The following is a 42267-nucleotide window of genomic DNA, read 5'->3' as shown; positions in this document are numbered from 1 at the left end:
CCCGCCATATTCCTCGGGGAAGCCGAGGCCGAGCAGCCCGATCTCGGAGGCCTTCGCATAGAGCTCGCGCGGAAACTCTCCCGCTTCGTCCCATCGATGGGCGTAGGGGTCGATCTCCTTGGCCACGAAGCGGCGCATCACCTCGCGAAAGGCCTCGTGTTCGCTGGTGTAGAACGGGTTTGCCATCCGCTTGCTCCGTTGATTCCCGCTTCCGACGATGTCCGGATTTCGCACCGCTAACTTGCGTCGAGTGGCTGCCCCGCCGGGACCCGGGGCGCGCCTCACCGTTCCCAGCCACTAAACGCAAGACAGTATCCCGATACGGCCCCTCCACTGCCGATCCATGCCATCAATTGGGCCAGGGACAGGCGGCGCAAGACTGCCGTTCCAGGAGGAGGGAAACGTGCCGGTTCGTTACTACGACTGGATCGTGCATCATTGCCGGCGCACGCCGGACAAGATCGCGCTTGTCGATCTCGCAAGTGGGCGTCGCTTTAACTATGCGCAGCTCGACGCGCGCGTGTCGCAGCTCGCCGGGCATTTGCGCGACCAGCTCAAGGTCTCAGCCGGCGACCGCGTCGCGGTGCTGGCGCTGAACACGACCGATACGCTGGAGGTGCAGTTCGCCTGCTTCCGGATCGGCGCGATCTTCCTGCCGCTCAACACCCGCCTCACCGTTCCGGAGTTGCACTACATCACCGGCGACGCCTCGCCTGTCGTGATGATCCACGACGACGATCTCGCCGAGACGGCGCTCGCGGTCGCAAAGCTCTGCAATGTCGCCTCGACGCTGCGGCTCGGTCCGGGCGGATCGTATGAGGCCGGGATCGCATCAGCCAGACCAGTCGAGCGGTTCGAGGAAGTCACGCTCGATGACATCTCGACCATCATGTACACCTCGGGCACGACCGGCCAACCCAAGGGCGCGATCATCACGCATGGGATGACGTTCTGGAACTGCGTCAATCTCGGCGGCCCGGCCTATATCTCGCCGTCCTCAGTGCTGCTCACGGTGCTACCGCTGTTCCACACCGGCGGGCTGAATTGCTACACCAACCCGGTGCTGCATTCCGGCGGCACGGTGCTGATCATGCGCGTGTTCGATCCAGCCGAGGCGCTCAGGCTGATCAGCGATCCCGCGCAGCGCATCAATGTATTCTTCGGCGTGCCCTCGATCTACCAGTTCATGGCGCAGCATGCGGCCTTCGCCACCTCGGACTTCAGCCGCCTGATCGTCGGCGGGGTTGGCGGCGCGCCGATGCCGGTGCCACTCCTGAAGACATGGGAGGCCCGCGGCGTGGCGCTGCAGCAGGGCTACGGCATGACCGAGACCTCGCCGGCCGTGATGGTGCTCGACCGCGAGGATGCCGCGCGCAAGGCCGGCTCATCCGGTAAGCCGGTGCTGCACACCGAAGTCAGAATCGTGCGGCCCGACGGCACTGATGCCGCGGTCGACGAACTCGGCGAGCTCTGGGTCAAGGGACCGAACATCACGCCGGGCTACTGGAACAGGCCGGACGCCAACGCCTCCTCCTTCACCGATGGCTGGCTGCGCACGGGCGATGCCACGCGGATGGACGCGGAAGGCTTCTACTACATCGTCGACCGCTGGAAGGACATGTACATCTCCGGCGGCGAGAACGTCTATCCGGCCGAGGTCGAGAGCGTGCTGCATCAACTTGCGGCAGTTGCCGAGGCCGCCGTGATCGGCATTCCGAACGAGCAATGGGGCGAGGTCGGCATGGCCGTGATCGCGGTGAAGCCCGGCCATTCGCTCAGCCCGGCGGAGATTCACACTCATTGCCAGGCCAATCTGGCGCGCTTCAAGTGCCCGCGCCTGATCGAATTCATCGATGCCCTGCCGCGGAATGCGACGGGCAAAATTCATAAGCCCACACTGCGGCAGCGGTTCAGTCAGCCGAAGCCGACCGATACTGCGGCGTGATCCCGGAAACGTGTGTAGCGCTTTCCCGGACGCGCCGAGACAAGGAGTTGCCCCGTAACCGTCTGCCGGGACCGGCTGCGGGTTTGTTGCGTAAGTCCCCAACCAAAATCAATCGAGGAAGATGCCTTTATGACAACCAAGAAACTGTCGCTGCTCGCGGCCGCCACGGCGCTCTGCCTGCTCTCCACCCAGGCCGCTTTCGCACAAAAGAAATACGACACCGGCGCCTCCGACACCGAGATCAAGATCGGCAATGTCGAGGCCTATAGCGGTCCGGCTTCCGCCTACGGCATCATCGGCAAGACCGAGGAAGCCTATTTCAAGATGATCAACGATCAGGGCGGCGTCAACGGCCGCAAGATCAACTGGATTTCCTATGACGACGGCTACTCGCCACCAAAGACAGTGGAGCAGATCCGCAAGCTGATCGAGAGCGACGAGGTGTTCCTGGTGTTCAACGCGCTGGGCACGCCGACCCAGACCGCGGTGCAGAAGTATCAGAACGCCAAGAAGGTGCCGCAGCTCTTCCTCGCCACTGGCGCCAGCAAATGGAACGATCCGAAGGAATTCCCGTGGACCATGGGCTTCCAGCCGAGCTATCGCGTCGAGGCGCGGATCTTCGGCAAATACATTCTAAAGGCCAAGCCGGACGCCAAGGTCGCGATTTTCTATGCCAATGACGATTTCGGCAAGGACTACCTGATCGGCCTCAAGGAAGTGCTCGACAAATCGAGCGCCAAGATCGTGGCCGAGGAAAGCTACGAGACCACCGAGCCGTCGATCGATTCCCACATCGTCAAGCTGAAGGACACCGGCGCCGACGTGTTCGTCAACATCTCGACGCCGAAGTTCGCGGCGCAGGCAATCAAGAAGATCGCCGAACTCGGCTGGAAGCCGATGCAGGTGATGACCGACGTCTCGCTCTCGATCGGCGCGGTGATGAAGCCCGCCGGCCTCGAGGCCTCTGAAGGCGTGCTGTCGGCCGGCTACCTCAAGGACGCGTCCGATCCGCAGTGGAAAGATGATGCGGGCATGAAGAAGTTCATGGCCTTCGCCGACAAGTACATGCCGGGCGCCAACCTCTCCGACGCCAACCTGGTCTACGGCTACGCTGCGGCGCAGACCATGGTGCAGGTGCTGAAGCAGTGCGGTGACAATCTCACGCGTGAAAACGTGATGAAGCAGGCCGCGAGCCTGAAGGACTTCGCGCCCGACACGCTGATCCCCGGCATCAAGATCAACACCAGCGCCACCGACTTCGCTCCGATCGAGCAGCTCCAGATGTGGCGCTTCAAGAGCGGGCAGTGGGAGCGGTTCGGCGACATCCTGAGCGCGGAAACCGGCGGCTAGAATTCCACGTCAGCCGAATCTCATAGTCGCGAAGCCGCCCATCCGGGCGGCTTCGTTGTTTCGGCCACTCTTAGTGACTTGAGCGACTCAAAGCCAGGTTGAATCGGCTTGGCGGCGCGAAACCCTCTCTCACCGTCACCCTGAGGAGCGCGCCCTTGCGCGCGTCTCGAAGGGCGACGGCCCAGCTCTCTCCAGCTCGCACATCGGGCCGTGCATCCTTCGAGGCTCGCTCCGCGAGCGCCTCAGGATGACGGGACTCACATCCGTCCTTGTGATCCTGTTCAAAATCCCCACCTTGCAAAGCAGGGCTGGGCCAAAACCGAACAGTCAAACCGATGGATTCGAACGTTCACTATCTGCCGCTGACGCCGGGGTTCTTTTCGATCCTGCTGTTCGTGGCCGTGGCGCTGGTGGTCCTGATCCAGCTTCGTATCCTGCGATACGCCTATATGCGGCTCGGGATCGGTCCCGGCGTCGCGCTGTTGCTGCTGTTCGGCTCGTTGATCGGCAGCTACTTCAACATCCCGATCACGGTGCTGCCCGGCCCGCCGGTGCGATCCGGTGAGATCGTCGATTTCTTCGGCATGCGCTACGTCGTGCCCTATGTGGTGTCGCCCAGCACGATCCTCGCCGTGAAGGTCGGCGGTGCGGTGATTCCGACCGTGATGTCGGCCTACCTCGTACTTCGCTATCAGCTCTGGATCAGGGCCGCGATCGCTACCGTCGTCATTGCAGCCATCATTCATGCCAGCGCAACGCCGGTGCAAGGAATGGGAATCGCGGTCCCGGTGTTCGTTCCGGTCATAGCAACCGCAATTCTCGCGCTGCTGCTGTCCCGTGAATACGCAGCCCCGCTCGCCTATATCGGCGGCTCGATGGGAACGCTGCTCGGCGCCGACCTCCTGAATCTCGACAAGATCGGCGGCCTCGGCGCGCCGATCGCCTCGATCGGCGGGGCCGGCACGTTCGATGGAATCTTCTTGACCGGTATTCTGGCCGTGCTGATCGCAGGCATCGCCGCGCCGCCGAGCCCACGGCCGGCATAGCCTCGCGTCCTCCGCAGGATGCTCTATGCCGGCAGGAAGATCGCAAACGGTTCGTCGATGGTCCGGCGCAAATGCTCGCGATAGACGTCGTAGTTCGGATCACCGGCCGACACCCGGCCGACGCTCGGGTTGGGCACGTTCTTCGCCGGCAGGTATGCGATCGGCGCCGCAATCGGCGTCAGCAGCGAGCCGCGGCCGGCGAGCAACGTGGTAATGATGCCGTACATCTCGCCGGTGATGCGCGGCCGCGACACCGTGATCAGGCGATGCTGGCCATGCCGGTTGGTGACGAGATAGACGAAGCCCGACTGGTTGGGAACGGCGACCTCGCCGAACTGCGTGTAGGTGGCATCGAGCCGTTCGCCCTCACGGAAGGTCAGCGATGCCGCCGCCGCGTCCCAGGCGATCTCGGTGCGATAGGCGTAGACCGCATCCTTCTCGCCGAATGACGGGCGCACCGTGACATAGACGCCCTCGATCCAGGTGACCGCGCGACGCGCATAGGCCCCTAACGCATCCGGCGCGATCTCACCGTTCGCCTCGATGACAGGGACAGGAGCGGTGGCCTCCGGCAGCTTGCGCAGGGAGACGCCGAGCGCCTGCTCCAGTCGCACCGTGGTTGCGAGCGTGAACGGGCGGCGCCCGCCGAGCACCTTTTCCAGGGTGGAAAGGCTGAGCTTCGCCTCTTCGGCCAGCGTCTGCCGCGAGATGCGGCGACGCGCGATTTCCTCCCTAATGGTCTCCGCCACCTGCCGGCTCTGCTCGGCGGAAAGCTGCTTGTCCGGCGTCGGCATCGAGTTCCCTTGCGCGATTCCCCAATCGATCGGCGCAGTCTAGCAGACCGCACAACCCATCACAAAACCGCACAAACCCGCCTCCTTCACCGGCGGATCGCGCCGGACGACGGCCGATTATTGCCGATCATTCTGCTCGCGCCAAAACGGCCGCTCTCCATGATTGCGAAGCAGCGAAAACCTCGCTCGGGAGTGACGAAAATGACGATCTACGAAGAATTCGAGAACAGCCGGCGGACGCGCCTGTCGCGCAAGATGCGGATCCTGCTGTTCTTCCTGGTGGAAGGTGTGGCCGCGCTGGTGATCGGCTTTGCGGCGCTTTTTCTGAGCTTTGATCCGGTCTGGTCGGCGGAGCAGCCGAAGCAGGCCGTGTTGCGGCCGGCGGATGCGCGCTCCGGCTCACTGCTGCTCAAGACCGACGACGGCTATTCTGACGCGACGCGGCTCGGCATCGATGTCGATCTCACGGTGTCCGGCCCGACCGTCCGCGCCCGCGTCACGCAGATCTTCCGCAACCCGACGCAGCAATGGATGGAGGCGACCTACGTCTACCCGCTGCCGGCCGGCAGCGCCGTCGACACGCTGAAGATGGTGGTCGGCAACCACGTCGTGGTCGGCGACATCAAGGAGCGACAGCAGGCCCGCGCCATCTACGAGCAGGCCAAGCAGAATGGTCAGAAGGCCGCGCTCACCGAACAGGAGCGGCCGAACATCTTCACCAATTCGGTCGCCAATATCGGCCCCGGCGAGACCGTGGTGGTGCAGATCGAATATCAGGAGCCGGTGCAGCAGAACGGCAACGAGTTCTCGTTGCGGGTGCCGATGGTGGTCGGCCCGCGCTACAATCCGAGGCCGGTGGTGCAGAGCGTCGACCTCCGCGCCGACGGCGGCGGCTGGGGCGCCGCCACGACCGATCCCGTCCCGGATCGCGATAGCATCTCGCCGCCGGTGCTCGACCCAGCCGAGGATGCCCCGGTCAATCCGACCAACATCACGGTGCGCCTCAACGCCGGTTTCCCGCTCGCCGAAGTGAAGAGCCCGTTCCACCAGGTCAAGATCGAGAGCCCGGACAGCAGCACTCGCGTCGTCAAGCTGGCTGAAGGCCCGGTGCCGGCAGATCGCGATTTCGAGCTGACCTGGAAACCTGCCGCCGAGAAGACACCGTCGGTCGGACTGTTCCGCGAGCATGTCGGAAATTCCGACTATCTGCTCGCCTTCGTCACCCCGCCCGCGGTCGAGCAGGCGCAACAGAAGCCGATGCCGCGCGAAGTGGTGTTCGTGATCGACAATTCCGGCTCGATGGGCGGCACCTCGATCGTCCAGGCCAAGGCGAGCCTGCTGTACGCGCTCGGCCGCCTGCAGCCGACCGATCGCTTCAACGTGATCCGCTTCGACGACACGATGGATGTGCTGTTCCCGACGCCGGTGGCTGCAACGAGCAGCAACATCGCCAATGCGACGTCATTCGTCAGCGCGCTGCAGGCGCGCGGCGGCACCGAGATGGTGCCGGCCATGCAGGCCGCGCTCGCCGACACCAACAGCGACGACGCCGGCTACATCCGGCAGGTCGTATTCCTGACAGACGGCGCCATCGGCAATGAGCAGCAATTGTTCGAGACCATCAGTGCGCAGCGCGGCCGCTCGCGGGTCTTCATGGTGGGTATCGGCTCGGCGCCCAACACCTATCTGATGACGCGCGCCGCCGAACTCGGCCGCGGCACCTTCACCCATATCGGGTCGGTCGAACAGGTTGAGGAGCGCATGCGCAGCCTGTTCGCCAAGCTGGAGAATCCGGCAGTGACCAATCTCTCCGCAAAGTTCTCCGAGGCAACGGCCGATCTCACCCCGTCGGCGATCCCGGACGTCTATCGCGATGAGCCGCTGGTGCTGGCCGCGAAACTCGACAAGCTCGCCGGCTCGGTCGAGATCAAGGGCCGCATCGGTGATCGTCCGTGGAGCGTGACGCTGCCGCTCGCGAATGCCGCCGAGGGCAAGGGCCTCTCGAAACTGTGGGCCCGCCGCAAAATCGCGGATGCGGAGGTTGCGCGCACCACCCGTCAGGTCAGCCTTGAGGAGGCCGACAAGACGATCCTGGCGCTCGCCCTCGAGCATCAGCTCGTGACGCGGCTCACCAGTCTCGTCGCGGTCGACAAGACGCCGAGCCGTCCCGAGAGCGAGCCGCTGCAGCTCGCCGAGCTGCCGCTCAACCTGCCCGCCGGCTGGGACTTCGCAAAAGTGTTCGGCGAACGGCCACGCGCACCGGTGGCTCCGACCGAACGCCGCGCCGATGCAGGCGATGGCAAGATGCAGCTTGCGGCGCTCAAGCGGCCGATGCCGGTGGTCACCGCGGCACCCACGATCCAGCTGCCGAAGACGGCGACCGATGCCGAGCTGAAGATGATCGCAGGCGTGATCCTGCTCACAGTCAGCCTGCTCATGCTGGTGTTCAACCGACGTCAAACGTCGCCCAACTGACGTCGGATGAAAGGAGGAGGTGTCCCCGACCTCCTCTTTCAAGAGCGCGCGCGGCCTCCACCCGTCCCCAAGGGCCGCGCGCGCCACTCTTTCCCAACCGTCATTGCGAGCGAAGCGAAGCAATCCATACCGCACACGGGGATAGATGGATTGCTTCGTCGCTTCAGCGCAAAATTGTTTGCAATTTTGTCGCGAGCTCCTCGCAATGACGCGGAGTCACGCATGCGCCGCCTCATGCCTCCCCTTATTTTCGCCCTCATCGGCCTGATCCTGTTCGGCCAGGGCGCCTACATCCACGCCAAGGCGCTGCTGGCGCAGCTGCTGCTGGAGCGCGCCTTCAAAGAGACCATTGCCACAGGACATCCGGTGAAGCCGTGGAGCTGGGCCGATACCTGGCCGGTGGCCCGGATCGCGGTGAAGCGTCTTCGTGCCTCCACGATCGCGCTCGCCGGCAGCAGCGGGCAGGCGCTGGCGTTCGGTCCGGGCCATGTCGAGCAGACGGTCGATGCCGGCGAGCGTGGCGTCGCGGTCTACTCCGCGCACCGCGACACCCATTTCCGCTTCCTCAAGGACGTCGCCATTGGCGACGAGATCGACATCACCCGAAGCGACGGCAAGACGTTCCGCTATCGGGCCGATGGAAGCTCTGTCGTCCGCTTCGATCGATCCGGGATCGATCCCGTGACGGACCGGTATGAACTGGTGCTGTCGACCTGCTGGCCATTCGACGCGCTGACATCGGGACCGGACCGCTATCTGCTGCACGCAACCCTGATCGAATCGGGTTCCTGATTTGACCCATGAATTTTGCGTATGCCGGGATATCGCGCGCGATGCCCTGATTTGCGCTGGCGTGAGTTGCCACCCCCCTCTTCCCTGCGCCATAAAAACGATGAAAATCGCGACCCGCGGCAATCGACCGTCGGCCAGAGGAAACAAAGGCAAGGATAAGGGCAGGCTCCATGGAAGCTCTCGCAAGCACAGCGTCTCATCCGTCCCACAAATGGACGCCGCCCACCGATGCCAGCGACATCGTCAAGAGCATTCATGCGATGCTGCACCCGCGCAACATCGTGCTGGTCGGCGCCACGGACAAGCCCGGCAACTATGCCGAGCGGATCTGGAATAACCTGATCAAGTACAAATATGCCGGTGGCCTGTTCCCGATCAACGCCAAGCGCGAAGCGATCTGGGGCGTCACCTGCTACAAGGACTTTGCCAGCCTTCCCGAGAGGCCTGATCACGTGCTGGTGCTGGTGCCGGCGCGCTTTGCCGTGCAGGTGATCCGCGATGCGGCCGCCGCCGGCGCGCGTTCGGCGACCATTGTCACCTCTGGATTCAGCGAGTTGCAGGATGAGGAGAGCCAGCGGCTCGCGGTCGAGCTGAAGCAGGCGATCAAGGAGACCGGGCTTGCCGTCACCGGCCCGAACTGCCTCGGCAATCTGAGCGCCGGCGAGAACCTGTTCACCAACATCGACGACCGCATCGTCACCATGGAGCCCGGTGCGGTCGCCGTCGCCGGCCAGTCGGGAGCGATCGTGATGGCGATCCGTCAGGCGCTGGAGGATCGCGGCGTCGGCGTCGGTTACATGGTGACGACGGGCAACGAGGCCGGGCTCGAGACGCCCGACCTGATGGCCTATTTCGCCGCCGATCCGAGCATCCGCGTCATCGTGGTCTATCTCGAGGGTGTCCGGAACACGAAGGGATTCCGCGACGCCTGCAAGGCCGCGCGCGCCGCCGGCAAGCCGGTGATCGCGCTCAAGCTCGGCGCTTCCGAGGGCGGCCGGGCCGCCGCGATGGCGCACACCGGCGCGCTGGCCGGCTCGATCGAGACGTTCGATGCGATCTCGACCCGCGAAGGTGTGATCCGCGTGCGCGGGCTGGACGAACTGATCGAAACAACGGAATGCTTCGTTCATGCCGATCCGCCGAAGGGCAATCGTCTCGCGGCGGTGTCGCTGTCCGGCGGCAAGCGCGGCCTGCTGATCGACGCCTTCTACTCCGCCGGCCTGAACTTCGCGCCGCTGAGCCCGAATGCCAGCGAGCAACTGGCAAAAATGCTCGGTCCCGGCAGCATCGTCGGCAACCCGCTCGATGCAGGCTTCGCCGCGGTGGTCGATCCCTCCGTCTACATGAAGTCAATCGAAATCATGATCGACGATCCCGACACCGACATCGTCATCATCGATGCCGAGCTGCCGAAGGCGCCGCATGAATTGCGCGAGCGCAACCTGCGCATCGTCAATGATATGGCAGCGCAGGCCAACAAGCCGGTGATCTATATCAGCGCGATGTCGATCGGCTTCACCGAATTCACCAAGGGTCTGCGCAAGACCCTGCCTGATATCGCGGTGCTGCAGGGGCTCGACCGCGCCGTCGGCGCGATCAAGTCGCTGATCGAGTACGCCGGCCTGCGCAAGGAAGTGCCCGACATCGTGTCGAGCTCGAAGGCTTCGGCCCGCGCCCTGCTGGAGAAGTCTCTGAAGGCCGCCAATGGCGCCGCCGCACTCGACGAGGTCGCCTCGAAGACGCTGCTCAAGGCCTACGGCATTCCGATCTCGAAGGAAGAGGTCGCTCAGACTGCGGCTGAAGCCGTGAAGATCGCGAAGACAATCGGCTTTCCGGTGGTCGCGAAGGTGGTCAGCCCTGATATCCTGCACAAGTCGGACATCGGCGGCGTCGTGCTGAACCTCAACAGCGCGGCGGAGGTGAAGAAAGCCTTCAACGACATTACCGTGCGGGTGAAGAAGCTCAAGGGCAAGCCGAAGCTCGAAGGCATTCTGATCGCGCAGCAGGTCAAGGCCGACCTCGAACTCGTGGTCGGTGCTTCGCTCGATGCCGAGATGGGACCTGTGGTGCTGTTCGGCACCGGCGGCGTCGACATCGAGCTGATGAAGGACGTCGCGCTCGCCGGTGCACCACTTGATGCGGCCGAGGCGAAAGAGCTGATCGCGAGGACCAAGGCCGGCGTCAAGCTGAAGGGCTATCGCGGCAAGCCCGCGTTGCACGAAGCGTCGGCAGTGAAGGCGCTGGTCGGCCTCTCCAACCTGATGGCGGATGCCGGCAACCGCATCGCCTCGATCGACGTCAACCCGTTCCTGATCAACACCAAGCTCGGCGTCGCGGTCGACGGCCTGATCGTGCTGAACAATGCTGCCGCGAAGAAGGCGGCCGAGCATTGATCTTCACTCGTCATGCGCGGGCTTGACCCGCGCATCCATCAAAAAACGAATCTCTTGCGATAGATCGCCGGGTCAAGCCCGGCGATGACAATCGTCGTTAAAACGACGCACCCCATTGCCGCGCGGTCTGCATCACCCAGTCGCGATACAGCGTCAGCGGCGTCACGCCGGTGATGCCGCCGCAGCCGGCGGTGCCGTTCGGTCCCGTCGACCAGCTCACCACGCCGACGATCGCGGGGCCGCCCTGCTTGTCCTCGAATACAGGTGCGCCGGAATCGCCGGTGCAGGCGCCCAATCCATCACGCGTGCCCTGCCCGACCGGATCGACGAGGCGGATCTGCAGCGTGCCGGGCTTGCCGCTCGCGACCAGGCCGGCAACGCGGATGGTGCCGCCGCTCTTGCCGTCGCCGCGCACGGTGACACCGACGCCTGCGATGGTGAAACGGCCGCCGACCTGGATCGGGATGTTGGGCATGCCGAGCGCAGCCGATGCCTTGCCTGCGACCGGCGCCGCAAGCTGCAGCAGCGCGACGTCGGCAGTTGCGACGTGATTCATCATCGCCTGCATCCGGAAGCCGGGATGGATCGCGACCGTCTTCACATCCTGCAGCTTGGGCTGCCGGTCCGGACCATAATCGACGATCTTGTAGTCGGCGCCGGGCTGCACGCAATGCGCCGCAGTCAGCACCACCTTCGGCGTGATCAGTGCGCCGGAGCAGAAATTGCCGCGCGAGCCGACGATGGTGACGACGGAGCGCGCAACGCCGTCCGTCGACGGTGCACCACCACCGACGATGGCGAATGCAGGAGAAGACACGAGCGACACTACGGCCGCGAGGATCAGGCGACGCATTTCCAAACGTATTTCCATGTCGCAGCAATAGCCCGCTCGGCGCGGATCGCCAAGCGCCGGTTCAGGCTGGTTCTGCCTCGCAATTCGTGTTAGCCGCTCCCTGACAAGGACAGGGCAGGAAAGCGATGATTGAAGCGGTGATCTGGGATTTCGGCGGCGTGTTGACCACCTCGCCGTTCGAGGCGTTCGCGCGCTATGAGACCGAGCGCGGGTTGCCGATCGACATCATCCGCCGCACCAACGCCGCCAATCATCTCGAGAACGCCTGGGCCAAGTTCGAGCGCGCCGAGATCGATATCGACGCCTTCGACAACCAGTTCGCCGTGGAATCGAAAGCGCTCGGCGCCGAGGTGCGCGGCAAGGATGTGCTGCCGCTGCTCTCCGGCGACCTGCGCCCCGAAATGGTCGAAGCGCTGAAACGCATCAAGGCCAAGTTCAAGACGGGCTGCATCACCAACAATCTGCCGTCGAACGCGATCGGCAGCCACAGCGGCCGCACACTCTATGTCGCCGAGGTGATGGCGCTGTTCGACCACGTTATCGAGTCCGCCAAGATCGGCCTGCGCAAGCCCGATCCACGCATCTACCGGATGATGGTGGAGACGCTGCAGGTGAACCCGAAGAACTGCGTCTATCTCGACGATCTCGGCGTCAACCTGAAGCCGGCGCGCGAGATGGGCATGACCACGATCAAGGTGCTGAACGCCCCGCAGGCGATCGGCGAGCTCGAGGCCGCGACCGGCCTCACGCTGAGGTGAAGCGCGCTTCGCACGCATTCACGCGGCATTCAGGCGGTCGCCTCTAATTGTCAGCCTCCTTTCCTGGTCTGGGCACGAGCTTCGGACAACCGGTTTCCACTTGTCCGGGGCGTGCTCGTGGAGGCATCCATGAAACGTCTTGTCGTCGCTCTCGTCTCAGTCGGCTCGCTGCTGTTCTCGGTCGCGGCCATAGCGCAGTCCACGCCAGGTGCGGCCCCGGCCGCTCCCGCGCCGGCAGCCGCCCCTGCACAGGACAACAATGCGGCGGCCGCACCCGTGCCCGGTGCGAAGCGCGCGGCCTGCCAAGGCTCCACGCACGCCCTCAAGGGCCAGGACAAGCGCGACCAGATGCAGCTTTGCATGGCGCAAGCGCGGATCGATTGCCTGAAGCAGGCCATCGATCAGAAGATCACCGGCCCCCAGCGCAAGGATTTCGTGAAGAGCTGCGCGAGCTGACCGCGGCCACTTCGCCGGAGTATTGCGCTCGGCGGAATACCGGGAACCATGCGCTAAGCCCGAGCCGTTGCGAGCCAAACGAGCCTTGTGCTTTGCCCGCAACGGGGGCAGAACAGGTCCGAGTTCTAGGCAAATTCGGAGCTGATCCTCGTGGCTGACACTAGGCCCACCGCCTCGATCGAGGCCGTGGAAAGCGGCCTCGCCGCGCAAGGCTATATTGCAAGCCGGCAGATCGCGACCGCGGTCTATCTGTCGCAGCAGATCGAGAAGCCGATCCTGGTCGAAGGCCCCGCCGGCGTCGGCAAGACCGAGCTCGCCAAGGCAATCGCCGCGTGGCGCGGCATGAAGATGATCCGCCTGCAGTGCTATGAAGGCCTCGACGAGGCCAAGGCGCTGTATGAGTGGAAATACGCAAAGCAGCTGCTCTACACCCAGATCCTAAAGGACAAGCTCGGCGAGGTGCTCGGCGGCGCGCAGACGCTGCACGCCGCGCTCGACCAGCTCCACACCTTCGGCGACGTGTTCTTCTCCAAGGAGTTCGTCGAGCCGCGCCCGCTGTTGCAGGCACTGGAGCAGCCCGCCGGCTGCGTGCTGCTGATCGACGAGATCGACAAGTCCGACGCGGAGTTCGAATCGCTGCTGCTGGAGATCCTGTCGGACTTCCAGGTGACGATCCCCGAGCTCGGCACCGTATCGGCGGTCGCGCCGCCGACCGTGATCCTGACCTCGAACAGCGAGCGCGATCTCGGCGACGCCTTGAAGCGGCGCTGCCTGCATCTGCATATCGGCTTCCCCGAGCAGAGGCTGGAGGAGCGCATCGTCGAGAGCCGCGTGCCCGGCATCTCGCAGACGCTGCGCAAGCAGATGGTCGGCTTCATCCATGAGATCCGCAGCCTCGACCTGAAGAAGCTGCCCTCGGTCAGCGAGGCGATCGACTGGGCGCGCGTGCTGGTGCTGCTGGAGGCGAACGAGCTCAATCATGAGATCGTCAAGGACACGCTCAACGTGCTCCTGAAATACGAGGCCGATATCGAGGCCGCGACGCCGCAGATCTCGACCTTCATCGCCAAGGCGTCGCGTCAAGGCGTGTTCAGCTAGGTCAGATGCGCGAGAACCTGCATCGCTTCTTTCGTGCGGCGCGGGGAGCCGGAGTCCGGGTCTCGCCCGCCGAAAGCATCGATGCAATGCGCGCGGTCTCCAAGGTCGGCTTTGCCGACCGTGCGATCCTGCGCGACACCTTCCTGCTGACGCTGGCCAAGACGCAGGACGAGAAGCGCGCGCTCGGCGATTGCTTCGATCTGTTCTTCAGCCAACCCGAACCGCAGCAGGACACTGCCGAGCAGCAGAAGACGGACGACGCCGACAAATCCGGTGCCAATCCATCGGCCGATGCCCATGGCGACACGAGCGGCGGAGCCCCGAACGAAAATATCGGACCGCTGGCGCAGATGCTGCTGTCGCAGGATCGCAGCGCGATCTCGGCCGCGATCGCCAATGCCTCGGGCGCGGCATCGCTGCCCGACATCCGCTACTTCACCCAGCGTGGCATTTTCCAGACCCGCATCCTCGACGCGATGGGCATTCAGCGCCTGCGCGACGACATCGACAATCTGACCGCAAGCAATCCCGCGCTCGCCGAACGGCTGCAGGAGGCGCTCAACGGCTTGCGCGGCACCGTTCGCGATACCGTCTCGCAGGCGCTGTTGCTCTACGGGCGCGAAGAGACGGAGAACCTGCGCAACGAGATCCTGCGCAATGCCCCGCTGGCGCGGATCGAGCCGCGTCAGGTCGAGCAGATGCGCACGCTGATCCGGCAGATCGCGCGCCGCCTGCGTGAGCGCTATTCCAAGCCGCGCAAGCGCCAGCGCCGCGGCCATCTCGACGTCCGCCGTACGCTGCGGCGGAACGCAGCCTGGGGCGGCATCCCCTTCCTGACCGCCTGGAAGCGCAAGCACCGCGACCGGCCGAAGATCGTGGCGCTGTGCGACGTCTCCGGCTCGGTCGCGCGTGTCTCGGACTTCTTCCTGCTTTTGATCCATAGCCTGCACGAGGTCGTCGACGACGTTCGCTCGTTCGCCTTCTCCGGCAATCTGATCGAGGTCAGCGACATCCTCGAATCCAAATCGCCGGAAGAGGCGATGAAGGAGATCATGGCCAAGGTCGGCTTCGGCTCGTCCGACTACGGCAATTCATTCGCTGATTTCGAGGACGAATGGATGAACACGATCACGCCGCAGACCACGGTGATCGTGCTTGGCGACGCCCGCAGCAACAATCTCGATCCGCGCGCCGACATCCTGCGCCGCATCGGAGAACGCTCCAAGCGGCTGGTGTGGCTCAACCCCGAGGGCCGCATGACCTGGGGTTTCGGCGACTCGGAAATGCCGCGCTACGCGACCTTCTGCACCGTGGTGCGCCAATGCGCCACCGCACAACAGCTCGAACGTGTCGTCTCCGACATCGTGGCCACGTATCAGTAAACGTTGATCGTCTAGAGCGTGGTGTCCAACGGCAGCCAGGCGCGGAATATCCATCCCGCGAACGAGATCAGCGTCAGCGCGATCGCAGCAGAGATACTCACGAACTTGATCGTCGTGATCGCCTTCAACATCGAGACCGTCTGCGTCGCCTCTTTCGGATCGCCGCGCAGGAGCAGCCACGCCAACAGGCAATCCTCGATCAGGTCGCTGAGGAGATACACCGCCGGCAACAGCAGGCCGAGCCATTCAAGGGACGGATAGAGCTGCTTGATCCAGTGCGCCGACGCTGCGCCCATTGAGCCCGCGAGCGCCAGCATGACGATCAGGTCGAGCGGGAACAGGATCGGACAAACATACTTCAGCCGAAGATCGGATTGGACGAGTTCGCCGAGCTGGGCGCCGGTGTAGCTCAGCGTCTTTTCGGGAAAGCGGGCGCGAAATCGCTTGGCGAAGACCCGGTCTGAATACTTGCCGACCGACCAGAACAGGACGAAGGCAACCACGACCAGGGCAGCGAGGATGACCGTTACGCGGGCTTCATGGCTCATGCCGGTCCGTCCAGGTCCAGGAACGCACCACGGAAACGCGCCGGCGAATGTTCGCGTGCACTGGACAGTCCTCAAATAGTCGAAAGTATAGACTCAATATAGCCTCTGTCAGATTTCCATCTTTTCCGTAACGCTGCAATTGAATTCCGCTGATGGCCACAAGCGAGCGACGTGCGGCCGGGCAATGGAGCTGTCCATTTCAAACGAGCAACCTTCACCCCGCGCACACACAATAATTCTCAATTAGAGATTGAATCCCGGTCCCATTTTGCCTACATAGACGCATTCATTTCACGGCGACCGCAGGGGCTACGGATGCCGAAAGATATTGTGATTTGTTGCGACGGCACCGGCAACGAGATCGGCGCCAATATTTCCAACGTTCTGAAGCTGTTTCGCGTGACCGAGAAGAACGACCGGCAGCGGATCTACTATCATCCCGGTCTCGGCACGATCGGCCTGCAGAACGCCTGGGGCCGCTTCAAGCAGCAGGTGCGCGGCGTGCTCGGGCTTGCCACCGGCGCCGGCCTCGACGAGGACACGCTCGGCGCCTACCTGTTTTTGTGCCGGGCCTGCGAGCCGGGCGACCGGGTCTGGCTGTTCGGCTTCAGCCGTGGTGCCTACACCGTGCGGGTGCTGGCCGCCTTCATCCATGTGATGGGCCTATTGCCGGTCGACCAGCTCGACCTCGCCGGCTACGCATTCAGCTCCTATAAGAAGGCCAGTTCGGACAGCCAGAAATCCGACGGCAGCTTCGACCTGGAGCCCCTCAAAGAGGCCTGGCACTTCAGTCAGATCGCCGGCGGGCGCAATATCGACATCGAGTTCATCGGGGTCTGGGATACGGTTGCCTCGATTATCGTGCCCCGGCAGGACAACTTCCTGTTCGACCTGCAGACGCTGCTGTTCACCCGCACCAATTCAAGCGTCAAGCGCTTCCGCCAGGCGATCTCGATCGACGAGCGGCGGCGCATGTTTCGCCTCAACCGCTGGATCGACCCGCAGAAATACCGGTCGAATCCCTTCGATCCATCAACGGAAGTGGATCAGGACATCCGTCAGGTCTGGTTCGCAGGCTGTCACTCCGACGTCGGCGGCGGCTATCCGGAGACCCAAAGCGGGCCGTCAAAGTTTCCGCTGATATGGATGCTTGTGCAGGCCCAAGCCGCCGGGCTCGGCACGGACCAGGCGTTGATCAATCATCTCGCCTGGGGCCAGCCGCTGCCGCCACACAAGCACGACTATGTGCCGCCGAGCGCGACGGCCCCGCTGCACAATTCGCTGACAGCGGCCTGGGAATTCCTGGAGTGGATTCCGAAAAGCGACAAATGGAAGGAATGGCCCGCGCGAAAATCCTTCCTCGGCTTCTATCTGCCGCTCGGCGAGCCGCGGCTGATCCCTGAAGGAGCCACCATCCATGCCTCTGTGCTGGAGCGCATGGAGAAGGATCCGACCTACAAGCCGATCAATCTGCCGAAAACCTACAAGGTCGAGCCGCTGACGCCGCCACCAGCGGCACCCGCACCACCACCTGTTACCTGACGCTTTACGCGTCGATCGCGTCCTTGATGCGCTTACGGCTGAGCGGCAGATCGCGCAGCCGTTTGCCCGTCGCATTGGCAATGGCGTTGGCGAGCGACGCGGCCGCCGGCCCCTGCCCGGTCTCGCCGCTGCCGAGGAACGGCTGGCCTGGGCGGTTGATGATGCGGACGTCGATTTTGTCGGGCACCGCATTGAACCGCAGGATCGGATAGGTCTGCCAGTCGATGCTGGTGATCCTGGCCTCGTCGAAGCTGACGCTTTCATACAGTGTCCAGCTGGTCGACTGCACGATCGCGCCTTCGATCTGGTTGGTGATCCCGTCGGGATTGACGACCTGCCCGGCATCGACGGCGGCGACCGCGCGGACCAACCTCGCTCGGCCGGTCTCGCGATCGACCTCCACCTCGGAGGCAACAGCGCAGTAAGCTGCGAGGTTCTTGTAACGCGCGAACGCGAAGCCATAACCGCCGTTTGGCGCCGCCTTCTGGCCGCGCTTCCAGCCGAATTCGCGGGCCGCCGTCTCGATCACCTCGCGACCGCGCTGGTCGTCGAGATGCTTGAGGCGAAACTCGACCGGATCGGTCCCGGCGAGATCGGCCAGTTCGTCCATGAAACTCTCGATCGAGAACACGTTGTGATAGGCGCCGAGCGCGCGCATCGCCGAAATCCGTAGCGGCATCGTCGGGATGAAATGGTGCACCACATGCGCATTCGGAAAACTGTAGAGCGGGATCGCATTGCGATCGCCGCCGCCCTCCGGCAGGGGTAACGGCTTCGGCGCAGGCACCGCGAAGGCGCGCGCCATGTGCTGGGCCGCGAGCAGCGAACCGGCCCCGCCCGGCCGCATCGAATGCGTGTTGCTCCACACCGCAAAATTCCAGTCCGCGATCTTGCCGCTCGCATCGAGCGAGGCGCTGAGCTTCGTCACCATCGCCGGACCATAGGGTTCCCAGCCATGTTCCTGCTCGCGCATCCACTGCAGCCGCACCGGACGACCGGGCAGCGCACGGGCAATCAGTGCCGCATCGGCCGCGGCATCATCGGCGCCGTTGTGGCCGTAGCAGCCGGAGCCTTCGGTATGGATCAGGCGGACGCTGGCCTGCGGCAAGCCGAGCATCTCGGCGATGGCCTGCCGGTCGGGATAGACGCCCTGGGTGTGCGTCCACACCGTCATCGCACCATCGACGAAATGCGCGACCGCGCAGGATGGCCCGATCGAGCCGTGCGACTGGTAGGGCCGCGTGTAGGTGGCTTGAATCGTCTGCGTGCCGCTCGCTGGCGCATCGCTACGCTGGAGGATGACAAAATCCTGCGACGGCAGCGCGGTCAGCACGTTCGCCAGATCATTCGACTTCGGAAGCTTGGCGTTTTCCTGCCACTTCGCGGCAGCGGCCAGCGCACGCATCGCCTTGACCGCCAAAGACTCCTTCTCCGCCACCACGGCGAGAAAGTTGCCGTCGCGCACTACCTGCACCACGCCGGACATTTTCTCGATCGCGGAGGTGTCGCATTCCGTCAGCTCTGCGCCGTAGCTCGGCGGGCGCACCACACGTGCGTGCACCATGCCGGATAGCCGCATGTCCTGCACATAGGCCGCGCCACCCGTGACCTTGGCCGAGATATCGACGCGCGGCACCGGCTGGCCCATCACCTTGAAGCTCGCCGGATCCTTCAGATGCGACGCCGGCTGCGCCAGGACATGCAGCAGATCGGCGGCAACGAGCTCGCCATAGGTCAAGCGCCGGCCATCAGGCGCGATCACGGATGCATTCTCCGTCCGCAATTTCTCAGCCGGCAAATCGAACCGCTTCGCCGCTTCCGCGACGAGCAACGCGCGCGCCTGCGCCGCGGCATGCAGGATCGCGGTGCCGCTATCCTGCATCGAATGGCTGCCGGCCGTATAGCCTTCGTTTGCCGTGAGCTTCGTGTCGGCGGTGATGACCTTCACCGCATCGAAGGGGACGTCGAGCTGTTCGGCTGCGATCTGCTGGAACGCAGTCTTGAAGCCCTGGCCGAGCTCGGCTTTCCCGGTGAACGCGGTGATGCGGCCATCGGCATCGATGCGAAGCCATGAATCCAGATTGGGCGACGTCGCCAGGCTGCCCGGCAATTTCGGTCCCTCACCGGGCTTCTGCTCCTGCGCCAGCGCCGGATGCAGCGCAAAGCTGACGATCAGCGCGCCGCCGCCGGCCAGCACGCTGCGGCGATCGAGGATCACGGGTGCGTTCATCGCTCGCTCCTCTCACTCGTGGCATCGGCCGTATCCATCAATCGCGCGGCGCGGTGCACCGCGCGCAGGATGCGCATATGGGTGCCGCAGCGGCAGAGATGCGGCTCCAGCTCGGCGCGGATCTGCGCATCTGTTGGATTCGGATTGCGCAGCAGCATCGCCTGCGCGCGCATCATCATCCCCGCGATACAATAGCCGCACTGCGCCGCCTGCTCCTCCATGAAGGCGCGCTGGATCGGCGCCGGCGCGGTCACGGTGCCGAGCCCTTCCAGGGTCGTCACCTGCTTGCCCTCGAGCAGCAGCAGCGGCGTGACGCAGGACAGCACCGCCTTGCCGTCCACCATTACCGTGCAGGCACCGCATTGCCCGAGACCGCAGCCGAACTTCGCGGCATTCAGTCCGAGATCGTCGCGCAGCACATAGAGCAGCGGCGTATCCGGGTCGGCGTCGACCCGATGATCCCCACCATTGACCTTCAATGTCATCATGGCTTGCCTCGCTGATTGGAGTCAGGTGAGTCGCGCGGATCGGGCGGCGCCGCGAGCGAAACGGTTTGGGTGGCGCGCGCATCGCGCACGGTCTGCTCGAGATCGGTCCAGGCCGGCGGCTTGCCGAAGCGCGCGCGCAGATAGTTCAGCAGGGCGACCATCTGTGCATCGTCAATGCTGGCGGCAAAGCCCGGCATGATCGGGCTGCGCTCACCCTCGACGGCGCCGACGCCTGACAGCACGATGTTGACGAGGTTGCGCGGATCGGGGCTCGCGATCGCCGTCGACAGCGCGAGATTGACCCCGCCATAGGGCAGCGGCCGCTTGCTCTCGTGGCAGGATGCGCAGGCCGCTACATAGATCGCCGCGCCCGCGGTATGCGCCTGCGGCGCATCGCCCTGCGACGATTGCGCCACCACGGTGTCCGCGGGGCGCGCACGCTCCGGCGCTGCCGAGATATCGGCCATATAGACGGCGATGGCGCGCACATCGCTGTCGGCGACCGACGCCAGATTACTGACGACCTCCGCCATTGGCCCGCGCGCAGTGCCGTGATCGGAGTGCCAGCCGTGACGCAGATACGCATATAACGCGTCCACATCCCATCGTACCGGCGCATGCGATGCGTCATTCAGCGCATAAGCATGCCAATTGTCGACCTCGCCGCCGGCAAACTGCGCATTAGCGCGTTCGGCGCCCAGCGCATTGCGCGGCGTGTGGCAGGAGCCGCAATGCGCAAGCCCTTCGACCAGATAAGCGCCGCGGTCCCATTCCGCGCTCTTCGTCGCATCCGACCGAACATCGGCACTGCGCAGGTACAGCAGCTTCCAGCCTGCGATCAGCGGCCGATAATTAAATGGAAAGGACAGCTCATTCTTTGGCGGCGACGCGTGGACTGGCTCCCGGGTCATCAGAAACGCGTAGAGCGCCCGGTCGTCGGCTTCGGAGACGTTGGTGAAGTGGTCATAGGGGAAGGTCGGATAGAGGTGCCGGCCGTCGCGGTCGACGCCGGAGCGCATGGCACGGACGAACGCCTCTTCCGACCAGCGCCCGATCCCGGTCTCGCCATCAGGCGTGATGTTGGACGAAAACACAGTTCCGAACGGTGTGGGAACCGGGAGGCCGCCGGCATAATTTCCGCCGCCGCGCACGGTATGGCAGCTATTGCAATTGCCGATCGCGGCGAGATCGCGGCCCTGCTTGACGATCGCGGGATCGAACGTATCGGGCCGCGGCGGTGCAATAGCCGCGATCGACGGCCGCCAACTCGCGGCGAAACTTGCAGCCGCGCCGACGACCAGCGCGAGAACGACAACGCTTGCGACGATCCGCGATTGACCGGCCATGCCTGAATCGAGTTTATGGTTGGCGCGAGTATTAACACATCTCCTCCGGTATCGTTCGGCCCCAAGACCTCGATCACCGCCTGTTGACCCCAAGGGATCATGACCGCCCAGCCAGCCCTCGACCGCACATCCGCCAAGTCCCGCGATGCGCTGTCCGTGCTCAACCACGTGTTCGGGCTGCCGGGTTTCCGCGGCGCGCAGGAGAAGATCGTCCGCCACGTCACCGGCGGCGGCAACTGCCTGGTGCTGATGCCGACCGGCGGCGGCAAGTCGCTGTGCTACCAGCTACCGTCGCTGCTGCGCGACGGCTGCGGCATCGTCGTGTCGCCCCTGATCGCACTGATGCGCGACCAGGTCGCGGGCCTCACCGAGGCCGGCGTCAACGCCGCGGTGCTGAACTCGACGCTGTCCTATGCGGAAGCCTCCGAGGTCGAGCGCCGGCTGCTCGCCGGCGATCTCGATTTGCTCTATGTCGCACCCGAACGGCTGCTGACGCCGCGCTGCCTCAATTTGCTCGGCCAGGCGCAGATCGCACTGTTTGCCATCGACGAAGCGCATTGCGTCTCGCAATGGGGCCATGACTTCCGCCCCGAATATATCGGCCTCTCCGTGCTTGCCGAGCGCTTTCCCGATGCGCCCCGGATCGCGCTGACCGCGACCGCCGACGCGCTGACGCGCAAGGAGATCGCCGAGCGGCTGTCGTTGACCGACGCGCCGCAATTCGTCGCGAGCTTCGACCGCCCCAATATCCGCTACGAGATCATCGACAAGCAGAATTCGACCACGCAGCTCAAGAACTTCATCAAGGACCGGCACGCCGGGGACGCCGGTGTGGTCTATTGCCTGTCCCGCGCCAAGGTCGAGGACGTCGCGGCGGCGCTGAACACCTCCGGCATTCCCGCGCTGCCCTATCATGCCGGTCTCGATGCCGCCGTGCGTGCCCGGCATCAGGATCGCTTCATCAACGAGGACGGCGTCGTGATCGTCGCCACGATCGCGTTCGGCATGGGCATCGACAAGCCCGACGTGCGCTTCGTCGCACATCTCGATCTGCCCAAGAGCGTCGAGGCCTACTACCAGGAGACCGGCCGCGCCGGCCGTGACGGCAAGCCGTCGACCGCTTGGATGGCCTACGGCCTGTCCGACATCGTGCAGCAGCGCCGGATGATCGACGAATCCAACGGGTCCGACGCGTTCAAGCGCGTCTCGATCGGCAAGCTCGACGCGCTGGTCGCGCTCGCCGAGACCGCGCATTGCCGGCGGCAGCGCCTGCTCGGCTATTTCGGCGAGACGCAACACGACGATAGCTGCGGCAACTGCGACAACTGCTTGACGCCGCCGCGCATGCGCGACGGCAAGGTGCTGGCGCAGAAGCTGTTGTCGTGCGTCTACCGCACCGGTCAACGTTTCGGCGCCATGCACCTGATCGACGTGCTGGTCGGCCGATTGACCGAACGCGTCAAGCAGTTCAACCACGACCAATTGTCGGTGTTCGGCATCGGCCGCGAGCTCAACGAGAAGCAATGGCGCGCGGTGCTGCGCCAGCTCGTGGCGATGGGCCATCTGCGCGCCGACAGCGATGCATTCGGCGCGCTGAAGCTGACCGACAGCGCGCGCGGCGTGCTGAAGGGCGAGACCTTGGTGATGCTGCGCGAGCAACCGGAAGGCGCGCGCAACCGCGCGATCCGCGGCAAGTCGCGCCGCGGTGAGCTTGCTCCCGGCGCCGACAGCCCGGGCGGCACGGCCAACCCCACGCTGCACGCAGCCTTGCGCGCCTGGCGCGCGGATGTGGCGCGACAGCGCGGCGTGCCGGCCTATGTCGTGCTGCACGATTCGACCATCGACGGCATTGCCGCGATGCGGCCGGATACCCTGAGCGATCTCCGCAACATCGCCGGGATCGGCGACAAGAAGCTCGAGCACTACGGCAACGACCTGATCAGGCTGGTGAAGACGATCGAGGGTTAAGCATCGCGCAAGCTCGCCAAGCCACTCCAGCACGGATGGCGCGTCTCGGAAGAAGTGGCGTCCGGATGTGCAACGGCGAGGTAAACCCAAGCAGAAGCAACTCAGCCCTGATTGGCGAGGCAGCACTTCTTGTATTTCTTGCCGCTCCCACACGGGCATGGGTCATTGCGTCCGACATGGCGCAGGGGATTCCGGACCGGCTCCGTGGGCATCCATAGCGTATCGAGGTCGTCGTCGGAAAGTTGATCGGCGGCATCATCGTAATCGGTCCACTCCAACGCTTCGACCACATCCGCGATGTAGCCAAGGTAGGCTTCCTCGAAGCGGCTGATATCCCCGGGTCTCTGCTCGGCCTCGGCAAGCACGTCGTCGAACTCGCCTCGTCCGAGCATCCAGTCGGGAATGCGGCCGTCATCGATCGCGCGATGCACCATCGGCGCCAGATCGCGTAGCCCCAGCAGGGCAATTGCCCGCTGCCAGCCGTACCAGGCCTGGTCCTCGTCCTCGGCGAGTTTGTCCTCATGGAATGCCACGAGCAGGCGCCGCATCCGATCGAGCGGGATGTCTCCGTTCCACGTCAGGAAGGTTGCCGCGCCGAAAATCTGGTCTCGCGCAAATTGTTCGACGGATCGATCCGTGATCAGGCTCAACAGGGCCTCGACGTCGCCATCGAACATGCCGGCGACGATCCGCGCCATCGTTTGAGTAAGGCCATCCCCGAGCAGGTCATCAAGTTCGGCTTCAGGCCTGCGCAGCAGCCGCAGCAGGTCACGGCAAGCTTCCTTGTCTCGGGCGCCACCGAGCATATACACACCGCGGAACAGCAGCTTGGCCTCGTCGTCGGACAGCGTTTCGCCATTTGCGCCGCGCGCGAGTATGGCACGCAGCGCCGGAGCCGCCTCCTCCATCCTGAGCATGCACATTCCGATCGCGACGACAGGCAGGCGCGGTTCGGTGGCAACCATTTCCAGATAGCCGTCGATCGGTCCCAGGTCACCCTGCTCCAAGATCGCCTCAAGCTCGTCCTTCTTCACGGAACTTATCCTTTCCCTGCAGGTGCAAGGTTACGATGGAATGCCTTACCGGACCACCGCCGATCACGGCTATTGCCGTGACACCGACATAGGAGCCATACCTGACGCGGCCATGCACGTGCTTGCGGGCCTCGTCGAACTCGCCCTAATCTTTCCCCGCCGCGTCCAGGCGCAGCCAAGACACTTGAGAAGACAACACAGGGAAGAGACGGCCATGGCTCAGGAGAGTGCTGCGCGCGGTCACGCGCGCCATGCCGAGACTGCTGCGTTCGATGCCGTCGTGGTCGGCGCCGGCTTTGCCGGCATGTACATGCTACATCGGCTGCGCGGGCTTGGCTTCACCGCACGCGTGTATGAGGCCGGCGGCGGGGTCGGCGGCACCTGGTATTGGAACCGCTATCCCGGCGCGCGCTGCGACGTCGAGAGCCTGCAATACTCCTTCTCGTTCTCGGAGGAGCTCGACCAGGAATGGAGCTGGTCGGAGAAATATTCGCCGCAGCCGGAGATCCTCGCCTACGCCAATCATGTCGCCGACCGCTTCGACCTGCGCAGCCAGATCGTGTTCGATACCCGCGTGACCGCGGCAACCTTCGACGAAGGCGCAGGCACCTGGACGATCGAGACCGATCGCGGCGACAAGGTCGCGGCAAAATTCTGCATCATGGCGGTCGGCTGCCTGTCGGCACCGAATCGGCCGGCCTTCGCCGGGATGACCGACTTCCGCGGACCGATCTACCACACCGGAGAATGGCCGCATGACGGGGTCGATTTCACCGGCCTGCGGGTCGGCGTCATCGGCACCGGCTCGTCCGCGATCCAGTCGATCCCGATCATCGCGCAACAGGCCTCTCAGCTCACGGTGTTCCAGCGCACCGCGACATGGTCGGTGCCGGCGTGGAATGAGGCGCTGTCGGCAGAGTATCTGAAGGAGGCCAAGGCGCATTATCCGGAGCTGCGCGCCAAGGCCCGCGCGCGCCCGACCGGCTTCTATTTCCCGTTCAACGCCCAGCCCGCGCTGGAGGCGAGCACGTCGGAGCGCGAGCGGCTCTATGAGGAAGCCTGGCAGCGCGGCGGCCTGCCCTTCCTCGGCGCCTTTGGCGACCTGCTGTTCGAGAAGGCCGCCAACGACACCATTGCCGATTTCGCGCGGAAGAAGATCCGCGCCATAGTCAGGGATCCCGTGACCGCCGAGCTGCTGTGCCCGCAGAACGTGTTCGGGTGCAAGCGGCTCTGCGTCGACACCAGATATTTCGAAACCTACAATCTGCCGCATGTGAAGCTGGTCGACGTATCGACCAAGCCGATCGAGCGATTCACGACCGACGGCATCATGGTCGACGGCACCGAATACAAGGTCGATGCGATCGTCTCGGCGACCGGCTTCGCCGCGATGACCGGCTCGTTCGACAAGATCGCGATCACCGGCCGCGGGGGCCGCACGCTCGCCGAGAAATGGCGTGCCGGCCCGCGTGCCTATCTCGGGCTCGCCTCGGAAGGCTTTCCGAACCTGTTCATGATCACCGGGCCCGGCAGCCCGTCGGTGCTGGCCAGCATGATCCAGGCGATCGAGCAGCATGTCGACTGGCTGGCGGATTGTCTCGGCCATATGCGTGATATCGGCGCCGGCACGATCGAGCCTGTTCGTGAGGACGAGGATGCCTGGGTCGCCCATGTCAACGACGTCTCGACGGTCTCGCTGCGCTCGACCTGCAGCTCCTGGTATGTCGGGACCAACATCCCCGGCCGTCCCCGCGTCTTCATGCCCTATATCGGCGGCTTCCCGATCTATGTGCAGAAGTGCAACGAGGTGATGAACTCGGGCTATGACGGTTTCGTGCTGCAGGGCGCGCGCGACAGCAATGCGCCGCCCCAGGTCCGCTTCACCGAGCGCTGGCAGGTGCCGCTCGACATCGAGGTGATCTCGCCGGCCGCGGTCGCAGCCAAGCGTGTTCCCGTGGTCTGATCACCTCCCACGGTCTGGGCGCCGGCAGTATCCCCGCCGCGGGTTACGCATGATAGTGTCGCGCCGGCCCGCGTTTCGCGTCGCGGGCCGCACGGGGAACGATGGCCGGCACGGCGTTGCAGGGATTGATCGAGCGGATCGGCGCCGACCATGTCGTACGCCGGCTGGCGATCGAAGCTGTGCATGAGAAGCAACTGATCGGCCAGGGCACGCTGCTGTTCAATGTCGAGAACTGGAGCTTGGCCCCCTGGATCATCGAGACCGCGCTCAAGGCGGCCGGCCTTCACGGCCGCGCGCGGCGCAACGCCGACCGGGTCGAGGTACGGCGCAATCTGGTGACGTCGGCCCGCCTGCCGGCTGCCTTCGACGGCTTCACCATCCTTCACCTCAGCGACCTTCACGCCGACATCAGCCAAGGCGCGATGCGGCATCTGGCTGACATCGTGCGTTACCTCGCCTGCGACATCTGCGTCCTCACCGGCGATTATCGCGGCAAGACGTTTGGACCGTTCGAGACGAGTCTGGCGGTGCTGAAGGATCTTTGCGCGCGGATTAAGCTGCCGCTCTACGGCGTGCTCGGCAATCACGACAGCATCCGCATGACGCCGGCGTTGGAGGCGATGGGAATCAGGATGCTGTTCAACGAGCAGGAGCCGATCACGCGCGATGGCGCGACGATCCATCTCGCCGGCATCGATGATGCGCATTTCTATCGCACCGACGACCTTCAGAAGGCTGCGGCGCCGATCCCGCACGATGCGTTCTCGGTCCTGCTCGCGCACACCCCGGAATCCTATCGCGCGGCGGCGGCGGCCGGCTTCGACCTGATGCTGAGTGGCCATACCCATGGCGGCCAGCTCTGCCTGCCCGGCGGCATCGCGATCAAGCTGGAGGCGCGGCTACCGCGCCGGATGGGCAAGGGCGCCTGGCGTTTCCAGACGCTTGCCGGATACACATCAACCGGCGCCGGCACCAGCCTTGCGCCGGTGCGGCTCAACTGCCCAGCCGAGATCACGGTGCACACGCTGCGGCGGCTCCGATAACGAACGCCGCGCAATCGGGCTGCCCCGCTGCTTGCTCCATCCGGTCGACGAAGACATGGAGGATGGGCAGAGCGCAGCGGAACCCATCGCGTCCAGCCCGCACTGATGGGCTTCGCTTCGCTCTACCCATTCTACGAGCTATCGGCGTGGACGCCTTCACGCCGCCATTGCCGACACAACTCGTTACTTCGCGTCGCCGCGCTTGCCGGCGCTCTGCTCGTTCACCGTGCAGGTGATCAGCAGCGTGTAGCCGCGCGCATCCTTGGCGATCTCGGCCGCTTCCTTCTTGGTGCCGTCGCGCCACTCAGCGGTCCGGTATGCCACAGCGCTATTGTCGAGGAAGTCACGCAGCGCGCCGGTCTTGATCGCAAAGTTGATGTTCTCCGGAATCGATCCCGTGGCCCGCGCCATCCTGACAGCGTCAAGCTTGGCAGCCACTACGCCGACCACAGCGCCGCCGAGATCGAACAGCGGTCCGCCGCTGTTGCCCGGCTGCACCGCCGCGCTGATCCGCAGATGACGGGTATCGTTGAGGATGCCGCTTAGCGAACTGACGATGCCCGTCGTCACCGTGAAGTCGGACGTCAGTAATCCGTGATAGGGATAACCGATCGCCACCACGCCGTTGCCGACCTGGATCGCGTTATGCCTGATGCTTGCGACATCCTTGAACGGAGACGGCGCCTGTAGCAGCGCGAGGTCGTTGATCTCGTCATCGGATACCAGCCGCAGCCTGACCGGCGCATCACCGCTCAGATTGCCCGTGATCTCGCTGCAGCCGGCGACGACATGGTGATTGGTGACGACATGGCCGCTGCTGCTGACCACGAAGCCGGTCCCGGTCCCTGACCTCGGCTGCTTTTGCGGCGGGATCGATGCTGCCTGCTGCGGTGGCGCAGCGGCCACGGGCTTCGCCGCGACCGCGAACTCGCCGGCACTCGCAACGCCGTTCTTCTTGACCGAGACGACGCAATTGAGCAGCGCGGGCAGCAACTGCGCAGTCTGATTCAGGTTGAACTGAAACAGCTGTCCTTGCGCAAAGGCCGTCATCTGGCGCGCCTTGCGAAACTGGTTGATCAGCGCCGAGTTCACCGGCATCTCGACGTTCACGAGCTTTGCGCCGAACGGCATGCCGTAGACATTGAACGCCGGCTGGCCGTCGAAGGTCAGCGCAAGCGGAAAGGCTTCGCCCGGCGTCAGGCGCCAACTGTCGTGGAAAAAGCCCAGCCGCCAACTGCCGTTGGCGGTAATCGCGACCATGAAGAAGATGCCGCTCTGATAGGAGGTCCCGGCCGAGCAGTGGGTGAACACGCCGTCCTTGTCATTGGTGAAGGCGCCGCCCTGCCAGTTTCCGACTGTGATCGAGCCATAGGGCCCTCGGGCGCTCGACGATGTTGCTGACGCAATCAGCCACGCGGCCGCAACGACCGCCCAGATCGCAACTCTCATGTCACGCCACTCCCCCAGCCCGCAACCGATGACAGGAGGGGCGAGCGATTCACCCGCAGGTCATGGGCACCCTAGGTCCTCGATCCCGCGACCGCGCCGCACCGCCGCGAATGAGGCAATCGCCACACCCTCTGGTTACATTGGCACGTTCCTATTATGTTCGATATATGTCAACCCAGACATGTGCTCAGGGCCGAGACGCCAGAGCGTTTTCGAGCGAATTGGACACCGGTTCGCGAAAACGCGTCAAGGAGTCTGGAGCGTCGGCCCTGGTTCAAATCGGAACCGATAGCGCTCTAACGCGGCTGATCCGTTTGCCTGAGGTGATCGAACCAGTACCAGAAGGCGAGCGCATGGACGCCGACGCCGATCAGGAAGATACCGGTATAGAGCTCGAACTCCCACACCCGCCCGTGCAGCAGGTGGGGATGATCCTTCCAGGTCCAGAACCAGTGCCCGACGGCGATGATGCCGGCGCCCAGGGCAGCAATGGCCCGGCCGAACGCATTCATCAGCCTCACGTGATGGTCTCCCGACTCGCCCGGCGGAATCAAGGTACCGGGTGAACCTGACGCGGACCTTACACGAGGCTGACGGTGGCTCGCCATGCGTCCGTAAGACTACCGAGTCCGGAAGGTCGGCTTAGTCAGACAACCGGACTGATGAGCGTCGCAAGCTCAGCCGTTGCGGAAGGTGTAGGCGTATCCGTTGATCGCCGGTGCGCCGCCGAGATGGGCGTAGAGCACCTTCGATCCGGCCGGGAAGAAGCCCTTCTGCACCAGATCGATCATGCCCTGCATCGATTTCCCCTCATAGACCGGATCGGTGATCATGCCCTCGAGCCGGGCGCAGAGGCGGATCGCCTCCTTGGTCTCCTCCGACGGCACGCCGTAGGCGGGATAGGCGTAGTCCTCGATCAGCACGACGTCGTCTTCGACAATGTCGCGGCCGAGCTCGACGAGCTTCGCCGTCTCTTTCGCGATCGACAGCACCTGCGCCTTGGTCTGCTCAGGCGTGAATGAACCATCGATGCCGATCACGTTGCGCGCGCGGCCATCCGCCGCGAAGCCGACCAGCATGCCGGCATGGGTCGAGCCGGTTACCGTGCAGACGACGATGTAGTCGAACTTGACGCCGAGCTGCCGCTCCTGCGCGCGCACCTCTTCGGCGAAACCGACATAGCCGAGCCCGCCGAATTTGTGCACGGAGGCGCCGGCCGGGATCGCATAAGGCTTGCCGCCCGCGGCCTTCACCTCGTCGATCGCCTGCTCCCAGCTCTTGCGGATGCCGATGTCGAAGCCTTCGTCGACCAGGCGCACATCAGCGCCCATCACCCGCGAGAGCAGGATGTTGCCGACGCGATCATAGACCGCATCCTCATGCGGCACCCAGCTCTCCTGCACCAGCCGGCACTTCATGCCGATCTTCGCTGCGACTGCCGCGACCATGCGGGTGTGATTCGACTGCACGCCGCCGATCGAGACCAGCGTGTCGGCATTGGAGGCGATCGCATCGGGAATGATGTATTCGAGCTTGCGCAACTTGTTGCCGCCGAAGGCGAGACCGGAGTTGCAGTCCTCGCGCTTGGCGTACAGCTCCACCTTGCCGCCGAGATGCTTGGAGAGACGATCGAGCTTGTCGATATGGGTCGGCCCGAAGGTGAGCGGGTAACGCGCGAATTTTTCCAGCATGCTGGGCATCCCTGTTGATGTCTCGAAACGGCGGCAACACCTATCACTATGGCTGCGAAAGGTGCTCCCTAACTCGCCCGACGCTTTCTATTAATATTGCATCTTGATCCACCGTCGTTATGCTTTCTCTCACAATATCGATCTCTAACGAAAGATTCCTTCATGCCTGCGCGGCTCGACCGCATCGACCTCAAGATGTTGAGATTGCTGCAGAAGAACGGCCGGCTCAGCAACGCCGAGCTGGCCGATCAGGTCGGCGTCAGCCCCGCCACCTGCCACCGCCGCACCCAGGCGCTGTTCGACGACGGCTATCTGAGCGGCGTCCGCGCCATGGTCGCGCCGCGCAAGGTCGGCAAGGGCACGCTGGTCATGGTCGGTGTCGTGCTCGACCGCTCGACGCCGGAGAGCTTTGCGAGTTTCGAGCAGGCCGTGGCGAAGCTGAAGTGCGTGCTCGACTGCCACCTGGTCGCCGGTGACTTCGACTACTTCCTCAAGATCCGCGTCGGCGACATGGAGGACTTCAACCGTATCCATGGCGAGGCGCTGATCGCGCTGCCCGGCGTGCGGCAAACCCGCACCTTCTTCGTGATGAAGGAGGTGGTGGACAATGCGGTGCTGGAGTTCTGAGCGGAAGCCGTGCAACGGCTTGCACAGTCGAGCTGTCGTGAGGGGCGCACCCGGAAAATCGCCAACTTTCGCCTGAAGCATCGGGGCAACCTGACGAACCTCAGTCAGGGGTGACAATCGGCGATAGCGGAGCATCAGGACCATGCGCACCATCACGCTTGAAGAGCATTTCGCCACGACCGCCTTTCTCGATGGCCCTGGCCGCGATCTCAGGGAGCAGGCTCGCCAGGTCGGCGGCCGCGCCGAGCAACTGATGCGCGACCTGTGCGACCTCGGCGATGGCCGGATCGCCCAGATGGACGCCGCCGGCATCGACATGCAGGTGCTCTCGCTGACCGCGCCGGGCGTCGAGCAGCTGGACACCGCCGAGGCGGTGACGCTGGTGCGCGACACTAATGACGTGCTGGTCGAGGCGATCGCGAGACATCCGACGCGACTGTCCGGCTTCGCCGCGCTGCCGATCGCAACACCGGACGACGCGGCAAAGGAGCTCGAACGCCGCGTCAGCAAGCAGGCGTTCGCAGGCGCCGTCATCAACGGCCATCAGCGCGGACGCTATCTCGACGACAAATTCTTTTGGCCGGTGCTGGAGGCCGCCGAATCGCTGGGCGTACCGATCTATCTGCATCCGACGAGACCGCCCAAGCCGGTGATCGACGCGTCGTTCGGCGGCTTTGCGCCGCTCGTCACCGAGATGCTGGCCGGCCCCGGCTTCGGCTGGCACATCGAGACCGCCGTGCATGTACTGCGCATGGTGCTGGGCGGCGTGTTCGACCGTTTCCCCGGGCTTCAGATCGTGATCGGCCACATGGGCGAAGGGCTGCCGTTCTTCATGCAACGAGTCGACGTGATGCCGGTCCGGTTGACTGGACTCAAGCGCCCCGTCAGCGCCTATCTGCGCGACAATCTGCACTACACCTTCGCCGGCTTCAATTTTCCGCCGACGTTCCTCGATCTGCTGCTCGAGATCGGCGTCAGCCGCATCATGTTCTCGGCCGACTATCCCTACGCCTCGATGGCCAAGGCCCGCGCGTTTCTGGAGCAGATTCCAGTTTCTGCTGCCGACCGTGCACTGATCGCGCACGGCAATGCAGAGAAGCTGTTCAGACTTGAACCTTAAACGCGCGAGGACCATGTCGCCGGCTTCGCGCGCCAAAGTCTAACTGCAGCTCAACGAAAATCCGCCGGCCTTGCAGCCGGCGGATTCGCGTGTCGTCAGGAACGGTCGTCAGTTATTCTGGCCTTGACCGTTGTCACCGCCATGATCGCCGTCGTGGTCACCATCGTGACCGCCACCATGGTCGAAGTCGAAGAAGTCGAACATGTCGCTGATCGCCGGGCTGTTCGTCGGAACGTAGGGATTGTTCGACGCGGTCACCGGGTTCGGATAGTTGTCACGGCTGCGCTGGGTGATCGGCTCGAGACCCCAGTTCCGCTCGATGAATTTCACGATCGAGACGTGATCGGCGTATTCATGCGAGATGTGGCCGTGCCGCACGTACGGCGAGACCACGATCATCGGGATACGGGTGCCGTCACCGAAGTAGTCGAGCGGCTGCACATAGCCCGAGTCGAAGTAGCCACCACCTTCGTCGAAGGTGATGAAGATCGCCGTATCCCTGGCGTAGTCGGACGCCTCGACCTGGTCGACGATCTTCTTCACGAAGCCTTCGAACAGATTGAGCTTGGAGGACGACGGGTGGCCGTCGGTGTATCCGCTCGGCTTGACGATCGAAACCGCCGGCAGGCTGTGCTTGGAGATGTCCGAGTACAGGTTCACCGAGTCCTGGATGTGGGCGGCAACCTGCTCCGGATGCGACATGATGGACGTGTCGTACTGGAACGGATTGCAGATGTTGCAGTATTCGTCGGCGTTAGGACCAGCCGCACCCCAGTTCAGCTGGTACGGGTCGTTGACGTAGTTGTTCCACTGGTCGCCGTAATACTTCCACGAGATGTTCTTGTCGTTCAGGCTGTCGCCGATGCTCCGTCTCGTCGACGGCGGGATCGTGAACGGCGTGTTGGACGGATTGGTGTCGGTGTAGGCATTGTTGCCGTTGCCGAAATAGCCAGGATTGTAATTGTTCAACAGATAGTAGTGACCCGGTTCGCAGTTCGATTTGATCCGGATCGAGCCCAGATAATCCAGGATCGGCTTGACACCGGGCTGCGTGGAATCGGAGCAGTTGCTGTAGGAGCCGCCGCCGGAGACCGGGTTCGTCGAGAAGGGCGGCGGGAAGCCACCGTTGCCGCCGTCGCCGTAGCCGTCTTCCATGTACCAGTTGTTCGTGCCCACCGCCGGGTTCGGATTCTCGATCTCGTGGACGACGCCGGCGTCGGGCGTACCGCCGAACACCTGCACACCATTCGGCGGCGCGATGGGATGACCACTGGCGTCGCTGAAATAGATCATGTCGGCGTGACCGAGCATGATGTGGTTGGCGCCGGTACCGCCGTTGACGGACTGGTGGAAATTGTCGCTCATCGCATAACGCTTCACGAGGCTCGTGAAGTAAGGCACGTCGCCCTTCTGCACGTTGTAGAAGCCGAGCGCCGTCGACCCCTCACCGGTGGTCTTCGCGGTCGGCGAGTATTCCGTGGAGAAGTTGGCGGGCTGCGCCGCGCCGTTGGTACCGGCACCGACGGTCACTTCGACCCAGGCAAACAGGTTGCCGTTGCAGCCCGACGGGTTGTCGCGGCTGGCGGCCGAGGTGTTGCAGTTCATCTGCTGCCACATCTGATAGAAGCGATGCACCGGGCTTGCCGCATAGGCATCGTACGGCATCGCGTCGCCGTTGGTGAGCTGGAACGGACCGGCCTTGAGCGCACTGACGTTGGTGATGCGCTGGTCGGGGGTCTTCGAGGTCTGGCCGGTGCCGCCGGTCAGAAGATACTGGTAGTACTCCGACGGCAGACCGGATTCGGATTGCTGCGCCAGCGCGAGAGACGCTTCGCAGGTCGTGATCGGCGAGCTGCCGCACTGGTTGGGAATGTAGGAGACCTTCGGGCCGCCCACCAGCGGAGCCGGCAACTGATCCTGCGGGAAGTTCTGCTTCGGCGGGCTCAGCAGGAACGCATCGTTCGGACCGGCATCCGTGGCCGCTTGCTGATGCGCCCTTTCGAAGTTCGGTCCGGGGACCGCGTTCTTGTTGCTGTCGAGAGTGACGATGCCCTGCGACAGCAGGTTCATCACGCTCTCGCCGTGACGCTCGGGCACGTAGGTGCCGAACACGTGATCGAAGCTGCGGTTCTCACCGACGATGACGATCACGTGCTTGATCGGCGTCTTGGTCTCGTGCCCACCATGATGCTCCCAGTTCTGGGCGTCCTGGGCAAGGACAGGGCCGGCAGTGAATTGCCCCAGCGCCAGCGCGCTGAGAGTCAGGCGGCAACCTTGCAGCCAGCGTGATTTATGCTTGTCGTGCATCAAAGCTCTCCTTTGGTCGGTTGGGTAGGCGGCACAGTAGAAGTCGCAGTATTCCTCGGCACGACCTTGATCCGTCCCATCATTCCGCCGTCCTCATGCTCGAGCACGTGGCAGTGATAGACGAAGGTGCCGACGACGTTGGGATCGCGAAAATCCATGCGCAGACGCACGCTGGGATATTTCAGCATCCGGACGCTGTAGTAGGGAACGTTGACGGTATCGCGCAGGAACGGCTCGTTGACCGCGATGCCGGACCAGTCGAGCAGTTGGAAGTGAAGCTGATGGATATGGAAATCATGCAGCTCCATCGAGCGGTTCTCGATGATCCAGTCCTCGACATCGCCTTGCGTTGCGACAATGTCGGGAACGTCCGAGTTCGGATCGAACGGCTTTGGCTCGTTCCCGTCGATGGTCATGAAGAATTTGGTGGGACTGTTGGGGTCGTTCGGATCCTGCGGCTGCTCTGAGAAGAACAGTTTCCTGACGCGGACCGGTGCGACGTTTCCAACCCACGGCCGCTCCGGCGGCGGCAGCGGCTCAACGCGCGCAGGCAGCACCGCCTGCGGCTCGCTTGCATCCGCTGTGGATGTGATGGCCATCAGCGCCCGGTTGGGATCGTTCTCGCCCGCGGGGCCCGTGTCGACGGCGCGCGTCACCAACAAGCCGGGCACTCCGGCCGGTGGGCCCTCGACGATGAATTCGGCGCGGGAGCCAGGCGGCAGGCCGATATGATTGACCCATTGCACGGCCGGCGACGGACTACCGTCGAACCGCAAGGGCACACCATCGATGCCGACAACCCCGACCCGCTGCGGTGCGCGGCCGACCAGCAAGGCCAGGTTGAGGTAGGTGATCGCGGAGGCGTTCAGCACGCGCCAGAGCTGCCGTTCGCCCGGCTTCATCTGCAGCGTCGCCGGCGGATAGTTCGGAAATGGCACCGGCACGAAATTGACGGACAGGTCTTTCGAGGGCTTGCCGAATCCGGTGCCGGAGTTGGCAACGTCGCCGTCATTGTCGAGCTGGCTCTTCGACATCACCGGCTCGGATTTCGACGGCTGGGCGTCGGGATTGACGAGATCCTGGTCACGGATCACGAGCACGCGTTCGGGTAGTCCGGCGAGCGACGGATCGGCGCGTTCGATGCCTTCGACGATCAGGGCACCGGAGGCACCGCCGAGCACCTGTGTCTTGCTGAAGCCGTGAAGATGTGGGTGATACCAATAGAGGCCGGGCGCAGCGTCATCAGGGATACGCACACGATATTCGAACGGCTTGTCGTCGGGCTGGATCGAGGTCTTCAGCACATCGTCCTGGTGGCAGACCGGCGGCACCGTCAGCCCGTGGAAGTGCAGATTGGTCGACACCGGCGTCATCGCGCCGCTCTCGCAGGGGTCGACCGGCTTCTTTGCCGTGCAGATCGGCGCACCGGCGAGCGCCCGGTCGATTGCAGGGGTTGCAGCATCGAGGTCGACGAGATCGTTCTTGAAATGGATGACGAGCTGATCGCCCGGCTTCACGCGCAAGGTCGGCGACGGCTTCCCATCCGACGTCAGGTAGCAGTAGCGGCTCGTCCCGTCCGGCAGCTTCTCGTCGTGAACGCTGAGATCGGTCTCGAGCACGCCGTCGCGGCTGCGCAATTCCGTCGGTTCAGCGACAGCGCTTCCGGGCTCGGGTCGAGCGCATACGTCCTGTTGCACGCGGGGCGGATCTTGCAGGGCTGTTGCGCCGAGCCAGGCCGTCATACCGCTCGCGGCTAGCCCGAGGCAGGCAGCGACGATCCCACAGAAAATGGTCGAAAATCGTCGCGACACGCCACCCCTGCCAATACGTTGCCGCCGGGCGCGCGAAAGTGCGCTGACGCCAGGGATGGCTTCAGTCCACTCGTGGCGACCGTGGTCGTCGACATGTGTTTGTTTGGTGGCGCGAAGCTAGCCGCGCGTTGTTGCCGGATTCTGGCAGGTTTCTTACACGCGAATGACAGAAATTTGCGGCACTTCGACGCGGAACACCTAGAGGACGTTCAAACCTGCTGACCGATCAATTGGATGGACCGTTCCATGACAGAACTGCAAATGCGAAGCGATACGGCCACGACCCGCAAAATTTTTTTTCGTTGCTGCCGATTCTGCCGTGGGCGTTCGTACTGAGAGCGACTCGGTTTCAATGGGCTTTCCGCGCGTGTGAATAAACATGCACGTTCTGATTGCCGCACCGATCCGCATCATGTTCATTCCCGCGAACAACGATTGCAGCCGTCAGGAGCATCCCGAACGCGGTCCGCTACGCGCAATAGTCGTCTGCCGAAGCGGCTCGCCCGACAGCGGTAAGGTGCGCCGGCCTTGGCGCCGGCCGGCTGCGACTCGGGAACCTGGCCGCGTCAAGAGGATGCGAACCAGTTTCGCGCGCCGAGCCGATGCCGTAAGCTGCCAACCGCCAACTTCGCCCGCGGAGATCCGACCCCGAGCACATCAGATCGTCCCTATGCTCCGATCGGCCCGAGCCGTTGGCGACAAGCCAACATACCGGGAGGATGTCATGACGATGAGACCTGACTCCACGTTTTACGCCTCGCCCAGGCTTGCGATGGAGGCGCCGGCGGAGAACTTTGCCTACACGCTCCTGCTCAGTCCGGACTTCTCAAAGCCCGACGCGCTCGCAGTGATCGACGTCAAGCCGGGTTCCAAGACCTACAGCCAGATCGTCCATACCGTGACGATGCCGAACAAGGGCGATGAATTCCATCATTTCGGCTGGAACGCTTGCTCGTCCGCCCTGTCTCCACTGGCCGGACACGCCTTCATCGAGCGGCGCTTTCTCGTCATCCCCGGCATCCGGTCATCGCGCATTTACGTCGTCGACACCAAGCCTTCGCCGCTGGAGGCGAAAATCCACAAAATCATCGAGCCGGAAGAGGTGTTCAAGAAGACCGGCTACTCGCGGCCGCACACCATCCATTGCGGGCCGGAAGGCATCTACGTCTCGACGCTTGGCGGCGGCGGCAAGGACGGCACGCAGGGTCCTCCCGGCGTCTTCATCATGGACTGCGAGACCTTCGACGTGCTCGGCCGTTGGGAGATCGATCGCGGGCCACAGACCCTGCACTATGACTTCTGGTGGAATCTGCCGCGCGACTACATGGTGACGAGCGAATGGGCGCTGCCACCGCAGTTCGAAAACGGCATCGTTGCCGAAGACCTGCTGGCGAACAAATACGGCCACCGGCTGCATTTCTGGGACCTGCGCGCCCGGCGCAACGTCCAGACTATCGACCTCGGCGCCAACCACCAGATGGCGCTCGAGGTCAGGCCCGCACACGATCCGGTCCGCGAATACGGCTTTGTCGGCGTCGTCGTCGACACCACCAACCTCGAAGCTTCGATCTGGACCTGGTGGCGCGAGGGCGGAAAATTCCATGCCGAGAAGACGGCGACGATTCCGCCGGAGCCGGCACCGAAGGAAAAGCTCCCGCCGCTGCTCCAGGGCTTCGGCGCAGTGCCGCCGCTGGTGACTGACATCGATCTGTCCATGGACGACCGCTTCCTCTACGTCTCGTGCTGGGGCACCGGCGAGATGCGCCAATACGACGTCCGCGATCCCAGGAAGCCGAAGCTTGCCGGCTCGGTGCATATCGGCGGTATCGCCCGACGCACGCCGCACCCGAACGGCAAGCCGTACGCCGGCGGCCCGCAGATGGTCGAGATCAGCCGCGACGGCAAGCGGGTGTACTGGACCAACTCGCTCTATTCGACGTGGGACGACCAGTTCTACCCCGACGGCATGCCGGGTGCGGAAGTCATGGCCAAGGTGGGTAGCGATGGCGGGCTGGAACTCGCCGGCGACTACTTCGTCAGCTTCCCCGACGGCTATCGCCCGCATCAAATCCGCCTCGAAGGCGGCGACTGTTCGACCGATTCGTTCTGCTACCCGTCGGTCTGGAATTGAGCGACGCGAGCGCGACAGCCGTCTGGCTGTGGCTCGCCATCATCGCGAGCGGCCTCTATCATGGAATCAATCCGGGCATGGGCTGGCCGCTCGCGGTCTCCGCCGGCCTGATGGAAAAGTCTCCACGGGCACTGGCCGGCGCACTGCTGCCGTTGTCGGCCGGTCATCTGTTGGCGATGCTGATCATACTGCTGCCGTTTGCGCTGCTGATCACGCTGGTGGAATGGCAGCGACAACTTCAGGCCGCGGCTGCGATCATCGTCATCGGCTTCGGCGTCATGCGCCTCGTCAATCGCCGTCATCCGCGCGCGTTGGCGCGCATACCTCCGACGAAACTGACACTCTGGTCGTTCGCTGTTGCAATTGCGCACGGCGCCGGCTTGATGCTGTTGCCAATCTATCTTGGCCTCTGCGCGGCGGGGGCCGCGGAGACGGGCCACGAGGCGGCGGCACGCGTGATCCACCAGAATCTTGCGATGGCGCTACTGGTCGCGCTCGCCCACACCGCCGCCATGCTCGCCGCCGGCGGATCCGTGGCCTGGCTGGTCTATCGCTATCTGGGCGTGAGGTATGTCGCGCGGAGCTGGTTCAATCTGGAGACGGTGTGGGCGATCAGCCTCGTGCTGGTCGGCGCGGTGGCGCTCACCGTCACCATGGTGCAGTGGCAATGACGTTGGGCCGGTCCAGCTGACCGACCGGGGTACCCCTTCAGTCGACTTGGTCGCCGAAACAAATCGGAGCAGTCTCCTGGACCACCATCGTTGCGCGCAAACGCGCGGATAAGCCCATGCGGGGCACGATCATGAGTGCCACAGCGAGACTAATCGTACCGTTGACGGCGCTTGTCGCCGGCGGCATCGCGGCGCTCATTTTCGGTATGCGCCAAACCGGGCAAATGCCGCTGATCGGCGCTCAACGCATGGCGTCGGCATCGGTGGCCTCGGCGCCAGATCGGGACACAACCACCCTGACCAAGGCGCAAGCCGAAACCGCCGCGCTGGCCAACGCATTGGCAGAGCCATCCGCAACGCCTGCCGGCGTGCCGGAGTTCGATGTCGTCAACGTCGAGCCAACGGGCGAGGCCGTCGTCGCGGGCCACACCACGCCGGGCGCTACGGTAGAACTGCTCCGCAACGGCGAGGTGCACGATCAGGCGGTGGCGGACAAATCCGGACAGTTCGTCATGGTCCCGCGTCCGCTTCCGCCGGGAAACCACGACCTCACCCTGCGTATCCGGCGAGACGGCAAGGACGTGACCTCGACGCAACGCGTGGCGGTGGCGATCGCGCCGACGGCGAAGGATGGGCCGATGGTGGCGCGGATGACGCCGGACAGGCAGATCAAGGCGCTCGCGCGATCCGCGGCGGCGGCCGGCAGGATGACCATCGGGGGGATCGCGCCACAACTCGCGGCTGCGAACGCCGCCATTGTGCCGGATGTGGGCTCACCGTCTGCCGTGGTCGGGCCGAGGATCGGCACCACCACGGTCTCGCGCGGCGACAGTCTGTGGCGGATCAGCCACCGCACACTCGGCGCAGGCCAGCGTTACGCGCTGATTTATCGAGCGAACAAGCAGCAAATCCGTAATCCCAACCTGATCTATCCCGGACAGGTATTTGTCCTGCCGACGCAGTGAAGCTTACAGCCATTCTTGCGACGCCCCTCGCCGGTTGACCGGTACCGCGGCCGTTCTTGCAGCCGGCGCAGGCCGCACTAGATAGGCGTCATGCAAAATAGTGCCCTCGAGGATTTCGTCGCCGGCCATCAGCGCCTGTTTGTCCTGACCGGGGCGGGCTGCAGCACCAATTCCGGCATTCCCGACTATCGCGACAGCAACGGCAACTGGAAACGAACGCGGCCGGTCACGATCCAGGCCTTCCTCGGCGAGGCCGGCACGCGGCAGCGCTATTGGGCGCGCAGCATGGTCGGCTGGCGGCGGTTCGGCCGCGCTGCGCCGAACGGTGCGCATCGCGCGTTGGCAAAGCTGGAAGAGCAAGGCCGATGCGAGTTGCTGCTGACCCAGAATGTCGACCGGTTGCATCAGGCCGCCGGCAGCCGGCGCGTAATCGACCTGCACGGACGTCTCGACGTGGTGCGCTGCCTCGGCTGCGCCGCAACGACGCCGCGCGAGCAATTTCAGGGCGAGCTGGCGCAGCTCAATCCGGCGTGGCTGGAGTTTGATGCCGCTGACGCGCCCGACGGCGACGCCGATCTCGATCACGACGATTTTTCGTCGTTCGTCGTGCCCGGATGCGAGGCCTGCGGCGGCGTCCTCAAGCCCGACGTGGTGTTCTTCGGCGAGAATGTGTCGCGCGATGTCGTGGCATCAGCACAGGTCCATCTCGAACAGGCCGACGCCGTGCTTGTCGTCGGCTCCTCGCTGATGGTCTATTCCGGCTTTCGCTTCGTGCGCATGGCGGAGCAGCGCGGACTGCCGATTGCCGCAGTCAACCTCGGCCGGACCCGCGCCGACGAGCTGCTCGCGCTCAAGGTCGAGGACCAATGCGAGACGGCGCTGTCGTTCCTGCTGTAGCCAGCCGTCTCGTCTACGTCATGGCGAGCGAGGCGACTTGCCGCCGAAGCCCATCGCGCCGCGGCTCTAGTACCCGGAATCAGAGTTGATTGATACGGCGGCCCTTGAAACGGCGTTGACGGATCTTTTTCTTGGTCCAGACGAAGGGCTCGGCTTTGTCGTTGTAGGCGTTGACGTAGGCATCGATGTGTTCCTGAAGCTGCTTGAGGCTTGTGAAGGAGGTGCCGCTGAGCGACTGCCCCTGCAGGATTGAGAACCATACCTCGATCTGGTTGAGCCAGGACGCACTCGTCGGTGTGAAATGGAATTGCACATTGGGATGGGCCTTGAGCCAGCTCTCATTCTTCTTGTGGGTGTTGAGGTTGTCGAGGATGACGTGAAGCTTTCGGCCCGGAAAGGCCGCGGTGAGGCTGTTCATGAAATCGAGAAACTCGACACGGCGACGGCGTTTTGAATGCGTAGCGATGATCTTTCCGGTGGCGACTTCGAGCGCTGCAAACAATGTCGTGGTGCCATGCCGCTTGTAATCGTGGCTCTGGCCGGTCAAGGCGCGGCCATTGGGCAACTTCAGATAGCCCTGCGCTCGCTCCAAAGCCTGGATCGAGGGCTTCTCGTCCACGCAGAGCACAATAGCCTTCGCCGGCGGGGCGACGTAAAGGCCAACGACATCGGCGGCTTTGGCCGTAAAGTTCGGGTCGTTGCTCTCACACCAGGACTTGCGAGCCGCGAGGTCAATCTTGTGGCTGCGCAGGAACCGCCAGACATATTGGACGTCAACATCGCCTAGCGCCTCGGCCAGCAGAGGGCCGGTCCAGCGCGCAAACCCTTGCGGGGGCGGCTTATCCAGCAGCTTCAGAATCCGCTTGTCGGTCGTCTTCGTATAGATCGGCTGCTTGCCGGGCCGCGGCTTGTCTTGCAGCCCTTCAAGGCCTTGGTCGGCATAGCGATGCCGCCAAACGCTGACAATCCGCGGCTGGACCCCAACTTCCTTGGCGATCGACCGGGTGCTGCGCCCGTCCGCCGCTAACAGGACTATCCGCGCCCGCTTCAAATCGCGCTGCAATGTCATCGGTGAGCGACAACACGCCTCAAGC

34 protein-coding genes are annotated in these 42267 nt (G+C 64.1%); 20 read left to right on the top strand and 14 right to left on the bottom strand.

Annotated elements, in window-relative coordinates:
• On the bottom strand, positions 1 to 186 hold a 186-nt coding region (locus AS156_RS45350; RefSeq protein ID WP_430641833.1), incomplete at its 3' end, for an acyl-CoA dehydrogenase family protein.
• A 217-nt stretch (positions 187 to 403) separates the two neighbouring features.
• Here AS156_RS45350 and AS156_RS36115 point away from each other — a divergent pair.
• The 3 genes from AS156_RS36115 (at position 404) to AS156_RS36105 (ending at position 4341) form a co-directional block, all read left to right on the top strand.
• Positions 404 to 1945: an acyl-CoA synthetase gene (locus AS156_RS36115; RefSeq protein ID WP_066514390.1), complete on the top strand. Its 1542-nt coding sequence runs from the start codon at positions 404 to 406 to the stop codon at positions 1943 to 1945.
• Positions 1946 to 2074: 129 nt separating this feature from the next.
• Entirely contained in the window at positions 2075 to 3295 is a 1221-nt protein-coding gene (locus AS156_RS36110) for an ABC transporter substrate-binding protein (RefSeq protein ID WP_066514388.1), read from the top strand.
• A 335-nt stretch (positions 3296 to 3630) separates the two neighbouring features.
• Positions 3631 to 4341 (top strand): DUF1614 domain-containing protein, encoded by a 711-nt coding sequence (locus AS156_RS36105; RefSeq protein WP_066514386.1) that lies wholly within the window; start codon positions 3631 to 3633, stop codon positions 4339 to 4341.
• A gap of 23 nt (positions 4342 to 4364) precedes the next feature.
• Here AS156_RS36105 and AS156_RS36100 read toward each other — a convergent pair whose 3' ends face one another.
• Complete coding sequence (locus tag AS156_RS36100; RefSeq protein WP_066514384.1) at positions 4365 to 5135, bottom strand: helix-turn-helix domain-containing protein; 771 nt, start codon at positions 5133 to 5135, stop codon at positions 4365 to 4367.
• Positions 5136 to 5390: 255 nt separating this feature from the next.
• Between AS156_RS36100 and AS156_RS36095 the strand changes: the two genes are divergently transcribed.
• The 3 genes from AS156_RS36095 (at position 5391) to AS156_RS36085 (ending at position 10795) form a co-directional block, all read left to right on the top strand.
• A complete protein-coding gene (locus AS156_RS36095) occupies positions 5391 to 7610 on the top strand; it encodes a marine proteobacterial sortase target protein (RefSeq protein ID WP_430641834.1) in 2220 nt (739 codons plus the stop codon).
• Between the two features lie 222 nt (positions 7611 to 7832).
• Positions 7833 to 8402, top strand: coding sequence for a class GN sortase (locus tag AS156_RS36090; protein WP_066514379.1), 570 nt, complete (start codon positions 7833 to 7835; stop codon positions 8400 to 8402).
• Between the two features lie 170 nt (positions 8403 to 8572).
• The gene (locus AS156_RS36085; RefSeq protein ID WP_066514376.1) at positions 8573 to 10795 is read left to right on the top strand and encodes an acetate--CoA ligase family protein; all 2223 of its coding nucleotides are present in this window, start codon (positions 8573 to 8575) and stop codon (positions 10793 to 10795) included.
• A gap of 97 nt (positions 10796 to 10892) precedes the next feature.
• Here the strand turns inward: AS156_RS36085 and AS156_RS36080 are convergent, their stop codons facing one another.
• Positions 10893 to 11648 (bottom strand): S1 family peptidase, encoded by a 756-nt coding sequence (locus tag AS156_RS36080; RefSeq protein ID WP_066514372.1) that lies wholly within the window; start codon positions 11646 to 11648, stop codon positions 10893 to 10895.
• 125 nt (positions 11649 to 11773) lie between these two features.
• On the opposite strand from AS156_RS36080, the gene AS156_RS36075 reads away from it, so the two are divergent.
• The 4 genes from AS156_RS36075 to AS156_RS36060 all read left to right on the top strand — a co-directional run bounded on the left by AS156_RS36075 (position 11774) and on the right by AS156_RS36060 (position 15342).
• Positions 11774 to 12406 carry an HAD-IA family hydrolase gene (locus AS156_RS36075; protein WP_066514370.1) on the top strand — a complete coding sequence of 211 codons (633 nt, stop codon included), beginning with the start codon at positions 11774 to 11776 and terminating at the stop codon, positions 12404 to 12406.
• 129 nt (positions 12407 to 12535) lie between these two features.
• Positions 12536 to 12862: a hypothetical protein gene (locus AS156_RS36070; protein ID WP_066514366.1), complete on the top strand. Its 327-nt coding sequence runs from the start codon at positions 12536 to 12538 to the stop codon at positions 12860 to 12862.
• Between the two features lie 150 nt (positions 12863 to 13012).
• Positions 13013 to 13960: an AAA family ATPase gene (locus tag AS156_RS36065; protein ID WP_066514364.1), complete on the top strand. Its 948-nt coding sequence runs from the start codon at positions 13013 to 13015 to the stop codon at positions 13958 to 13960.
• Between the two features lie 5 nt (positions 13961 to 13965).
• Entirely contained in the window at positions 13966 to 15342 is a 1377-nt protein-coding gene (locus tag AS156_RS36060) for a vWA domain-containing protein (protein ID WP_066514360.1), read from the top strand.
• An 11-nt stretch (positions 15343 to 15353) separates the two neighbouring features.
• On the opposite strand, the gene AS156_RS36055 is transcribed toward AS156_RS36060, so the two are convergent.
• A complete protein-coding gene (locus AS156_RS36055) occupies positions 15354 to 15890 on the bottom strand; it encodes a hypothetical protein (protein ID WP_066514357.1) in 537 nt (178 codons plus the stop codon).
• A 315-nt stretch (positions 15891 to 16205) separates the two neighbouring features.
• On the opposite strand from AS156_RS36055, the gene AS156_RS36050 reads away from it, so the two are divergent.
• Positions 16206 to 17432: a T6SS phospholipase effector Tle1-like catalytic domain-containing protein gene (locus AS156_RS36050; protein WP_066514354.1), complete on the top strand. Its 1227-nt coding sequence runs from the start codon at positions 16206 to 16208 to the stop codon at positions 17430 to 17432.
• Between the two features lie 4 nt (positions 17433 to 17436).
• On the opposite strand, the gene AS156_RS36045 is transcribed toward AS156_RS36050, so the two are convergent.
• Genes AS156_RS36045 through AS156_RS36035 form a run of 3 tightly spaced genes read right to left on the bottom strand, consistent with a single transcriptional unit; the run spans position 17437 to position 21496 of the window.
• Positions 17437 to 19662, bottom strand: coding sequence for a xanthine dehydrogenase family protein molybdopterin-binding subunit (locus AS156_RS36045; protein ID WP_066514350.1), 2226 nt, complete (start codon positions 19660 to 19662; stop codon positions 17437 to 17439).
• Positions 19659 to 20147, bottom strand: a complete 489-nt coding sequence (locus AS156_RS36040) for a (2Fe-2S)-binding protein (RefSeq protein WP_201456168.1) — start codon at positions 20145 to 20147, stop codon at positions 19659 to 19661. The genes AS156_RS36045 and AS156_RS36040 overlap by 4 nt, the downstream gene beginning before the upstream one ends.
• A complete protein-coding gene (locus tag AS156_RS36035; RefSeq protein ID WP_066514346.1) occupies positions 20147 to 21496 on the bottom strand; it encodes a cytochrome c in 1350 nt (449 codons plus the stop codon). Before AS156_RS36035 ends, AS156_RS36040 begins: the two co-directional genes overlap by 1 nt.
• A 99-nt stretch (positions 21497 to 21595) precedes the next feature.
• Here AS156_RS36035 and recQ point away from each other — a divergent pair, with 99 nt between their 5' ends.
• The gene (recQ, locus tag AS156_RS36030) at positions 21596 to 23464 is read left to right on the top strand and encodes a DNA helicase RecQ (protein WP_066514345.1); all 1869 of its coding nucleotides are present in this window, start codon (positions 21596 to 21598) and stop codon (positions 23462 to 23464) included.
• Between the two features lie 101 nt (positions 23465 to 23565).
• On the opposite strand, the gene AS156_RS36025 is transcribed toward recQ, so the two are convergent.
• Positions 23566 to 24498: a DUF1186 domain-containing protein gene (locus AS156_RS36025; protein ID WP_066514343.1), complete on the bottom strand. Its 933-nt coding sequence runs from the start codon at positions 24496 to 24498 to the stop codon at positions 23566 to 23568.
• Positions 24499 to 24712: 214 nt separating this feature from the next.
• Here AS156_RS36025 and AS156_RS36020 point away from each other — a divergent pair, with 214 nt between their 5' ends.
• A complete protein-coding gene (locus tag AS156_RS36020) occupies positions 24713 to 26461 on the top strand; it encodes a flavin-containing monooxygenase (protein ID WP_066514340.1) in 1749 nt (582 codons plus the stop codon).
• Between the two features lie 101 nt (positions 26462 to 26562).
• A complete protein-coding gene (locus tag AS156_RS36015) occupies positions 26563 to 27504 on the top strand; it encodes a metallophosphoesterase (protein ID WP_066514336.1) in 942 nt (313 codons plus the stop codon).
• Positions 27505 to 27687: 183 nt separating this feature from the next.
• Here the strand turns inward: AS156_RS36015 and AS156_RS36010 are convergent, their stop codons facing one another.
• From AS156_RS36010 to AS156_RS36000, 3 genes are all read right to left on the bottom strand, one after another.
• Entirely contained in the window at positions 27688 to 28953 is a 1266-nt protein-coding gene (locus AS156_RS36010; RefSeq protein WP_066514330.1) for a S1C family serine protease, read from the bottom strand.
• A 296-nt stretch (positions 28954 to 29249) separates the two neighbouring features.
• Entirely contained in the window at positions 29250 to 29465 is a 216-nt protein-coding gene (locus AS156_RS36005; RefSeq protein WP_066514328.1) for a hypothetical protein, read from the bottom strand.
• Between the two features lie 165 nt (positions 29466 to 29630).
• Positions 29631 to 30644: a 1-aminocyclopropane-1-carboxylate deaminase gene (locus AS156_RS36000; protein WP_066514459.1), complete on the bottom strand. Its 1014-nt coding sequence runs from the start codon at positions 30642 to 30644 to the stop codon at positions 29631 to 29633.
• A gap of 162 nt (positions 30645 to 30806) precedes the next feature.
• On the opposite strand from AS156_RS36000, the gene AS156_RS35995 reads away from it, so the two are divergent.
• A complete protein-coding gene (locus tag AS156_RS35995; RefSeq protein ID WP_066514327.1) occupies positions 30807 to 31271 on the top strand; it encodes an Lrp/AsnC family transcriptional regulator in 465 nt (154 codons plus the stop codon).
• Positions 31272 to 31413: 142 nt separating this feature from the next.
• Positions 31414 to 32391: an amidohydrolase family protein gene (locus AS156_RS35990; RefSeq protein WP_066514325.1), complete on the top strand. Its 978-nt coding sequence runs from the start codon at positions 31414 to 31416 to the stop codon at positions 32389 to 32391.
• Positions 32392 to 32499: 108 nt separating this feature from the next.
• On the opposite strand, the gene AS156_RS35985 is transcribed toward AS156_RS35990, so the two are convergent.
• Together AS156_RS35985 and AS156_RS35980 are read right to left on the bottom strand one after the other, a co-directional pair.
• Positions 32500 to 34698, bottom strand: a complete 2199-nt coding sequence (locus tag AS156_RS35985) for an alkaline phosphatase family protein (protein ID WP_066514320.1) — start codon at positions 34696 to 34698, stop codon at positions 32500 to 32502.
• Positions 34698 to 36335: a multicopper oxidase family protein gene (locus tag AS156_RS35980; RefSeq protein ID WP_201456167.1), complete on the bottom strand. Its 1638-nt coding sequence runs from the start codon at positions 36333 to 36335 to the stop codon at positions 34698 to 34700. Before AS156_RS35980 ends, AS156_RS35985 begins: the two co-directional genes overlap by 1 nt.
• Before the next feature lie 898 nt (positions 36336 to 37233).
• On the opposite strand from AS156_RS35980, the gene AS156_RS35975 reads away from it, so the two are divergent.
• The 4 genes from AS156_RS35975 (at position 37234) to AS156_RS35960 (ending at position 41173) form a co-directional block, all read left to right on the top strand.
• Complete coding sequence (locus AS156_RS35975) at positions 37234 to 38640, top strand: selenium-binding protein SBP56-related protein (RefSeq protein WP_066514450.1); 1407 nt, start codon at positions 37234 to 37236, stop codon at positions 38638 to 38640.
• Positions 38637 to 39311, top strand: coding sequence for a hypothetical protein (locus AS156_RS35970; RefSeq protein ID WP_066514317.1), 675 nt, complete (start codon positions 38637 to 38639; stop codon positions 39309 to 39311). The genes AS156_RS35975 and AS156_RS35970 overlap by 4 nt, the downstream gene beginning before the upstream one ends.
• Before the next feature lie 116 nt (positions 39312 to 39427).
• Positions 39428 to 40276 carry a LysM peptidoglycan-binding domain-containing protein gene (locus AS156_RS35965; RefSeq protein ID WP_066514314.1) on the top strand — a complete coding sequence of 283 codons (849 nt, stop codon included), beginning with the start codon at positions 39428 to 39430 and terminating at the stop codon, positions 40274 to 40276.
• A gap of 90 nt (positions 40277 to 40366) precedes the next feature.
• Positions 40367 to 41173 (top strand): NAD-dependent protein deacetylase, encoded by an 807-nt coding sequence (locus AS156_RS35960; RefSeq protein WP_066514311.1) that lies wholly within the window; start codon positions 40367 to 40369, stop codon positions 41171 to 41173.
• Between the two features lie 79 nt (positions 41174 to 41252).
• On the opposite strand, the gene AS156_RS35955 is transcribed toward AS156_RS35960, so the two are convergent.
• A partial coding sequence (locus AS156_RS35955) for an IS630 family transposase (protein ID WP_082747544.1) occupies positions 41253 to 42267 on the bottom strand: 1015 nt, incomplete at its 5' end.

Origin of the sequence: Bradyrhizobium macuxiense (genome assembly GCF_001542415.1) — a bacterium.
In the GTDB taxonomy this organism is placed as follows: domain Bacteria; phylum Pseudomonadota; class Alphaproteobacteria; order Rhizobiales; family Xanthobacteraceae; genus Bradyrhizobium; species Bradyrhizobium macuxiense.
This window is presented reverse-complemented; position numbering and strand designations above follow the sequence as displayed.

What these genes read in the sequence shown, in the direction of transcription:
- AS156_RS36110 (WP_066514388.1), top strand. Translation starts at nt 2,075, where the DNA reads ATGACAACCAAGAAACTGTCGCTGCTCGCGGCCGCCACGGCGCTCTGC.
- AS156_RS36105 (WP_066514386.1), top strand. Translation starts at nt 3,631, where the DNA reads ATGGATTCGAACGTTCACTATCTGCCGCTGACGCCGGGGTTCTTTTCG.
- AS156_RS36100 (WP_066514384.1), bottom strand. Translation starts at nt 5,135, where the DNA reads ATGCCGACGCCGGACAAGCAGCTTTCCGCCGAGCAGAGCCGGCAGGTG.
- AS156_RS36095 (WP_430641834.1), top strand. Translation starts at nt 5,391, where the DNA reads ATGCGGATCCTGCTGTTCTTCCTGGTGGAAGGTGTGGCCGCGCTGGTG.
- AS156_RS36090 (WP_066514379.1), top strand. Translation starts at nt 7,833, where the DNA reads ATGCGCCGCCTCATGCCTCCCCTTATTTTCGCCCTCATCGGCCTGATC.
- AS156_RS36085 (WP_066514376.1), top strand. Translation starts at nt 8,573, where the DNA reads ATGGAAGCTCTCGCAAGCACAGCGTCTCATCCGTCCCACAAATGGACG.
- AS156_RS36080 (WP_066514372.1), bottom strand. Translation starts at nt 11,648, where the DNA reads ATGCGTCGCCTGATCCTCGCGGCCGTAGTGTCGCTCGTGTCTTCTCCT.
- AS156_RS36075 (WP_066514370.1), top strand. Translation starts at nt 11,774, where the DNA reads ATGATTGAAGCGGTGATCTGGGATTTCGGCGGCGTGTTGACCACCTCG.
- AS156_RS36070 (WP_066514366.1), top strand. Translation starts at nt 12,536, where the DNA reads ATGAAACGTCTTGTCGTCGCTCTCGTCTCAGTCGGCTCGCTGCTGTTC.
- AS156_RS36060 (WP_066514360.1), top strand. Translation starts at nt 13,966, where the DNA reads ATGCGCGAGAACCTGCATCGCTTCTTTCGTGCGGCGCGGGGAGCCGGA.
- AS156_RS36055 (WP_066514357.1), bottom strand. Translation starts at nt 15,890, where the DNA reads ATGAGCCATGAAGCCCGCGTAACGGTCATCCTCGCTGCCCTGGTCGTG.
- AS156_RS36050 (WP_066514354.1), top strand. Translation starts at nt 16,206, where the DNA reads ATGCCGAAAGATATTGTGATTTGTTGCGACGGCACCGGCAACGAGATC.
- AS156_RS36045 (WP_066514350.1), bottom strand. Translation starts at nt 19,662, where the DNA reads ATGAACGCACCCGTGATCCTCGATCGCCGCAGCGTGCTGGCCGGCGGC.
- AS156_RS36040 (WP_201456168.1), bottom strand. Translation starts at nt 20,147, where the DNA reads ATGACATTGAAGGTCAATGGTGGGGATCATCGGGTCGACGCCGACCCG.
- AS156_RS36035 (WP_066514346.1), bottom strand. Translation starts at nt 21,496, where the DNA reads ATGGCCGGTCAATCGCGGATCGTCGCAAGCGTTGTCGTTCTCGCGCTG.
- recQ (WP_066514345.1), top strand. Translation starts at nt 21,596, where the DNA reads ATGACCGCCCAGCCAGCCCTCGACCGCACATCCGCCAAGTCCCGCGAT.
- AS156_RS36020 (WP_066514340.1), top strand. Translation starts at nt 24,713, where the DNA reads ATGGCTCAGGAGAGTGCTGCGCGCGGTCACGCGCGCCATGCCGAGACT.
- AS156_RS36015 (WP_066514336.1), top strand. Translation starts at nt 26,563, where the DNA reads ATGGCCGGCACGGCGTTGCAGGGATTGATCGAGCGGATCGGCGCCGAC.
- AS156_RS36010 (WP_066514330.1), bottom strand. Translation starts at nt 28,953, where the DNA reads ATGAGAGTTGCGATCTGGGCGGTCGTTGCGGCCGCGTGGCTGATTGCG.
- AS156_RS36005 (WP_066514328.1), bottom strand. Translation starts at nt 29,465, where the DNA reads ATGAATGCGTTCGGCCGGGCCATTGCTGCCCTGGGCGCCGGCATCATC.
- AS156_RS36000 (WP_066514459.1), bottom strand. Translation starts at nt 30,644, where the DNA reads ATGCTGGAAAAATTCGCGCGTTACCCGCTCACCTTCGGGCCGACCCAT.
- AS156_RS35995 (WP_066514327.1), top strand. Translation starts at nt 30,807, where the DNA reads ATGCCTGCGCGGCTCGACCGCATCGACCTCAAGATGTTGAGATTGCTG.
- AS156_RS35990 (WP_066514325.1), top strand. Translation starts at nt 31,414, where the DNA reads ATGCGCACCATCACGCTTGAAGAGCATTTCGCCACGACCGCCTTTCTC.
- AS156_RS35985 (WP_066514320.1), bottom strand. Translation starts at nt 34,698, where the DNA reads ATGCACGACAAGCATAAATCACGCTGGCTGCAAGGTTGCCGCCTGACT.
- AS156_RS35975 (WP_066514450.1), top strand. Translation starts at nt 37,234, where the DNA reads ATGACGATGAGACCTGACTCCACGTTTTACGCCTCGCCCAGGCTTGCG.
- AS156_RS35965 (WP_066514314.1), top strand. Translation starts at nt 39,428, where the DNA reads ATGCGGGGCACGATCATGAGTGCCACAGCGAGACTAATCGTACCGTTG.
- AS156_RS35960 (WP_066514311.1), top strand. Translation starts at nt 40,367, where the DNA reads ATGCAAAATAGTGCCCTCGAGGATTTCGTCGCCGGCCATCAGCGCCTG.